This is a genomic window from Sphingomonas lutea (assembly GCF_014396785.1).
Lineage (GTDB): Bacteria > Pseudomonadota > Alphaproteobacteria > Sphingomonadales > Sphingomonadaceae > Sphingomicrobium > Sphingomicrobium luteum.
On sequence record NZ_CP060718.1, the window covers coordinates 899,488 to 955,013 of the forward strand.

The 55,526-nt window shown below is 66.9% G+C and carries 53 protein-coding genes, 2 tRNA genes and 5 pseudogenes (2 of these 60 only partly in view); 26 read left to right on the forward strand and 34 right to left on the reverse strand.

From position 1 onward, the window contains the following. Window positions 1-1,978 (forward strand): annotated as a pseudogene (locus H9L13_RS04560) (ATP-binding protein); it begins 31 nt to the left of the window's first position. A 227-nt stretch (window positions 1,979-2,205) separates the two neighbouring features. Beyond that, complete coding sequence (locus H9L13_RS04565; RefSeq protein ID WP_235091292.1) at window positions 2,206-3,159, forward strand: PAS domain-containing protein; 954 nt, start codon at window positions 2,206-2,208, stop codon at window positions 3,157-3,159. Between the two features lies 1 nt (window position 3,160). Here H9L13_RS04565 and H9L13_RS04570 read toward each other — a convergent pair whose 3' ends face one another. The 5 genes from H9L13_RS04570 to H9L13_RS04590 are packed head-to-tail and all read right to left on the reverse strand — an operon-like array spanning window position 3,161 to window position 7,959. Then, complete coding sequence (locus H9L13_RS04570) at window positions 3,161-4,858, reverse strand: AMP-binding protein (protein WP_187539417.1); 1,698 nt, start codon at window positions 4,856-4,858, stop codon at window positions 3,161-3,163. Further along, a complete protein-coding gene (locus H9L13_RS04575; protein WP_187539419.1) occupies window positions 4,855-5,247 on the reverse strand; it encodes a RidA family protein in 393 nt (130 codons plus the stop codon). The genes H9L13_RS04570 and H9L13_RS04575 overlap by 4 nt, the downstream gene beginning before the upstream one ends. Further along, window positions 5,247-6,389 carry an acyl-CoA dehydrogenase family protein gene (locus H9L13_RS04580; RefSeq protein WP_235091189.1) on the reverse strand — a complete coding sequence of 381 codons (1,143 nt, stop codon included), beginning with the start codon at window positions 6,387-6,389 and terminating at the stop codon, window positions 5,247-5,249. The genes H9L13_RS04575 and H9L13_RS04580 overlap by 1 nt, the downstream gene beginning before the upstream one ends. Beyond that, the gene (locus H9L13_RS04585) at window positions 6,389-7,198 is read right to left on the reverse strand and encodes an enoyl-CoA hydratase family protein (protein ID WP_187539420.1); all 810 of its coding nucleotides are present in this window, start codon (window positions 7,196-7,198) and stop codon (window positions 6,389-6,391) included. The genes H9L13_RS04580 and H9L13_RS04585 overlap by 1 nt, the downstream gene beginning before the upstream one ends. Further along, entirely contained in the window at window positions 7,195-7,959 is a 765-nt protein-coding gene (locus tag H9L13_RS04590; protein WP_187539422.1) for an SDR family NAD(P)-dependent oxidoreductase, read from the reverse strand. Before H9L13_RS04590 ends, H9L13_RS04585 begins: the two co-directional genes overlap by 4 nt. An 82-nt stretch (window positions 7,960-8,041) precedes the next feature. Between H9L13_RS04590 and H9L13_RS04595 the strand changes: the two are divergent. The 4 genes and pseudogenes from H9L13_RS04595 (at window position 8,042) to H9L13_RS04610 (ending at window position 11,627) form a co-directional block, all read left to right on the forward strand. Further along, window positions 8,042-9,153, forward strand: a pseudogene (locus H9L13_RS04595) (S-(hydroxymethyl)glutathione dehydrogenase/class III alcohol dehydrogenase). A 25-nt stretch (window positions 9,154-9,178) separates the two neighbouring features. Then, window positions 9,179-9,535 carry a VOC family protein gene (locus H9L13_RS04600; protein ID WP_244954834.1) on the forward strand — a complete coding sequence of 119 codons (357 nt, stop codon included), beginning with the start codon at window positions 9,179-9,181 and terminating at the stop codon, window positions 9,533-9,535. Window positions 9,536-9,537: 2 nt separating this feature from the next. Beyond that, complete coding sequence (gene fghA / locus H9L13_RS04605; RefSeq protein WP_187540145.1) at window positions 9,538-10,371, forward strand: S-formylglutathione hydrolase; 834 nt, start codon at window positions 9,538-9,540, stop codon at window positions 10,369-10,371. Further along, window positions 10,368-11,627, forward strand: coding sequence for an MgtC/SapB family protein (locus tag H9L13_RS04610; protein ID WP_187539426.1), 1,260 nt, complete (start codon window positions 10,368-10,370; stop codon window positions 11,625-11,627). Before fghA ends, H9L13_RS04610 begins: the two co-directional genes overlap by 4 nt. Here the strand turns inward: H9L13_RS04610 and H9L13_RS04615 are convergent. The 13 genes from H9L13_RS04615 to H9L13_RS04675 all read right to left on the reverse strand — a co-directional run bounded on the left by H9L13_RS04615 (window position 11,624) and on the right by H9L13_RS04675 (window position 23,789). Further along, window positions 11,624-11,965, reverse strand: a complete 342-nt coding sequence (locus H9L13_RS04615) for a cupin domain-containing protein (protein ID WP_187539428.1) — start codon at window positions 11,963-11,965, stop codon at window positions 11,624-11,626. The two genes, H9L13_RS04610 and H9L13_RS04615, sit on opposite strands and share 4 nt — an antisense overlap. Beyond that, the gene (locus H9L13_RS04620; RefSeq protein ID WP_187539430.1) at window positions 11,962-13,203 is read right to left on the reverse strand and encodes a hypothetical protein; all 1,242 of its coding nucleotides are present in this window, start codon (window positions 13,201-13,203) and stop codon (window positions 11,962-11,964) included. Before H9L13_RS04620 ends, H9L13_RS04615 begins: the two co-directional genes overlap by 4 nt. Before the next feature lie 22 nt (window positions 13,204-13,225). Continuing rightward, window positions 13,226-13,300: transfer RNA gene (locus H9L13_RS04625), tRNA-Glu, on the reverse strand. A 54-nt stretch (window positions 13,301-13,354) separates the two neighbouring features. Next, a complete protein-coding gene (gene recJ / locus H9L13_RS04630; RefSeq protein WP_187539432.1) occupies window positions 13,355-15,106 on the reverse strand; it encodes a single-stranded-DNA-specific exonuclease RecJ in 1,752 nt (583 codons plus the stop codon). After that, on the reverse strand, window positions 15,103-16,656 hold the full coding sequence (locus tag H9L13_RS04635) for a PH domain-containing protein (protein WP_187539433.1): 1,554 nt from the start codon (window positions 16,654-16,656) through the stop codon (window positions 15,103-15,105). Before H9L13_RS04635 ends, recJ begins: the two co-directional genes overlap by 4 nt. Then, window positions 16,634-17,113 (reverse strand): PH domain-containing protein, encoded by a 480-nt coding sequence (locus H9L13_RS04640; protein ID WP_187539435.1) that lies wholly within the window; start codon window positions 17,111-17,113, stop codon window positions 16,634-16,636. The genes H9L13_RS04635 and H9L13_RS04640 overlap by 23 nt, the downstream gene beginning before the upstream one ends. Window positions 17,114-17,145: 32 nt before the next feature. Further along, a complete protein-coding gene (glpX, locus tag H9L13_RS04645) occupies window positions 17,146-18,087 on the reverse strand; it encodes a class II fructose-bisphosphatase (RefSeq protein ID WP_244954835.1) in 942 nt (313 codons plus the stop codon). Window positions 18,088-18,284: 197 nt separating this feature from the next. Further along, a complete protein-coding gene (locus H9L13_RS04650; protein ID WP_187539437.1) occupies window positions 18,285-19,019 on the reverse strand; it encodes a DUF2059 domain-containing protein in 735 nt (244 codons plus the stop codon). 46 nt (window positions 19,020-19,065) lie between these two features. After that, window positions 19,066-19,554: a DUF2721 domain-containing protein gene (locus H9L13_RS04655; RefSeq protein ID WP_187539439.1), complete on the reverse strand. Its 489-nt coding sequence runs from the start codon at window positions 19,552-19,554 to the stop codon at window positions 19,066-19,068. After that, the gene (locus H9L13_RS04660; protein WP_187539441.1) at window positions 19,554-20,132 is read right to left on the reverse strand and encodes a hypothetical protein; all 579 of its coding nucleotides are present in this window, start codon (window positions 20,130-20,132) and stop codon (window positions 19,554-19,556) included. Before H9L13_RS04660 ends, H9L13_RS04655 begins: the two co-directional genes overlap by 1 nt. Before the next feature lie 16 nt (window positions 20,133-20,148). Then, window positions 20,149-20,697 (reverse strand): DUF3617 domain-containing protein, encoded by a 549-nt coding sequence (locus tag H9L13_RS04665; protein WP_187539443.1) that lies wholly within the window; start codon window positions 20,695-20,697, stop codon window positions 20,149-20,151. A gap of 179 nt (window positions 20,698-20,876) precedes the next feature. Next, window positions 20,877-22,358, reverse strand: coding sequence for a TIR domain-containing protein (locus tag H9L13_RS04670; RefSeq protein ID WP_187539445.1), 1,482 nt, complete (start codon window positions 22,356-22,358; stop codon window positions 20,877-20,879). A gap of 84 nt (window positions 22,359-22,442) precedes the next feature. Further along, complete coding sequence (locus tag H9L13_RS04675) at window positions 22,443-23,789, reverse strand: amidohydrolase (RefSeq protein WP_187539446.1); 1,347 nt, start codon at window positions 23,787-23,789, stop codon at window positions 22,443-22,445. Between the two features lie 36 nt (window positions 23,790-23,825). Here H9L13_RS04675 and uvrB point away from each other — a divergent pair, with 36 nt between their 5' ends. Continuing rightward, window positions 23,826-26,024 carry an excinuclease ABC subunit UvrB gene (uvrB, locus tag H9L13_RS04680; RefSeq protein WP_187539448.1) on the forward strand — a complete coding sequence of 733 codons (2,199 nt, stop codon included), beginning with the start codon at window positions 23,826-23,828 and terminating at the stop codon, window positions 26,022-26,024. Window position 26,025: 1 nt separating this feature from the next. Here uvrB and H9L13_RS04685 read toward each other — a convergent pair whose 3' ends face one another. The 6 genes from H9L13_RS04685 to H9L13_RS04710 form a co-directional block, all read right to left on the reverse strand. Then, on the reverse strand, window positions 26,026-26,262 hold the full coding sequence (locus tag H9L13_RS04685) for a hypothetical protein (RefSeq protein ID WP_187539450.1): 237 nt from the start codon (window positions 26,260-26,262) through the stop codon (window positions 26,026-26,028). Next, window positions 26,235-26,480, reverse strand: coding sequence for a hypothetical protein (locus H9L13_RS04690; RefSeq protein WP_187539452.1), 246 nt, complete (start codon window positions 26,478-26,480; stop codon window positions 26,235-26,237). Before H9L13_RS04690 ends, H9L13_RS04685 begins: the two co-directional genes overlap by 28 nt. 67 nt (window positions 26,481-26,547) lie before the next feature. Next, window positions 26,548-27,102, reverse strand: a complete 555-nt coding sequence (locus H9L13_RS04695) for a DUF4199 domain-containing protein (RefSeq protein WP_187539454.1) — start codon at window positions 27,100-27,102, stop codon at window positions 26,548-26,550. Next, a complete protein-coding gene (locus H9L13_RS04700) occupies window positions 27,099-27,473 on the reverse strand; it encodes a VOC family protein (protein WP_187539467.1) in 375 nt (124 codons plus the stop codon). Before H9L13_RS04700 ends, H9L13_RS04695 begins: the two co-directional genes overlap by 4 nt. 94 nt (window positions 27,474-27,567) lie before the next feature. After that, window positions 27,568-27,981 carry a response regulator transcription factor gene (locus H9L13_RS04705; protein ID WP_187539469.1) on the reverse strand — a complete coding sequence of 138 codons (414 nt, stop codon included), beginning with the start codon at window positions 27,979-27,981 and terminating at the stop codon, window positions 27,568-27,570. Window positions 27,982-28,031: 50 nt separating this feature from the next. Further along, window positions 28,032-28,361: an ArsR/SmtB family transcription factor gene (locus H9L13_RS04710; protein WP_187539471.1), complete on the reverse strand. Its 330-nt coding sequence runs from the start codon at window positions 28,359-28,361 to the stop codon at window positions 28,032-28,034. A 51-nt stretch (window positions 28,362-28,412) separates the two neighbouring features. On the opposite strand from H9L13_RS04710, the gene H9L13_RS04715 reads away from it, so the two are divergent. Next, window positions 28,413-28,898: an SRPBCC domain-containing protein gene (locus H9L13_RS04715; protein WP_187539473.1), complete on the forward strand. Its 486-nt coding sequence runs from the start codon at window positions 28,413-28,415 to the stop codon at window positions 28,896-28,898. Between the two features lie 18 nt (window positions 28,899-28,916). Here the strand turns inward: H9L13_RS04715 and H9L13_RS04720 are convergent, their stop codons facing one another. Both H9L13_RS04720 and H9L13_RS04725 read right to left on the reverse strand, forming a co-directional pair. Continuing rightward, window positions 28,917-30,386, reverse strand: coding sequence for an autotransporter domain-containing protein (locus H9L13_RS04720; RefSeq protein WP_187539474.1), 1,470 nt, complete (start codon window positions 30,384-30,386; stop codon window positions 28,917-28,919). Then, window positions 30,275-30,781 carry an SGNH/GDSL hydrolase family protein gene (locus H9L13_RS04725; protein ID WP_187539476.1) on the reverse strand — a complete coding sequence of 169 codons (507 nt, stop codon included), beginning with the start codon at window positions 30,779-30,781 and terminating at the stop codon, window positions 30,275-30,277. The genes H9L13_RS04720 and H9L13_RS04725 overlap by 112 nt, the downstream gene beginning before the upstream one ends. A 196-nt stretch (window positions 30,782-30,977) precedes the next feature. Between H9L13_RS04725 and H9L13_RS04730 the strand changes: the two genes are divergently transcribed. Continuing rightward, window positions 30,978-32,579 (forward strand): amidohydrolase family protein, encoded by a 1,602-nt coding sequence (locus H9L13_RS04730; RefSeq protein ID WP_187539478.1) that lies wholly within the window; start codon window positions 30,978-30,980, stop codon window positions 32,577-32,579. Here the strand turns inward: H9L13_RS04730 and H9L13_RS04735 are convergent. Then, a complete protein-coding gene (locus H9L13_RS04735; protein ID WP_187539480.1) occupies window positions 32,576-33,259 on the reverse strand; it encodes a hypothetical protein in 684 nt (227 codons plus the stop codon). The two genes, H9L13_RS04730 and H9L13_RS04735, sit on opposite strands and share 4 nt — an antisense overlap. A gap of 39 nt (window positions 33,260-33,298) precedes the next feature. Between H9L13_RS04735 and H9L13_RS04740 the strand changes: the two genes are divergently transcribed. After that, window positions 33,299-34,792: a S10 family peptidase gene (locus tag H9L13_RS04740; RefSeq protein ID WP_187539482.1), complete on the forward strand. Its 1,494-nt coding sequence runs from the start codon at window positions 33,299-33,301 to the stop codon at window positions 34,790-34,792. 3 nt (window positions 34,793-34,795) lie between these two features. Here the strand turns inward: H9L13_RS04740 and H9L13_RS04745 are convergent, their stop codons facing one another. Continuing rightward, entirely contained in the window at window positions 34,796-36,106 is a 1,311-nt protein-coding gene (locus H9L13_RS04745; protein ID WP_187539484.1) for a M20/M25/M40 family metallo-hydrolase, read from the reverse strand. Window positions 36,107-36,223: 117 nt separating this feature from the next. On the opposite strand from H9L13_RS04745, the pseudogene H9L13_RS04750 reads away from it, so the two are divergent. The 7 genes and pseudogenes from H9L13_RS04750 (at window position 36,224) to hslU (ending at window position 41,781) form a co-directional block, all read left to right on the forward strand. Next, window positions 36,224-36,771: pseudogene (locus H9L13_RS04750) on the forward strand (glycoside hydrolase family 108 protein). Between the two features lie 66 nt (window positions 36,772-36,837). After that, complete coding sequence (locus tag H9L13_RS04755; protein WP_187539486.1) at window positions 36,838-37,149, forward strand: hypothetical protein; 312 nt, start codon at window positions 36,838-36,840, stop codon at window positions 37,147-37,149. Next, window positions 37,146-37,688: a hypothetical protein gene (locus tag H9L13_RS04760; protein ID WP_187539488.1), complete on the forward strand. Its 543-nt coding sequence runs from the start codon at window positions 37,146-37,148 to the stop codon at window positions 37,686-37,688. The genes H9L13_RS04755 and H9L13_RS04760 overlap by 4 nt, the downstream gene beginning before the upstream one ends. Window positions 37,689-37,817: 129 nt before the next feature. Beyond that, on the forward strand, window positions 37,818-38,363 hold the full coding sequence (gene hslV, locus H9L13_RS04765; RefSeq protein WP_187539490.1) for an ATP-dependent protease subunit HslV: 546 nt from the start codon (window positions 37,818-37,820) through the stop codon (window positions 38,361-38,363). A 154-nt stretch (window positions 38,364-38,517) separates the two neighbouring features. Further along, a pseudogene (locus H9L13_RS12720) lies at window positions 38,518-39,423 on the forward strand (FAD-dependent oxidoreductase); the annotation flags it as partial. A gap of 112 nt (window positions 39,424-39,535) precedes the next feature. Beyond that, on the forward strand, window positions 39,536-40,435 hold the full coding sequence (locus H9L13_RS12725; protein WP_235091196.1) for an alpha/beta hydrolase: 900 nt from the start codon (window positions 39,536-39,538) through the stop codon (window positions 40,433-40,435). Window positions 40,436-40,443: 8 nt separating this feature from the next. After that, on the forward strand, window positions 40,444-41,781 hold the full coding sequence (gene hslU / locus H9L13_RS04780; protein ID WP_187539494.1) for an ATP-dependent protease ATPase subunit HslU: 1,338 nt from the start codon (window positions 40,444-40,446) through the stop codon (window positions 41,779-41,781). Between the two features lie 56 nt (window positions 41,782-41,837). On the opposite strand, the gene H9L13_RS04785 is transcribed toward hslU, so the two are convergent. After that, window positions 41,838-42,596 carry a TIGR02117 family protein gene (locus tag H9L13_RS04785; RefSeq protein ID WP_187539496.1) on the reverse strand — a complete coding sequence of 253 codons (759 nt, stop codon included), beginning with the start codon at window positions 42,594-42,596 and terminating at the stop codon, window positions 41,838-41,840. Between the two features lie 52 nt (window positions 42,597-42,648). Here H9L13_RS04785 and H9L13_RS04790 point away from each other — a divergent pair. The 9 genes and pseudogenes from H9L13_RS04790 to ligA all read left to right on the forward strand — a co-directional run bounded on the left by H9L13_RS04790 (window position 42,649) and on the right by ligA (window position 51,548). Next, window positions 42,649-42,725: transfer RNA gene (locus H9L13_RS04790), tRNA-Pro, on the forward strand. A gap of 30 nt (window positions 42,726-42,755) precedes the next feature. After that, the gene (gene yajC, locus H9L13_RS04795) at window positions 42,756-43,100 is read left to right on the forward strand and encodes a preprotein translocase subunit YajC (protein ID WP_187539498.1); all 345 of its coding nucleotides are present in this window, start codon (window positions 42,756-42,758) and stop codon (window positions 43,098-43,100) included. Window positions 43,101-43,112: 12 nt separating this feature from the next. Then, window positions 43,113-44,705, forward strand: coding sequence for a protein translocase subunit SecD (secD, locus tag H9L13_RS04800; protein WP_187539500.1), 1,593 nt, complete (start codon window positions 43,113-43,115; stop codon window positions 44,703-44,705). A gap of 9 nt (window positions 44,706-44,714) precedes the next feature. Next, window positions 44,715-45,665: a protein translocase subunit SecF gene (gene secF, locus H9L13_RS04805; RefSeq protein ID WP_187539502.1), complete on the forward strand. Its 951-nt coding sequence runs from the start codon at window positions 44,715-44,717 to the stop codon at window positions 45,663-45,665. A gap of 142 nt (window positions 45,666-45,807) precedes the next feature. After that, the gene (locus H9L13_RS04810) at window positions 45,808-46,620 is read left to right on the forward strand and encodes an outer membrane protein assembly factor BamD (protein WP_187539504.1); all 813 of its coding nucleotides are present in this window, start codon (window positions 45,808-45,810) and stop codon (window positions 46,618-46,620) included. Between the two features lie 27 nt (window positions 46,621-46,647). Beyond that, a pseudogene (gene recN / locus H9L13_RS04815) lies at window positions 46,648-48,299 on the forward strand (DNA repair protein RecN). Between the two features lie 8 nt (window positions 48,300-48,307). After that, window positions 48,308-48,805, forward strand: coding sequence for a DUF1697 domain-containing protein (locus H9L13_RS04820; RefSeq protein WP_223176482.1), 498 nt, complete (start codon window positions 48,308-48,310; stop codon window positions 48,803-48,805). Further along, a complete protein-coding gene (locus tag H9L13_RS04825) occupies window positions 48,802-49,515 on the forward strand; it encodes a dienelactone hydrolase family protein (protein ID WP_187539507.1) in 714 nt (237 codons plus the stop codon). The genes H9L13_RS04820 and H9L13_RS04825 overlap by 4 nt, the downstream gene beginning before the upstream one ends. Further along, the gene (ligA, locus tag H9L13_RS04830) at window positions 49,473-51,548 is read left to right on the forward strand and encodes an NAD-dependent DNA ligase LigA (RefSeq protein WP_187539509.1); all 2,076 of its coding nucleotides are present in this window, start codon (window positions 49,473-49,475) and stop codon (window positions 51,546-51,548) included. The genes H9L13_RS04825 and ligA overlap by 43 nt, the downstream gene beginning before the upstream one ends. A 7-nt stretch (window positions 51,549-51,555) precedes the next feature. Here the strand turns inward: ligA and H9L13_RS04835 are convergent, their stop codons facing one another. The 5 genes from H9L13_RS04835 to H9L13_RS04855 all read right to left on the reverse strand — a co-directional run. Continuing rightward, window positions 51,556-52,137 carry an energy transducer TonB gene (locus H9L13_RS04835; RefSeq protein WP_187539511.1) on the reverse strand — a complete coding sequence of 194 codons (582 nt, stop codon included), beginning with the start codon at window positions 52,135-52,137 and terminating at the stop codon, window positions 51,556-51,558. Between the two features lie 33 nt (window positions 52,138-52,170). Further along, window positions 52,171-53,055, reverse strand: a complete 885-nt coding sequence (locus tag H9L13_RS04840) for a 50S ribosomal protein L11 methyltransferase (RefSeq protein ID WP_235091200.1) — start codon at window positions 53,053-53,055, stop codon at window positions 52,171-52,173. Then, window positions 53,052-53,963, reverse strand: a complete 912-nt coding sequence (gene bla / locus H9L13_RS04845; RefSeq protein WP_187539512.1) for a subclass B3 metallo-beta-lactamase — start codon at window positions 53,961-53,963, stop codon at window positions 53,052-53,054. Before bla ends, H9L13_RS04840 begins: the two co-directional genes overlap by 4 nt. Continuing rightward, entirely contained in the window at window positions 53,953-54,657 is a 705-nt protein-coding gene (locus H9L13_RS04850; RefSeq protein WP_187539514.1) for an SDR family NAD(P)-dependent oxidoreductase, read from the reverse strand. The genes bla and H9L13_RS04850 overlap by 11 nt, the downstream gene beginning before the upstream one ends. 183 nt (window positions 54,658-54,840) lie before the next feature. Then, window positions 54,841-55,526, reverse strand: the 3' portion of a protein-coding gene (locus H9L13_RS04855; protein ID WP_187539516.1) for a methyl-accepting chemotaxis protein. It continues 604 nt past the right edge of the window; only the last 686 of its 1,290 coding nucleotides appear in the window; its start codon lies off the right edge, out of view — the gene reads right to left on this strand; its stop codon occupies window positions 54,841-54,843.

Sequence of the window (55,526 nt, forward strand, 5' to 3'; positions counted from 1 at the left end):
GCGAGATTGCCTGCCGCGTGATCCGCACCGCGCGGCGGATGGGGATCGCGACCGTCGCGGTCTATTCCGATGCCGATGCGCGCGCGCCGCACGTCAAGATGGCGGATGAGGCGGTGCGGCTGGGGCCGCCGCCGGCGTCGGAAAGCTACCTCAAGGCCGAGCTGATCATCGACGCGTGCAAGGCCACCGGCGCTGAGGCGGTGCACCCGGGCTACGGCTTCCTCAGCGAGCGCGAAAGTTTTGCGAAAGCGCTGGCGAAGGAGAAGATCGCGTTCATCGGCCCGCCGCCCAAGGCGATCGCGGCGATGGGCGACAAGATCGAATCCAAGAAGCTCGCGCAGGCCGCGGGGGTCAACGTCGTCCCCGGCTATCTCGGCGACATCGCGACCACCGACGAGGCAGTGAAGATCGCGGGCGACATCGGCTATCCGGTGATGATGAAGGCCAGCGCCGGCGGCGGCGGCAAGGGCATGCGCCTCGCCTGGAACGAACAGGACGTGCGCGAAGGCTTTGAGGCGACCAAGCGCGAGGGGCTCGCCAGCTTCGGTGACGACCGCGTGTTCATCGAGAAATTCATCGAGGCGCCGCGCCATATCGAGATCCAGGTGCTCGGCGACCAGCACGGCAACGTGCTCTATTTGAACGAGCGCGAATGTTCGATCCAGCGGCGCAACCAGAAGGTCGTCGAGGAAGCGCCGTCGCCGTTCGTTTCGCCCGAGATGCGCAAGGCGATGGGCGAGCAGGCGGTCGCGCTCGCCAAGGCGGTCGGTTACTATAGCGCGGGCACGGTCGAGCTGATCGTCAACGGCGCCGACCCCAGCGGGAAAAGCTTCTACTTCCTCGAAATGAATACGCGGCTGCAGGTCGAGCATCCGGTGACCGAGGAGATCACCGGGCTCGACCTCGTTGAACAGATGATCCGCGTTGCGGCGGGGGAGAAGCTGGCGTTCGGGCAGGACGATATCGGCATCAACGGCTGGGCGGTCGAAAACCGCGTTTATGCCGAGGACCCGTATCGCAGCTTCCTGCCCAGCACCGGGCGTCTGATCCGCTACTGGACGCCGCCGCCGGTACGGACGGACGAGCTTGTCATCCGCGTCGACGATGGCGTCGCCGACGGTGGCGAGATCAGCATGTTCTACGACCCGATGATCGCCAAGCTGGTGACCTGGGCGCCGACGCGCGAAGCGGCGATCGAGGCGCAGATCGCGGCGCTCGACCAGTTCGTGATCGATGGCATTTCGGACAATGTCGATTTCCTTTCGGCGTTGATGCAGCACCCGCGGTTCCGCGAAGGGAATCTCGCCACGGACTTCATTGCCGACGAATATCCCGACGGCTTCGACGGCGCGCCCGCGGATGCGCAGTTCATCGAAGACCTGACCGCCATCGCCGGCATGGTCGCGGTCATCAGCGACGAGCGCGCGGCAACCATCGACGGCCAGCTCGGCCCGCCCGTGCACCCGCGTGCGAACGGATCGTCCGCATTGATGGCGAAAGTCACAAGGTGCGGATCAAGCCGTACAAGGGCGGGACGCTCGCGGTCACCGACGACGGTGATTTAGTCGACATCGTCGGGCGGTGGATCCCGGGACAGCGGTTGCTTGTCGCCACGGTCGATGGCCGGCACCGCATCGTTCAGGTGCGCCGCGCCGGCCGAGACTGGGAGCTGCAGACGCGCGGCCGAACGCACAGGGTCCAGGTCTTGAGCCCGCATGTCGCGGACCTTGCGCGGCACATGATCGACAAGCCCGCGCCCGACCTGTCGCGGCTGTTGCTTGCGCCGATGCCTGGGCTGCTCACCAAGCTCGACGTTTCCGTTGGCGACAAGGTCGAGCCCGGTCAGCCCATCGCGGTCATGGAGGCGATGAAGATGGAGAACATCCTCCGCGCGCCCAAGGCCGCGACGGTCAAGGCGACGCCGGCGAAAGCGGGCGACAGCCTGGCGGTCGATCAGGTAATCGTCGAGTTCGAGTAGAATTCGGCGTCTCAACCAAAAAACACTTCAATTCGGGCACGAAACGCTTAAGGAGCAGAAATCATTGGTTTCCTTGCCCTTTCGCTAGGATTGGGCCGTCGAGGACGTTCAAGATATGATACCGATCGAACCGTCGCGGGGCTGCGCCGACGCTGTCGCCGTTGCCCGGCACGCCGGATTCGGACGTTGCCGACGCGCACGATTTCTTAGGCGCGTCCGATTTGTCGATGACCTCTGTCGTGCTCAGCCTGCTGGAGCAGAGCGACGATTGCATCAAAGTCGTCGCCGTCGACGGATCGCTGCAATTCATGAACTGCAACGGCAAGAAAGCGATGCAGATCGACGATTTCGCAACGTTCGCGGGGCTGCCGTGGCATACGCTGTGGCCGGCCGAATCGCAGCTCGCAGTCCAGCATTCCGTCACCGAAGCCAACGAAGGTCGCGCTCATCGCTTCGAGGCCTTCTGCCCGACCGCCAAGGGCGACCCGCGCTGGTGGGAAGTGACCGTCTCCCCGCTGCGGAACCGTGACGGAGATGTCAGCGCCATCCTGTCGACTTCGCGCGATATTACGGCGCGTATCCAGCGCGAGGACGAATTGCGGACCATTGCTGCCGAAATGCGCCATCGTCTGCGCAATGCGCATACGCTGGGTGCGGCGATCGCAATGGCGGCGTCGCGCGATGCGCCCGAACATCGTCCATTCGCCATGCGGCTGGCCGAGCGGCTGTCGCGGCTTGCCGACGTCCAGGCGCATTTGTTCGATGCAGGGGAAGGCATGACGGTCAAGTCGCTGTCGGACCGCACCTTTTCGGCGTTCGACGACGGCACCGGGCGGATTGTCTGCACGGGTGGCGAGGATGTCGAGCTGGGCGAGCAGGGAACGCGGACGCTTGCGCTGGTGCTCGGCGAGCTGGCGACTAACAGCGCCAAATATGGCGCGCTTGGCCGCGGCGGCGAGGTGCGTGTCGAAACCTCGGTCCGGGACGATCATGTCGAGATCGTCTGGGAGGAGCGTTTCGCCAGCGATGCGCAGTCGCCGCTTGCCGCGCCGTCGAGCGGACAAGGAACGGGTCTGATGCAGCGCATGATCGCGCTCATGGGTGGCCAGGTACAAGGCGAAGCACGTCCGGACGGCTATCGCGCAACGATCTCGGTGTCGCTGGCCAAGGTCGCGCAATAAGCTATTTCGGTTCGCGCAACTCCGACCTCCGAAGCTTGCCCGTCGCCGTCTTCGGCAACGCTTCCACGAAGGTGATCTCGCGCGGATATTTGTAGGGGGCGATCTGCTCCTTGGCGAAGTCCTGGAGCTTGGCGGCGAGCTCGTCGCTGGCTTCGGCGAACCCCGCCAGCACCACGAACGCCTTCACTTTCTGCCCGCGCTCGGGACAGGGCACGCCGATCACCGCGCATTCGGCGACGGCGGGGTGCGCGAGCAGCGCATTCTCCACCTCGGGTGCGCCGATGTTGTAGCCTGAGCTGACGATCATGTCGTCGCTGCGCGCAAGGTACCAGTAATAGCTGTCGGCGTCCTTGCGGTAGGTGTCGCCGGTGACGTTCCAACCATCGACGACGTAGTTTTTCTGCCGCTCGTCATCGAGATAGCGGCAGCCGGTCGGTCCCTTGAGCGCGAGGCGGCCGGTGCCTTCGTCCATCGGCTGGTCGTCGGCGTCGAGCACAGTTGCGGTGTAGCCGGGCACCGCCTTGCCGGTGGAGCCGGGGCGGATGTCGTCGCCCGCGGCGGAGATGAAGATGTGCATCATCTCGGTCGATCCGATGCCGTCGGTGATCGCGATCCCCGTTCGCTCGTGCCAGGCGCGCCACGTCGCTTCGGGAAGGTGTTCGCCGGCGGAGAGGCAGTAGCGCAGGGTCTTCAAGGCCCGGCTCAATGCGCTGTCCGACGAAGGCGCCCCTCGACTTCGCTCGGGACGAACGGAGTGGGGATCTTCCACAACCTCCGTTGGTGTCGAGCGAAGTCGAGACACGTCGGGCCCGTCCCCTTCGGTCGCGAGCATCGCCTTGTAAGCGGTCGGGGCGGTGCCGAGGTGGGTCACGCCGTGCTTGGCAATCGCCTCAAGCATCGCCGGCGGGCTCGGCTGTTCCACCGTGCAGCAGGCGGCGCCCGCGCGCAGCGGGAACAGGAAGGCCGCGCCGAGCCCGAAGGTGAAGGCGAGCGGCGCGCTGGTCAGCGCGATGTCGCCCGGCTTCATCCCGATCAGGTGGCGCGCGAAGCTGTCGCATGGCGCGAGGACGTCGCGGTGGAACTGGACGCAGCCCTTAGGCACGCCGGTTGTGCCGCTGGTGAAGGCGATCAGCGCCGGATCGTCACGGCCGGTGTCGGCGGGCGGCAACGGGTCGAGCGCGGCGGTGCGCGTCTCGAGCTCGCCGCGGCCGTGATCGCCGTCGTAGCGCAGGATGTGCTTGACGCTGTGGGTCTGTTCGACGGCCTGCCGGAAGTCGCCAATGAAGCGGCTGTCGACGATCGCGTGGCTGATGTTCGCGCGCTCGATCACGGTCGCGATCTCGCCTGGGCGAAGCAGCGGCATGGTCGCGACGACCACACCACCGGCCTTGAGGACGCCGAGCCAGGCTGCGAACATGGTGTAGCCGTTGGGCCCGCGCAGGAGCACGCGGTTTCCCGGGACGAGCCCCTCCTGATCGACGAGCAGCCGCGCGATGCGCCCGCTGAAATCGTCAAGATCGGCATAGGTCCAGCGGCCGTAATCGTTGACGAAGGCGAGGGCGCCCGGGTCGCCGCCCTTGAGCAATTCCGCCGCGGCGTTGAGCCGTTCGGGATATTGCAGCTCGGGCAGGTCGAAGCGGAACTCGGGCAGCAATTCCGTCGGCGGCAGGCGGTCGCGGACGAAGGAGTCGATCGTCACGCGGGCACCACGGCGGTCGTCTCGATCTCGATCTTGGCCGCGCTTTCGACAAGGCCCTTGACCTCGACCAGCGCCATGGCCGGATAGTTCGCGCCCATGACTTCGCGCCAGGCTGCACCGATCTCATCGCGCGAGCTCAGATATTCGTGCCGGTCGGTGACGTAGCAGGTCATTCGCACCACATGCTCGGGCCCCGCACCGTCCTCGGCGAGGATCGCGATCACATTCTTCAGCGCCTGGGCGAATTGCCCATGCAGGGAATATTCCCGGAAACATTCCGCTTCGTCCCAGCCGACGACGCCGGCAGTGAAGATCATCCGGCCGCTGGCCGAAATGCCGTTGGAATAGCCCTTCGGCCGCGGCCAGCCGGGCGGTTGGAGGATTTTCATCAGCGGACCTCCTTGAGCAGGTCCCGCGCAATGATCTGGCGCTGCACTTCGCTCGCCCCTTCATAAATCCGCAGCGCACGGATTTCGCGATAGAGTTCCTCGACCTTGACTCCGCGCGTGACGCCGGCGCCGCCATGCATCTGCACCGCATCGTCGATTACCTGCTGCGCGCATTCGGTCGCATGGAGCTTGGCCATCGCCGCGGCGCGGCGGTGGTCGGTGCCGCCGACGTCCTGCTGCCATGCCGCGCGATAGATCAGCAGCGCCGAGGCATCGACGGCGAGCGCCATGTCGGCAAGCTTGGCCTGCGTCACCGCATTTTCAGCAAGCGTGCCGCTTCCCAGTCGCCGATCCCGCGCGAACGCCAGCGCCTCGTCCAGTGCACGCCGCGCGAAGCCATTGGCCGCCGCGGCCACCGTCACGCGGAACAGGTTGAGCGTCTCCATCGCGATTCGGAAGCCCTCACCCGGCTCGCCGATGATGGCGTCGGCGGGCAGGCGGACGTTGTCATATTTGAGGCGCGCAAGCGGATGCGGTGCGACCACGCCAATGCGCTCCGCAACCTCAACCATCTCGGCGGGCACGACGAACGCCGACAGGCCGCGCGCGCCTTCGCCCTCGCCGGTGCGCGCGAAGGTCACGTAAAAATCCGCGATGCCGCCGTTGGAAATGTAGGTCTTCTCGCCGACCAGCACCCATTCATTGCCGTCGCGCATCGCCGAGCTTTGCATGTTTGCCGCGTCCGAGCCGCATTCGGGCTCGGTCATGGCGAAGGCGGCGATCGCCTCGCCCGACGCGACGCGCGGCAGCCACGCGCGCTTCTGCTCGACCGTTCCGAACAGGGAAATCGCGCCCGACCCCAGGCCTTGCATCGCGAAGGCGAAGTCGGCGAGCCCGCTGTGGTAGGCGAGCGTTTCGCGCGCGATGGCCAGGCTGCGCACGTCGGGCCGACGGTCGCCTTGCGCAACGGCAAGCTTGAGGAAGCTTGCGCCCCCAAGCTCCCGCACCAGTGTCCGGCATTCATCGTCGAGGTTCTCGGCATAGCGCCCGCCGAGATTCTCGCGGCACCAGCGATCGAGCTCATTGGCCAGCTCGCGATGGCGCGGCTCGAAGAACGGCCAGGCAAGGAAAGCGCGGTCCATCAGTCCCCCTGGAAGTCCGGCTGCCGCTTGTTTGCAAACGCCTCGAAGGCGCGATGGAAGTCGCGCGTTTGCATGCATTCGGCCTGCGCCCGCGCTTCCATTTCGATCGCCTCCTCGATCGACACATGCCATTCCGCATCGAGCATCTTCTTGGTCACGAAATGCGCCCGGCTCGGCCCGCTCGCAAGTTGTCGCGCAAGGGTCTGCGCTTCGGCCAGCGGATCGTCCGCAAGACGGTTCCAGAAGCCCCAGGCCGCGCCTTCCTCGGCGCTCATGTTGCGACCGGTGAACAGCAATTCGGCGGCGCGCCCGTGGCCGATGATCCGCGGCAGGATCGCGCACGCGCCCATGTCCGCGCCGCTCAGGCCTACGCGGGTGAACAGGAAGGCGGCTTTGGCATCGGGCGCGGCGAAACGCAGGTCGCTGGCCATCGCCAGGATCGCGCCTGCGCCAGCGCACACGCCCTCGACCGCGGCGATCACGGGCTGCGGGCAGGCGCGCATCGCCCGAACGAGGTCGCCGGTCATCCGGGTGAAGGCTAGTAGCCCGTCTTCGTCCATCCTGGTCAGCGGCCCGATAATCTCGTGCACGTCGCCGCCGCTGCAAAAATTGCCGCCTGCGCCCGTCAGCACGATAGCCTTCACGTCATAGCTTTTGTCGAGCGCCCAAAAGGTGTCGCGCAATTCGTCATAGCTGTCGAAGGTCAGCGGATTCTTGCGCTCGGGACGGTTGAGCGTGATCGTCGCGACCCCGTCGTCGAAGCCCCACAGGAAATGCCTCGGGGCGAAGGTCGCAGGGTCGAAGCTCACGCGCTGGTCGCGCCGTCGATGGTGATCGCGGCGCCGCTGATGTCCCCGCTCTGCGGTAGGCACAGGGTCATGACCATCGTGCCGATGCCGTCGGGTTCCACCAGCCGTCCGCTGGCATTCATGTTGGTGATCGCGTCGCGCGCGAATTCCTCGCCGCGGCCGGTGAATTGCGACACGCGCGCGACCGACTGGTCGGTCATCGGCGTGTCGACATAGCCCGGGCAGACCGCGTTCACGGTCAACTTGGTCTTGGCATATTCAGACGCCAGGCTGCGGGAGAGGCCGAGCAGCCCGTGCTTCGAGGCGGCATAATGCGCGGCATAAGGCACGCCGCGCAGGCTCGCGACCGAGGCGATGAAGACGATGCGCCCATGCTCGCTCTTCAAAAGGTCGCCGATCGCCGCCTGCGCGCAATCGAACGCGCCGGTGAGGTTGACGGCCATGATCCGGTCCCAGCTTTCGCGCGTCATCTTGTGGAACGGTGCGCTTTCGGCGATCCCGGCATTGACGATCAGCATTTCGATCGAGCCGTTGGCGGCACGCGCTTCGTCGAAGGCGCGGTCGATTTGCGCGCGGTCGGCGACGTCGCATTGGATGGCGGTTCCCTCGACGCGGCCCGCGACCTGCTGCAGCGGCTCCATCCGCCGCCCGAGCAGCGAGACCTTTGCCCCTGCCGCGTGCAGGTGCGTCGCGCAGGCGGCGCCGATACCTGTGCCGCCGCCGGTGATCAGTGCATGGCGTCCCTGCAGCCAATCGGGCATCGACGTCCTCCTTCATTTCCGCATTGGCCGAAGCGGTTTCCGGTGGCAATGGCGAGCAAATCCGTCAGGGGAATCCGAGTCCATGAAGAGCCGCGCCGCCGTCGCGTTTGAAGCCAAGCAGCCGCTCGAAATCGTCGAGGTCGACCTTGAAGGCCCGCGCGCGGGCGAGGTGCTGGTCGAGATCATGGCGACGGGCATCTGCCACACCGATGCCTACACGCTCGACGGCTTCGACAGCGAAGGCATCTTCCCGTCAATCCTCGGCCATGAAGGCGCCGGCGTGGTGCGCGAGGTTGGCGCGGGGGTGACCAGCGTCGCGGTCGGCGACCATGTCATCCCGCTCTACACGCCCGAATGCGGCAAGTGTAAAACCTGCCTTTCCGGCAAGTCCAACCTGTGCACCGCGATCCGCGCGACGCAGGGCAAGGGCCTGATGCCCGACGGCACCAGCCGCTTCTCGTACAAGGGCGAGATCATTTTCCATTACATGGGCTGCTCGACCTTTTCGAACTTCACCGTCCTGCCCGAAATCGCGGTTGCCAAGATCCGTACCGACGCGCCGTTCAAGACAAGCTGCTACATCGGCTGCGGGGTCACCACCGGCGTCGGCGCGGTGACCGAGACCGCCAGGGTGCAGCCGGGCGACAATGTCGTGGTGTTCGGTCTTGGCGGGATCGGCCTCAACGTCATCCAGGGCGCCAGGTTGGCGGGCGCGGGACGGATCGTCGGCATCGACATCAACCCCGATCGCGAGGAGTGGGGCCGCCAGTTCGGCATGACCGATTTCCTCAATACGAAGGGGATGAGCCGCGAGGACATCGTCGCCAGGATCGTCGAGATCACCGACGGCGGCGCGGACTACAGCTTCGACGCGACCGGCAATACCGAGGTGATGCGCACCGCGCTGGAATGCTGTCACCGCGGCTGGGGCACCAGCATCATCATCGGCGTCGCCGAGGCGGGCAAGGAAATTTCGACGCGCCCGTTCCAGCTGGTCACCGGCCGCAACTGGCGCGGCACCGCGTTCGGCGGGGTCAAGGGGCGCTCGGGCGTGCCGGGGATTGTCGACATGTACATGGACGGCAAGATCGCGATCGACCCGATGATCACCCACGTCCTCACGCTTGACGAGATCAACAAGGGCTTCGACCTGATGCACGCGGGGAGAGCATCAGGAGCGTCGTCGTTTACTGAGGAGGCGAATATGTACAGCCACGTCATGGTCGGATCGAACGATCCCGAACGGTCCAGGAAATTCTACGACGCCTTGTTCGAGAAGGAAGGGCGCACCGACGACAAGGGGCGCACGGCCTACGGCCGCAAGGGCAGCGTGTTCATGATCTCCAAGCCGATCGACGGCCAGCCGGCGACGCATTCGAACGGCGGGACAATCGGCTTTGCCTTCGACAGTCCCGAGGAGGTCGATGCCTGGCACCAGCGCGGGCTCGCCGCGGGCGGAACGGCGATCGAGGATCCGCCGGGCTATCGCGAAAATGCGTTCGGCAAGCTCTACCTTGCGTATCTGCGCGATCCCGACGGCAACAAACTGTGTGGGCTGTACCGGCCCGAGCAGTGAGTTTGGAGATTCTCTCCGAAAACCGGTCGCACGGCGGGCGGCAGCTCGTCGTCAAGCACGCGTCCGCCGCGACGGGCACGAAAATGACCTTCTCGATCTTCCTGCCGCCGCAGGCCGAGTCGGGGCCGTGCCCGGTGGTCTGGTATCTGTCGGGCCTGACCTGCAGCCATGCCAACGTGACCGAGAAGGGCGAATATCGCGCCGCCTGCGCCGAGCATGGCCTGATCTTCGTCGCGCCCGACACCAGCCCACGCGGCGAGGAGGTGCCGGATGGCGAGGGCTATGATTTCGGCAAAGGGGCGGGCTTTTACGTCGATGCGACGCAGGCGCCGTGGTCGCAGCACTTTCACATGTGGACCTACGTCACGCAGGAGCTGCCAGCGCTGATCGCCGCCGAATATCCGGTCGACATGGGCCGCCAGGCGATCACTGGCCATTCGATGGGCGGGCACGGCGCGCTGACGGTCGCGCTGCGCCATCCCGATCGCTTCCGCAGCGTCTCGGCCTTCGCACCGATCGTCGCGCCAAGCCAGGTGCCGTGGGGGCAGAAGGCGCTCGGCGGCTACCTTGGCAACGACCGCGCTGCGTGGCGCAAGCACGACGCAGTGGCGCTGATCGAGGATGGCGCGCGCGTGCCCGAACTGCTGGTCGACGTCGGCACCGCCGACAATTTCCTCGAGCAGGAGTTGCGCCCCGCATTGCTCGAACGCGCCTGCGCCGACGCGGGGATTGCGCTGACGCTCAACCGCCGCGAGGGTTACGACCACAGCTATTATTTCATCTCGACCTTCATGGCCGATCACTTGGCCTGGCACGCGGAGCGGCTGCGGGCATGATCCCCGGCCTCGAGCCGTGGGCGCAGGAGGCGCTCGGGGCCGGAGTCGGGCTCGCCATCGGTGCGCTGGTCGGGCTCGAGCGCGGCTTCAAATTGCGCGACCAGAAAGCGGGGACGCGGGTCGCGGGGGTGCGCACCTTTTCGCTGATGGGGCTCGCCGCGGGAATCGCGGGGGTCATCGCCCATCGCCAGCCGCTCGCCGCCGCGGCGGTGCTCCTGGCGATGCTCGGCTACCTCGCCATCGCCTATGCTCCACGGCTCACGGCCAAGGGCGACGCGACCAGCCCGATCGCCGCCGCCGCGACCACCGCCGCAGCCTTTCTCGCGGGGCTCGGCAGTATCGGGCTGGCGCTCGCCACGGCGGCGGTGATCGTCTTCATCCTTGCGCTCAAGGACGACCTCCACGAATTCGTCGATCGGCTCGACAAAAAGGACATTCACGCGCTCGCCCGCTACGGCATCATCGCGCTCGCCGTCCTGCCCTTCCTGCCCGACCAGCCGATGGGGCCGTACGGCGCGTGGAACCCGTCGAAGCTGTGGTGGGTGGTGGTGCTGGTCACCGGCTTCTCCTTCGCCGGTTACGTCGCCAACCGCATTTTCGGCGCGCGCCACGGGACCATTGCCACAGCCTTGATCGGCGGCGCTTACAGTTCGACCGCGGTCACCCAGTCGCTGTCGCAGCGGCTCGGTTCGGGCGAGGGCGGCGGGGCCGAGCCGGCCGGGATCGCGCTCGCCAGCGCGGTCATGTATCTGCGCGTCATCGTGCTGGTGGCGATCCTCGCCAACCGCATCCTGATTCCCTTCGTGCTCCTGCTCGCGCCTGCGCTGATCATCGCCTGGGTCGCAGGCTGGTGGCTGTACCGAAAGGCCGAGCATAGCGATGCGCCGATCCCGCCGGGCAATCCGATCGCACTCAAGCCGGCGCTCGGCTTCCTTGCTTTCGTCGCCATCGCCGCGGTCGTCGCGCGCTGGGCACAGGGGACGTTCGGGGAGCAGGGCATCGCCGTGCTGCTGTTCCTGATGGGGTCGATGGACGTCGATGCCTCGATCGTCACCGCTGGCGGATTGCCGCCACAATCGATCGGCGCGGCGCTCGCGGCGATCGCCATTGGCGGGACCATCATCGCCAATATGGCGGTGAAAATCGGCGTGGTGTTGAGCTATGCGAAGGGCAAGGGGACGTCGGCGGCGCTTGCGCTGCTGGCCAGCACCCTGGTCCTGGCGGGCAGCATCGCAGTGGCGTGGATGCGGCTCTAGCGCGGTTCGACGATCAGATATTGGACCGTCGTGGCGCCGATATTCAGCACCTCGTGCCAGGCGATGCCCTCGCTCGAAAAGCTGCTGCCCGGCTTGATCTCCGCCTCGCGAACACCCTTCGCGTCGGTGATCCGCATCCGCCCGCCGGACAGAGCGTAGCCGAAGTGGCGGTCGTGCAGGTGGCGCTCGTGCCCTACGCCGGGCGCGAAGGTGCAGCGCAGCACGCGCTGGTGTGCGTCGTCATGCAATTTCTCGCACACCGGCCTGCCCTGCCAGCCCGCCGCGAGCGGATCGGGCAGGGGCGCGGCACCTTGCAGGGCCAGCCACAAAGCAATCATCGGCTGACGATCCGCCGCGCGGTGATCAGCACCTGCAACTCGTCGGTGCGCGGATTGAGGAAGTCGAGCCGGACGCGCCCGTCGGGCAGCTCGCTGGTGATCGCCGGTGCCGAACTGTTGGTCAGCGCCCAGCCCGCGGGCAAGACCACGGCATTGGCGGCGCGCCCGAATGTCCGGTCCCACACCAGTTCATCGCCAACCATCTTGTAGCGCTCGGGATCGGTATAGGTCTCGGTGATGCGGATGCGCGTGCTTCCGCCGCGCGGCACAGGCGGGAAGGAGAAGACCACCGCCTCGGTTTCCGGGGTGACGTCCTTGGTGTCGGGGGCGGCGCGTGTGATCGCGGCGCCCCTCAGCACTTTGTGCCGCAGCGGCGCACCGGTATCGAGCACCATCCCGCCCGGATCGGCGACGCTGCTGCCGGCGCGTACGACGTTGACGTAAGTCCCGACGCCGGCCTTGGTCTCGGTATAATCGTGCGACAGGTCGAAGCGGTGCGTTTCGGGCTGCTGAAGATAATAGACAATCTCGCGCGTCTGCGCGGCACGCTCGTCGAGCCGCGCGGCGGGCACGCTGCTGGGGCCGGACGCGACCGCGGCGGGACGGGCCTTGATGACCAGCGGCGACTGCGCCGGGCTGACGTCGATGAAACTGACCTTGATGCGGCCGTCGCGTTCCTGAAGCACCTGCGCGGGCATGCTGGAATAGGTCAGGCGATAGCCCGCGGGCAGCACGACGGCATTGCGGTCGATTCCAAGCGGCCGGCTGAAAACGATGGTGTCGCCTTCGACAAAATAGCTCTTCGCATCCTCATAGGTCTTGTCGATCAGGATACGACCCTCACCGCCCTTGGGCACGGGCCGGGCGAGCGTGACCTGGACATATTCGCCCTCCGGGTCGGCATTCTTCGATCCGGCAGCGCGCGCGGCGGTGCCCGGCACGATGCGAAACGGCAGAGGCTTGCCCGTGGCGAGGTCGGTGACCCGCTCGTCGGACGCGCGGCTGCCCTTGCGGATCGGGTTGAAATATTTCGTCGCGCCCGCGTCGGTCGCGCTGACCCAGTAGAGGATTCGGAACTTGGCCGACCCAGGCACGAGCAATTCGTAGCGCGTGTAGGAATCGTCGGTCAGCTGGGTGGCTGCGGTATCTTCCGGCGGCTGCGAGTCCCTTGCGAGATTTTGCGCCTGCGCGGGGGACAGGACCAGGATTAGCGCCCAGGCCGCATGTTTGCTCGGCATCCGGGCGGGACCTTTCCGAAGATGGTGACCCCTACGGGAATCGAACCCGTGTTTCAGCCGTGAAAGGGCCGCGTCCTAACCGCTAGACGAAGGGGCCGTGAGGCGCGAGGGCCGGTTAGGCGAGGGGTCGCGCCCGGTCAACCTCAAGCGATCAGGCGATCGCCGCATCCTCGACGTGCATCTCGGCCGCGTTGCCGCCATTCCACTCGTCGCGCTTGATCGTCCCCGCCAGCCACCAGCGCCGATCGGCGGGGGAGGCGAGCAGCGCCTGGCCAAGCTCGGTCTCGGCGCTGCGGAAGGCGATCCACTTGAAGCTCTTGCCATCGTCGCCGCAGGCAATGCCGCGGACGTGGCCGTCGCCGACGATCCCGGCCTTGAGCAGCCGCGCCGGGCCGGCCGCAACGCGCGGCGCGGGCCAGCCGGCGCCATAAGGCCCGGCACTGTCGAGCGCATCGCACAAAGCCGCCGCAACTCCGCCCGGCGCAAGCAGGGCATCGAGCATCAGGGCGCGGTCGCCGCGCGCCTTCTCGACATCCGCCGCCACCCGCGCATTGAGGAACTCGCGCAACGGCTCAAGTCCGCCAGCCGGAAGCGTTAGCCCCGCTGCCATCGCGTGACCGCCGCCGGCGAGCAGCAGCCCGCTGTCCTTGGCGGCGAGCACCGCCGCGCCAAGGTCGACGCCCGAGATCGATCGGCCCGAGCCCTTGCCCGTGCGATCGTCGCATTCGGCGATGACGATCGCCGGACGCCCGAACCGTTCCTTGAGCCGCGCCGCGGCGATGCCGATCACGCCCTGGTGCCAGCCGGGGCTCATGACCACGATCACCGGATCGTCGGCATGCTTGTGCGCCTGGATCTGCGCCTGGTCGGTGACCAGCATCTCGATCGCCCGGCGCTCTTCGTTGAGGCGGTCGAGCTCGACCGCGATGGTCCGCGCTTCCTCGGGGTCGGTCGCGGTCAGCAGGCGCACGCCAAGGTCCGACTTGCCGACGCGCCCGCCGGCATTGATCCGCGGGCCCAGTGCGAAGCCGAGGTCGCGGCACACCGGCGGCTTCACCAGCCGCGCCGCTTCGGCAAGCGCGCTCATCCCGATATTCTGCCGCGCCGCCATGACCTTGAGGCCTTGCGTCACAAAGGCGCGGTTGAGCGTCTTCAGGCGCGCGACGTCGGCCACCGTGCCGAGCGCGACGAGATCGAGCAGGTCGAGAATCCTGGGCTCCTCGCGCTCCGTAAAAAATCCCCGCCCGCGCAATTCGCGCAGCAGCGCCACCCCGAGCAGGAAGGCGACGCCGACCGCGGCGAGATGTCCGTGCGCGGCGCCGTCATCGCTCTCGTCGAGGCGGTTGGGATTGATCATCGCGAACGCATCGGGAAGGCGGCTGGCGCATTGGTGATGGTCGACGACGATCACGTCGAGGCCCGCTGCCTTGGCCTCGTCGAGCGCCTCGAAGGCCTGCGCGCCGCAATCGACACACACCGCCACGCCCGCGCCGCGCCCCTTGAGCTCGACCAGCGCCTTGCCCGAGGGGCCATAGCCTTCCATCAGCCGGTCCGGGATGTAGGCGATCGGCGTCGCGCCCAGCCGCCGCAGCAGCAGCACGAGCAAGGCCGCGCTGGTCGCCCCGTCGACGTCGTAATCGCCGAAAATCGCGATCGTCTCGCCGCTCTCGATCGCATCGGCAAGCCGCGCCGCGCCCTTGTCCATGTCCTTGAAGCAGGACGGATCGGGCAGAAAATCGCGGATGCGCGGGTCGCGATGGCGCGCCAGGTCTTCGCGCTCGACCCCGCGGGCGAGCAGCAGTTCGTCGACCAATGTGTCGAGGCCCACGGCGGGCTCGGCTGCGCGGCGCCAGCGCCACGGCTGGCCGCTGACCGACTTTTCGATGCCGAGGGCAAGGCTCATGCGGGCAGGTCTAGCAGGTCCTTGCGCAGCGCGCGCGCCGTGGCGCTGGGGATTGCGGGGATAATGTGCCCGTCCGCGCCGCCCCCCGCGACGCCGAAATGCAACGTCGCGGTCCCGAACAGCCGCGAGACGAGGTTTTCAGTCAGGTCGATGCTCTGGATCTTGGCCGTCGGCAGGATCGTCAGCCGCCGCCGCCACCAGCCGCTGCGCACCAGGAGGCGGTCGCCGTCGAGGGCGTAAGCGGCGCGATGCCACGCCAGCCAGCGCAGCAGGGTCGCGCCGACGACCACGGCCAGCAGGATGGTGGCGGACAGGCGCATCGGCCGCAGCGATTCGGAGACGTTCGCGGCAACCACCGGGTCGAGCATCGGCGGCACCAGGACCAAGGCGCCGACGATCAGGCCGAGCAGCAGGATGACTGGCGAAAGGCCGATGGCAAAGGCGGTGACGTAGGCCTTGGACAGGCGCTGCCATGCGGCGTCGCGCGCAATCGGCCGCCACGCCAGCTCATCCAACACCCGGTCCACCTCATCGTCGTCGGCGAGCGGGGCAAGGACGTGGTCGCCGCTGCCCTCGTCGCGCGCCAGGCTCTGCAGCTTGAGCTCACGCCAGCCGAAGCGGTCGCGGACCGGGCCGGTGGCGACGACCACTGCCTGCGCGCGGCGCGCGGGCAGAGTGACGTCGGTGCGCGTGAGAAGCCCGCGGCGGCGGCGTAGGCCCGCCCCGGTGCGGTCCAGCCGAAAGCCGAAATCGCGCACGATGGTGCGGACCACGCCCGTTGCGAGGCCGACCACCAGCAGCAGCAAGGTCCCCGCGACCGCCGCACCGGCGCGATGCTCGACCAGATATTGCGCGAGCGGGTGGTTGCCCTCGGCAAGGCCAATCCAGAAGCGGCGGTTGAGCGGATCGAAGCCGAGCAGGTCGCCCATGGTCTGGGTCAGGCCGAACAGCCCGGCGAACACCGCGAGCGAGAAATTGAACGTGCCCGACAGGAACAGTCGCCGAAGGTCCATCGCATAGACCGGCGGCCGTTCGTCGCCGGCGTCCGCCTCGACCGCCGCCGCCGCGACGCCCCGCCGCGCCCGGACAAGGTCGCGGATTTCGTGCGCGCGCCGCAGCGTGATGGCGTGGATCACGGCCTCTTCGCCGTCGCCCCCGCCGCCGCCACTGCCCGTTTCGAATTTTACTTCGGCCAGGCCGAGCAGGCGGGCGAACAGGGGCTGCTTGATGTCGACGTCCTGGATCCGGTCGAACGGGATCGATCGGTGGCGGCGGCTGATGATGCCGCTGTCGATGCGGATGTCGGACGCGCCGACGCGGAAGGAAAAGCGCGTCCAGTAGAGGAAGATGCCGATGACCAGAAATGCCAACAGGCCGATCGCGCCGAGCAGCGCCGTGGTCCACCGCCCCGACACCGCAAGGTAGCCGATCGCGACATAGCCGCCGGCGATGCCGCGCAGCGCTCCGCCCAGGCCCGACAGCAGGAACAGCGGATGCAGGCGCTCGGGCGCGCCCTCTTCGGGACGGTCAGGCGAAGTCGGTTCGGACATGTTCGCGAATGGCATCGCGCATTTCCGCCGCGCGCTCCGGCCCCAGGCCGGGCAAAGTGACGATGCTGTTGTGCGTCCCCGCGGTGTGGACGACGAGGGTCGCGGTGCCGAACATCTTGTCGAGCGGACCCCGCGTCACGTCGAGATGCTGGACCCGCACCAGGGGCACGACGGTGTCGCGGTGGAACAGCCAGCCGCGCACCACCTGGAGCAGGCGCTCGCTGAGGCCGTAGCGAAGCCGCTGGTAGATCCGCTGGGGGGCGACGGCGACGCCCGACAGGCCAAGCGCGGCGAATAGCGCGGGCAGAGCGCCGGCAAAGCGCGTCTCGTTGAGGAGGACGGCGTTGATGACCAGGGAAATGCCGATCAGCACCAGCCAGGTGATGGCGATGCGCACGCGCAACACGTTCTTGTAGCCCGGCTCGACCGGCTGCAGCTGCGGCTCGTCCCCCTCCATGGCGCTAAGATGGGTGACCGCTGGCCCGCGGTCTAGAGAGTGCGCTGGCTGCCGAGCTTGTAATGCTCGGTCGCGACGCGGCGGACGGTGCCGGAGCTGGCGCGCATGACGATGCTTTCGGTCGTCACCCGGTTCTTTTCCTTGTGCACGCCCTTGAGCAGGGATCCGTCGGTGACGCCCGTGGCGGCAAAGATGCAATCGCCCTTGGCCATGTCGTCGAGGGTGTAGACGCGGTCGAGGTCCTCGATCCCCCAGCGCCGCGCGCGGGCGATCTCGTCGTCGTTGCGGAACAGCAGCTTGCCCTGGATCTGCCCGCCGACGCAGCGCAACGCCGCCGCGGCCAGAACACCCTCGGGCGCGCCGCCGCTGCCCATATAGACGTCGATGCCCGTGTCGGGGTCGGCGGTGGCGATGACGCCGGCAACGTCGCCGTCGGGGATGAGCTTGATGCCGCAGCCCAGCGCGCGCAGCTCGGCGATGATCTCGGCATGTCGCGGCCGGTCGAGCACGCAGGCGATGATGTCGCGCGGTTCGACGCCCTTGGCCTTGGCGATGGCGCGGACATTTTCGGTCGGCGACTTGTTGAGGTCGATCGTGCCTTCGGGATAGCCGGGGCCGACGGCCAATTTCTGCATATAGGTGTCGGGCGCGTTGAGCAGCCCGCCGCTTTCGGCAATCGCCAGCACGGCGAGCGCGTTCGGCCCGGCATTGGCGGTCAGCGTCGTGCCTTCGAGCGGATCGAGCGCGATGTCGATCCGCGGCCCGCTGCCCTGCGCGCAGCCGACTTCTTCGCCGATGAACAGCATCGGGGCCTCGTCGCGTTCGCCTTCGCCGATGACGACGGTGCCGTGCATCGGCAGCTCGTTGAGCGCGGCGCGCATCGCTTCGACCGCGGCGGCATCGGCGGCATCATTATCGCCGCGCCCGATCCATGCCGAAGCGGCGACGGCGGCAGCTTCGGTCACCCGGACCATTTCAAGCACGAGGACACGATCAAGGGCGGAAGGAGCGTTCGAGGGGTGCGGTTCATGGCGCAGCCGATAGGCGAGAGCCCCCGCGTTTGTCGAGGCGGCGAAAGCTGAGCCCCAAGTCCGTTTGGTGTCGAGCGCAGTCGAGACACGTTCGCCCGCGCGATGGTCCCTCGACTTCGCTCGGGACAAACGGGCTGTGATTAGTCTTTGCCCTTCTTCATCGTTTTCTCCGGCTTGGGCAGGTGCGCGGTCTCCGCTTCCAGCCGCATGACCGCGCCTGGCATTGCGGTGATCATTTGCGGAAACGCTTGGACCATCGACCGCATGACGTCGGGGTCGATCCACAGGCGCATCGTCTGCCCGGCGAAAGCGCGGCCGCTGTCGGTCGCCATGAAAGCGTTGATCTCGGTCAGCTGCTTCTCGTCGAAGCGGCGCGCGATCGACCGCGCCAGGCCCTCGCGCATCTTCGGCTCCATCAGCGCGCTGATCTTCACCAGCTCCTCGCCAATTACGCGCCGGATGATCTTCAGCCGTTCCTCGAAATGGGGATCGTCCTTGGCCAGCTCCTGGCGCAGCGTCAGGCCGCTCACCGGCTTTTTCTTCGTGTCCTTGGTGACGAAGTCGGCTTCGCGCAGCGACAGGAAGTGGTCGACCATGCCCCCGGCGAATTCGTCGAACATGCTGGCATAGGTCCCGACGGGCAGCACGCCCGCCGCCGTCGCCCGCGCCAGCGCCAGCCGCTGCGGCGCGGGGTCGGGCTGGGCGGGAAACAATTTGTCGAACATGCCCATCAACTGGGACATGTCGAAGTCGCTGGGCTTGAGCCTGGACTCCCCGGACGCCTTTTCGGCGGCTTCCTCCGGCACGGGCTTGGCCAGCGTCGGCGTGGCAAAGGCGCCGGCAAGCAGCGCCGCACTGATCAGAATGAATCGCATCGATACCCCCGGCCGCAACCTATCAAGCCAAAGGGTGACCATCCAGCTAATCGCCGTCGGGATCGACCATATGCTCGAGGATTTCGGTGCGGATTCGCACGGCGCGCGACCCGACGCGCGTTTCCCACAGGAAGACGGCAAAGCCGAGCCCGACCGAGATCATGCAGGCGATGAACAGCAGCGCCACCGCGGTGCCGATATGCGCGCCGGTGAGCGAGGCGGCGAACAGCAGCACCACGACCAGGCAAATGAGAACCGCGGCGAGCACCGACAGGAAGATCGCCCAGCTGACCAAAGCCATGCGGCGGTCGAGCACGCGCATCTCGGCAAGGCGGCGGTCATGTTCGAGACCTCGCGCGGCCAGCATCAAGGGCTCGACGGCGCGCGCGCGGTCGACGATGCGCGACAGCCGCCCGGCGCAGACGTTGAGGAACGCGCCGATCCCCGCGAGCAGGAAGACGGGCGCCACCGCGAGCTGGATGATCTGCGCCACCGCGCTGACGCTGGTGTCGGCGGCCGGGAGCGACTGAAACATCAGGCGTTCAACTGCTCCCGCTCGCAACTCGCAACCTCGAGCAACAGCAGGCCGGTGGCGACGAAGCTGGCGGCGAGAATCCAGGAAAAGGTGGCGATCAGCGGCGGCGTCGGGCCGAACAGGCTAACGACAACCGCGGCGATCGACAGGCCGGCGATCAGCAGCACCGCCAGCAGGAAGTCGGTGCCGGCCGACAGCGCCGTCCACATGCGCACCGACCCCGATGTGTGCGTGCTTGCATAGGCCAGGATCAGGCTGCGAATCAGGAGCCAGCCGGCGATCGGCCAGACGGTCGGGAAGAAGCGCGTTTCGGGATTGATCAGGAACAGCATCCCGGCCGCGGCGGTGACCGCGCCGGCGGTCATCTCATAGGGCCGGACGTCGCGCCGCAGCGATCCGGCAATGACTTCGATCAGGCCCGCCGCGACCAGCAGCGCGCCCAAAACGTCGGATGAAATGCCCGTTTCGGCGGGCAGCAGGGCGGCCCCCACGCCGAGCAGGATGATCGACACCCCCGCGACTCGAATACCCCGCGCCCGGGTCCGGTCCGATAAGTTCGCGCGTTCTGCCTTGTTCACTGCTTTGGCCTCGATCTTAAGCGCCCTCGTCGCCGGTGCATTGTCCGCGGTGCCGGGCGTCCACCCGCATCTTCATCGCCATGCCGGCGGATGCGGCGCCCTCACCCTGCATGGTCATCGTCATATTATACGTCGTCGGCGAATAATTGCCCTGCATGGTCATGGTCTGGGTGCCGCCCTCATTGCTGCACTTCATCACGGCGTCGATCTTGCCGTCGGCCATGGTGAAGCGGTCGTAGCGGCAGCTCTTGTTGTTGCCGGCGAAGAAATCCTCGCGCGGCCGCTTGGCTTCCGCTTCGGTCAGGCAGCTGACGCTGGTCTGCTCTTGCCCCTGCATTCCGCGCATCTCGCGCGATGCTTCGGCCGGCATGCCGGGGATGCTCATCTCCTCGATCGTCACCGTCGATTCCCAGCGGCCGGGGCGAACGAAATTGGTCGCGCCGCCCGCGTCCGCGACCTTGTTCGCGACCTCGGCGACGCTGGCATTCTCCTCGCGGATCTCAGGGCCCTTGTCGCAGGCGGTCAGCGCAAGTGCGGTCGAGCAGGCGAATATGGCGGCTTTCATGCGTCTCCCCTTGTTGGCGGCGTCGATGATAGACGGCCCGACCACGGCGCACTAGCGCCCCTCGCTTCAATACGGTCAGCGGCGGAAATCGGGCACCGTCCCCGTTTGGCGCCAATAATCATTCAGTCCGATGCGATCGAGCAGATCGTCGAAGGACCGCTCGCGCCACATGGGCCGCATCATCGGCTGGAACAGCGGGCTGGTGACGCGATCCTCGTCGCCACCGGCGGGGGCGAGCGCCTTCCATTCCCCCTCCCCGAAATAATAGCCGCGCAGCAGCGCGAACGCGGCCGCCGCGTCGCCCAGCGCAACGCAGGCTTGGGCCACCTGAAGCGCGGCCGACGGGTTCCCTTCGAGATATTCAAGCGCCGTGCGCCGTGCTTGTTCGGGCGGGCGTTTTCCGGCGAGCGCTTCGGCGGTGGCGCGGATCGCGGCAATGAAGTCCGGCCGGATCTCGATCGGCCAGTCGGCCGTACGTCCCAGGATCTCGAGCGCCTCGCCAGGCCGGCCGGTGAACATGAGATACGAGAGCCGGGTGCGGAAAATCTGGGGTGCTGCGGCCATTGTTTCACGGCCACGTCGAGCATCCGATCGGCCGCCGGCAAGTCGCCCGCGGCCCACAGGTTGATGATCACCTTGCGGTCGGCACCGGGGAGCATGAACCTCTTGCGGTCGAACCGGTCCGAATATTGCCGCGCCTCCTGCCAGCGGCCGACGTGGCCGAGCAGGTCGGACATCGTGAACAGCAGGATCGGGAAGGTTGGGTTGCGCTGCAATGCGGCCCTGTGGCCCCGCTCGACCGCGATCCAGTTGCGATAGGGCGCTTCCAGCATGCGCAATGCGCCCGTCGCTCGCCCTTCCCGGGGATCAAGCTCGAGCGCGGCCTTTGCCGCCGCACGGCTTCGGGCATCCACGCCGCGGCGCTCGCCCGGCGGGACAACGCGCTTGCGCACGGCATAGGCCATCGCCAGGCCGCCCCACGCGACGGCTGAATCCGGCGCCAGTTGCGTGGCGTCGGACAGCAAGGCAATCGCCGTCAGAGTCGACCCGGGATCCTGGGTTTCCAGCGCGTCGTTCTGCTGGAGGGAGTCGAGGCCCTTCTGCAACACCATTTGTGCCTCAGGCGACATCTTCGGCCGGTCTCGCAATAGCCAGGCCGCGCCGCCGAGTGCGCCGAGGCCTGCGACCACCCCGCCGCCCACGAGCATCTGTCGTCGCGATGTCCCCTGGGGTGGGAGATGCCGGGGTACGGCTCCTCCACCACTCGCTTCGCGGCCCGCCAACTCGGCCACGCTCGCAACGACGCTCTCCCAGGCCGCAGTGTCGGGCTTATTGTTCCAATTGCGCAAGTCGACGCACTGCAGCTGGTCGAACGGCATGGGGAGACGCGCGTCGTCCAGGCGGACCTGGACCAGGCGGTGCTTTTCGCGTCCACGATTGGCTTCCGACCGGACCCATTGCGACGCCACGGCCTCGGTTGACCACAGGACAAGGACGGAGCTCGCGGCTTCGAGCTGTTCTTCGATGACGTCGCTGAATGCGCGGTGCGCCGGAAGGCTTTCGTCATACCAGACCGAAAACCCGCAGGCGCGTAGCAGCGCGGCGACGCGCTGTGCCGCGCCCAGATTCGTCCGGGCGCAAGAAAGAAAAACGTCCGCCATCCGCGCCCCTGTTCCGCGCAAGGCAATTAGCAGTTCGCGCCCTGCCTTGGCGAGACGCAGCTCGCTGCGGCCCGCGCTCCCGGATCAGTCGTCCGCAGCCGCCGCGCCCGGCTTCATCAGGTCGAGGACCGCGGCGGTCATCGCGATGGTTGCGTTGGTGATGGCCGGTTCGGGCGTGATCTTGAACAGATTGCTGTGGTGCGACGGAACCGGCGGCCCGCCCGCCTTGGCCGCGTCGAACGCCGCCTGCGGCGTCCCGCCGATCCCGAAATAATAGCCGCGCACGCCCGATCCCGGCGGGATGAAATAGGGAAAGTCTTCGGCCCCCATGTCGGTCTGCACGAACGGCTTGAACGCCGCTTTGCCCAGCGCTGCGCTGATCGTTGCGTTGAGCCGTCGGGCGAGCTCGGGGTCGTTGTTGGTGACCCCGGTGCCTTCGGGCACGGTCACGACCGGCATCTTGTCCGCGGGCATCCCGTTCATCTCACCGACGCCGTGCGCCACGCGGCGGATCCCGTCGATCAGCCGCTTGCGCTCCTCCTCGGTATTGGCGCGCACCGTCAGTTCCAGCTTGGCCTCATTCGAAATGATGTTGGCCTTGAGCCCGGCGTGGAACGAGCCGACGGTGATGACCGCGGGGGCGAGCGGCATTCGCTCGCGGCTCACCAGACCCTGCAGCGCGATCACCAGCTGCGACGCCATGTAGATCGGGTCCTTGCCGGTATGCGGCGAGGCGCCATGCGCGCCGACCCCGGGGACCGTGATATTGACGGTGTCGGCGGAGCTGTACTGAAGCCCTTCGGCGGCGCTGAACATGCCGGTCGGCATTTCGGAATCGACGTGGAAGGCGAGCGCATATTGAGGCTTGGGGAAGCGGGTGTAGAGCCCGTCCTCCATCATCTTGCGCGCGCCGCCGATGCGCTCCTCGGCCGGCTGGACGACGAACAGGATCGTGCCCTTCCAGCGGTCCCGCATGGCCGCAAGCCGGCGCGCGGTGCCGATCATGCTGGTGATGTGCGTGTCGTGGCCGCAGGCGTGCATCACCGGCTTTTCGACGCCGTCGATGTCGACCTGGCGCACTTTGCTGGCGTTGGGCAGGCCCGAATCCTCATGGACCGGAAGTCCGTCCATGTCGGCACGCACCAGCACCACCGGGCCGGCGCCATTGCGCATCACGCCGACGACGCCCGTCCCGCCGACCTTTTCGGTCACCGCCATGCCCGGCACGCCGCGCAGTTCCTTGGCCATGCGCGCGGCGGTCAGCATCTCCTTGAACGACAGTTCGGGGTTGCGGTGGAACCAGTCGAACAGCCCGCCCAGCGACGCCTGATAATCGGCGCGGACGGCAGGCGCGTAATCGGGCTCGGCGAATGCCGGCGTTGCGGCGAGCATGGCCAGGACGGCGGCTGCGCAGCGAAGACGATGGTTCATTGAGTTCCCCCTTTGCGGCAACCATATGCGACTGCGATGGCGATTCAAATCCGCACCAGCCTGGCCGAGCCCGAGACGGGCGAGACCTTCGTTCCCCACAAGCCGGCGCGGCCCGACAAGGCCGAGGGCGGCAAGCGCTTCAAGATCGTCTCCGATTATGAGCCTGCGGGCGACCAGCCGACCGCGATCGCCGAGCTGGTGGAGGCCGCGCGCGAGGGCGAGAAGAGCCAGGTGCTCCTCGGCGTCACCGGGTCGGGCAAGACCTTCACCATGGCGCAGGTGATCGAGACGCTGCAGCGCCCCGCGCTGGTGCTCGCGCCGAACAAGATCCTCGCCGCGCAACTCTACGCCGAATTCAAGAGCTTCTTCCCGGACAACGCGGTCGAATATTTCGTCAGCTACTACGATTATTACCAGCCCGAAGCCTACGTGCCCCGGTCCGACACCTACATCGAGAAGGAAAGCTCGGTGAACGAGGCGATCGACCGCATGCGCCACTCGGCGACGCGCTCGCTGCTCGAACGCGACGACGTGATCATCGTCGCTTCGGTCAGCTGCCTCTACGGCATCGGGTCGGTCGAAACCTATTCGGCGATGACCTTCAGCCTCAAGAAGGGCGCGTCGGAGGATCAGCGCGAGATCATCCGCAAGCTGGTTGCGCTGCAATATCGTCGCAACGACCAGGCGTTCACCCGCGGCAGCTTCCGCGTGAAGGGCGACAATCTGGAGATCTTCCCGTCGCACTATGAGGACAGCGCCTGGCGCATCAGCTTCTTCGGCGATGAGATCGAAGACATCACCGAATTCGATCCGCTGACCGGCAAGAAGACCGCGCAGCTCGACTACGTGAAGGTCTATGCCAACTCGCACTACGTGACGCCCGGCCCGACGCTCAAGCAGGCGATGGAGGCGATCCGCCACGAGCTTGCCGAACGGCTCAAGGAACTGGAAGCCGAAGGCAAGCTGCTCGAGCTCCAGCGGCTCGAGCAGCGGACCAATTTCGACCTCGAGATGATCGCCGCGACGGGCAGCTGCGCGGGGATCGAGAATTATTCGCGCTTCCTCACCGGGCGGCTACCCGGCGAGCCGCCGCCGACGCTGTTCGAATATCTGCCGGACAATGCGCTGCTGTTCGTCGACGAAAGCCACCAGACAGTGCCGCAGATCGGCGCGATGGCGCGGGGCGACCACCGGCGCAAGATCACGCTCGCCGAATATGGCTTCCGCCTGCCGAGCTGCATCGACAACCGCCCGCTGCGCTTCAACGAATGGGATGCGATGCGCCCGCAGACGACCTTCGTCAGCGCGACGCCCGGCCCGTGGGAAATGAACGAGACCGGCGGCGTCTTTTCGGAGCAGGTCATCCGCCCGACCGGCCTCATCGACCCGCCGGTCGAGATCAAGCCGGTCGAAGACCAGGTCGACGACCTCGTCAACGAAGCCAAGATCACCGCCAAGAAGGGTTATCGCACGCTCGTCACCACGCTGACCAAGCGCATGGCAGAGGACCTTACCGAATATCTCCACGAAGCGGGCTTGCGCGTTCGCTACATGCACAGCGACGTCGAGACGCTCGAGCGGATCGAGCTGATCCGCGAGCTTCGGCTCGGGGTCTATGACGTTTTGGTCGGGATCAACCTGCTGCGCGAAGGGCTCGACATTCCCGAATGCGGGCTGGTCGCGATCCTCGACGCTGACAAGGAGGGCTTCCTGCGCTCGGAAACGTCACTCATCCAGACCATCGGCCGCGCCGCGCGCAACGTCGACGGGCGCGTCATCCTCTACGCCGACACGATCACCGGATCGATCGAGCGCGCGCTTGCCGAAACCAACCGCCGCCGCGATCGCCAGCTTGCTTACAATGCCGAACACGGCATCACGCCGGAGACGATCAAGCGCCAGATTCACGATGTCATGGCCCATGTCGCGACGCGCGACGGCGTGGTGATCGACACCGGCGACGACGAACGTCCGCACCTCGTCGGCCACAACCTCAAGGCCTATATCGCCGATCTCGAAGAGCGCATGCGCAAGAGCGCCGCCGACCTCGAATTCGAAGAAGCCGCCCGCCTCCGCGACGAAATCCGCCGGCTTGAGGAAGACGACCTCGGCATCCCGCACGATCAGCGCGCCGCCCCGCGCCCCCTCGGCAATTCGACCGAAGGCAAACCCGGCACCCGCAAAGGCCGTTTCGGCCGCCAGCAGCGCACGCGCTTCGGCGGCCGCCGCGGCTAGATCAGCGCAGCACGCCCTTCGCTGCCTGCGCCCGCGCGTAGAGGTACAAGCCCACCGCAATCGCAATGATCAGGTAGGGCACCACGGCGTTGAACCCGCCGTCCATGCCCGCGATCTGCGCCGGGTTCATGATCTGGTAGCCGATGCCGATCACCGCCCCGACGAGGGAGATCAGCAAAGCCGTTGGCGCCCAGCGGCTGCGCATCAGGATCAGGACCGACCCGCCAGGCCCAGCCACACGCCGAGGCCCCAACCGGCGCTTGCCCAGACCGGAAAGGCGTTGACGTAGGCCATGAAGCCGTCGGCATCCATGCCCGGCATCATGGTGCGGATGTAATCCGCGCCTTGCGTGCGCGTCATGAAATAATCGTAGCAGCCGAACGCATTCCACAGCGTCGCCAAGGCGCCGACGATCCACAAATGCGCGGGTGTCCGCGCTTGCACCATGTCCTGCATTTTTAGTCCCCCATTGTTCGGCGTTCGCTGCCGGCCATCGCCAGGAAACGCCTTGTTGAAGCCGCTGTCAATTTCCTCCGCGCGGCCCATGCGCGGGCAGGAAGCCGGGGTTGCGTAGCAACGCCGCCGAGACCAGCGCGACGACAAGCCCGACCGGCAGGATCTCGGCCATGATCATCGGGATCCGCAGCAGCGGATTGCGCATCTGCGCGCTGAGCGCACTAAGCTCGGCCGCCTGCGCGGCAATCGCGGCGGGCGCGGCGCCATTGGCGCGCATGTCGTCGAGCGTGCTGCGGCTGTAATCGGCCATGAAGTCATATCCGGTCAGCGCAACGTACAGCTCCCACCCCGCGGCATAAGCGATCGCCGCGACGACGGTGATGGCCAGGCCGAGCGCGAACGCCGGGCCGAAGCGGATCACCCCGCCGCACTCGACGTCGCGATAGCGTTTGACGCCGACGAACAGCAGCGACAGCGCGGCCAGCATCACCAAATAGCCGAGCCACATCGAATGGCCGGCGATGTCGACCGAGAGAGTCACGCAGATCAGCGCGATCGCGGTCGCGCCGGCGAGCGCGCCATAGACCAGCGCATGGCGCGTCGGCCGCGCGGCGGCGCTCACGCCTCCGGCTCCCACAGCTCGATCGGATTGCCCTCGGGGTCGTGGATGCGGGCGAAGCGGCCGACCCCGTCCATCGTCTCCTCGCGGCTAATCTCCTCGCCCGCGGCGCGCAGCTCGGCGAGCAGGCCGTCGAGGTCGCGCACGCGCAGATTGACCATCGCCGTGCGGTCGGCGGGGAAATAGTCGCTGTCCTGCTTGAACGGTTCGAACACCATCGGCCCGCCCTGGTGGAACCACACCCACTCGTGGGGCTCGCCCTTGTCGTCGGTACCGCAGCCGCCGCCGACGCCGAGCCGGTCCTTGTACCAGGCCTTGAGCTTGGCGGGGTCCTTCGCGCGGAAGAAATATCCGCCCATTCCGATCACTGGCATGCACGCCTCCTTACTGACCCTGCTGCAATAAGCGCGAAGCGCGGCGCGGCCTATCACCTCGATGGGTGATTCGGGCCGGAATCGTCCGTCCGGCTTAGGGGATCAGCGCCAGCCAGCGCGCCTTGTCCACGGCATGGGCGCGGCGCTCGACCTCGAGCTTGCCGTAGACGTGCGCGACGTGGGTCTTGACCGTGTTGGGGGAGATCGCCAGCGCCCGCGCCATTTCCTTGATCGACTGGCCGCGGGCGAGCAGCTCCAGCACCTCGCATTCGCGCGGGGTCAGCCCGAGCGAGCGGATGGCGTTCGCGTTACGCTGGAATTCGGCCGGGCGAGGGGCCGGCGTCAGCCGCCGTCCGACCCAGATGCCGAGCGCGACGAACCCGACCGCCAGCAGCGCGATATAGATTTCGGTCGAGAAGGCGCGGGTCGCATGGCGGTACTCGAGCGCGTCGAGGATGCCCGCCGCAAGCGCCAGCGCCAAGGCGTAGAGGATCATCGTCCGGGCCACATTCGGACGCTGCCAGACCACGCGCCGCGATGACAAGAGCAAGCCCGGCCTTAGCCCTGCCGTTCGAGCGCGCGCTTCAACTTCGCCAGCCGGGCCGTCGCGCTGGCCGCGTGCGGGCCGATCCAACGTTCGTGAATGTCGTGGATGGGCAGGGGGTTGAGGTGGTTCCACCGCTCACGCCCACGGCGTTCGGCAATCACCAGTTCGGCTTCTTCCAGCACGCGCAGGTGCTGCATCACCGTGCAGCGGTCGATCTCGGAAAAATGCTTGCACAACGCGCCGGTCGTGAGCGGTTGATCGCGCAGGTCATCGAGCATCTGACGCCGGATGGGCGATGCGAGAGCCTTGAACACCAAATCGATCCCGTCCGGTTTTGACATGTTATATAACTATAACATAAGAGCATGAGACTCAAGACGGGAGGACATCGCATGGACCTGAAATTCCGCGTCGCCGCCCGGATCGCTCGGCCAGTGCATGACGTGTTCGAAGCCATCGCCGATCCGGCGCAGCTGTCGAACTATTTCACCACCGGCGGCGCGCAGGGGCGGCTGGAAACGGGAGCGACGGTGACGTGGGACTTTCACGATTATCCGGGCGCCTTCCCGGTCGAGGTGGTTGAGGTCGTGCCCGACGAAAAGATCGTCCTCAAATGGGAAGCGAGCGAAGGCGAGCCGCCGAATGTCGAGGGCGGCGGCGTCACCCCCGCCGCCTACAAGACGACGGTGACGATGACCTTCAAACCTCTCGATGGGAACCGCCGCACCCTGGTCGAGATCAAGGAGGAAGGCTGGCGCGAAACGCAGGGGGCGCTCGACGCCAGCTACGGCAATTGCCAGGGCTGGAGCCAGATGCTGTGCGCGCTCAAGACCTGGCTTGAGCACGGCATCAACCTGCGCGACGGCATGTACGTCTGATCTGGGCGAGCGCCCGGATCAGAAGCCCATGTTGAAGCCCAGCTGAAGCCCGAATTCGCGGCCGTCCTTGCGCCCGAACGTGCTGCTGATCGCCGTGTTGAGCGTCGCACCCTGCCACAGGTCGAAGCTCGCGCCACTCGACAGGCGGCCGTAGGTCCCGCCCTCGCGGACGACATTCCACTGGTTGACGATTTCCGGCGCGCTGTTCTGCGCGAACAGGATCGTGCGGCCGTCCTTGCCGAATTCGCGTTCGGCGGTGAGCGTCGTAAACGAACGCACGCCCTCGATAAGGCTCAGCCGCCCTTCGATGCCGAGTTGGCCGGTGGTCGATTTCAGCGTCTGTTCGCTGACGCTCAACGACAGCGCCGCATCGCCGTCCTCGCTATAATCCTCGACCTTGGCCTGCGCATGGTCGAACGCGATGACCGGCCCGGCGCGCAGGCCGGCGATGAGGCCGTCGAACCCGATCAGATAGCCTGCTTTGGCGCCCACGGAATAATGCGTGCCGTCCGGCCGCGCGCTGAGATTGTCGATCACGCCTGCGCGCCGAATGCGGTGCTCGTCCTTGCCGTATGCGGCATGGCCCTGAGCGAACAAGCCGCCCGACGCGAAGCCGCCATAGGCGCCGATCTGCCAGCTGGTCACGCGGTTGCGCGAAGCATCGATGGCGAAATCCGACTTGGAACGGCTGTAATTGAGCGCCACGCCGCCCATCGCTGCGCCGAAATTGCTTTCCGCGCCGAGCGTCGCGCCGACGCCGTCATTCTCGTAGGAGAAGTTGCTCAGCGTCTCGTCAATGTCGTTGGAAATGAAGTCGCCGACCGCGAAAATGCGGACGCCTTCGGCCGGTGCGTTGCCGCGCGCTAAATCGACGCGCGAGGTCAGCGTGCGTCCGAACTGGCGCGAGATATCGACGCCAAGGCTCACCGGCGCTTGCAATGTCAGCGGTGCGTAGGTCTGCGCGGCAACATAGCGGGCGATGATCGCCGACGCCGCCGAGGTCGGGTGCAGCTGGTCGCCGTAGAACAGATATTGCGCTGCGGCGGCACTGCTGAGGACGCAGGTCAAGTCGCCCGGAGGCGCTGCCGGTCCGGCGGGCGCCGGGAAGGCCGGGCAGGCCAGGCCCGTCAGGCCATAGGCGCCAAGATCCTCGGAAACACGCTCCAGGATGAGGTTGAGGTCAAGGTAATGGACGATGACGCCATCGTCGGCATAGCCGGCGAGCAAATCCTTCATCCCGTCGCTGAATACGTCGGAAAAGGCGCTGCGGATCGCCCGCGCGCCCGCCGGGTCGGGCGCGAAATTGGTTTCGGGCGCATTGGCCGTGTCGAGGCCAAGGAAGCTGATCGTCGGCGCGCCCGCCGCGACCAAAAGGTTCAGGTTCGCGGCCGCAGACGCCAGCGATGCGGTCGCGGCGGCGGGCGCGCCCGCGACGGTGCTGCCGGCGCTCCGCTGATAGGTGCGCGCATCGTTGCCCCCAACCGACACGGTGACCAGGTCGCCTTCGTCGAAGCTGTTCTGGACGCTCGGAAATGCGCCTCCGCCCCCGGCAAGGAAGCTCTGCACCTCGAAGGTGAAGCCCGGGACCCCGGGGTCGTGTTGGTGTTGTTGGTCAGCGCGCCGCCGATGGCGAAATTTTCGACCGGTGCATTGAGGAGATCGCTCAGCACGTCGATGTAATTGACGCCGCCGGTGAAGCGACCCGTCGAATAAGGCGTTCCAATTGGCGACACGCCGGTGATCTGGAAGAAATTGCCGTCGTCGGCCAGGCTGTCGCCGAACGTGACGATGCGGTCGATATGCTGTGCGGCGGCCGGCGCCGGCAGCGCGGCGATCGCGATAAGTGACGCGGACAGCAATTTGGCGAAATGGCGACGGCGCATATTGTTTCTCCCCCTCGGCGCAGTCGCGCCGTAACGTTCCGCCGCTATCGTGCCGAATATTGACACGCGTGCAAGCAAATGTGCGATTTTACCGCGCATCTTGCACACAAGGTGCGGCAGCCCTGCAACAGCAGCGGCGCGCTTCCTTTGCCCTCTCTCCAACGCTAGGCTTAGGCAAAGCTTGAAGGGGAATTTCATGCAGTTGAAGATCTTGGGCGCGGTCGCCGCGCTGGCGCTCGCCGGTGCGTTCGCGCCTCAAGCTGCGCTTGCGCAGGAAGAACGGATGCAGCGTGTGCCCGACCGGCGCCCCGGTGAGGGCGCGGGTCCGTTCCGCAAGCTCGTCATCCGCGGCGCGATGCTGATCGACGGCAGCGGCGGCCCGGCCAAGGGTCCGGTCGATATCGTCGTCGAAGGTAATCGTATTGCCGCGATCATGGGCGCGGGCACGCCCGGGCTGCCGCTTAGCCCGAACCGCGCCCCGCGCGATTTCGACCACGAGATCGACGCCACCGGCATGTACGTCATGCCCGGTTTCGTCGACACGCACGGGCATAACGGCGACCCCGACAAGGCGCCCAACGCGACCTACGGCTACAAACTGTGGCTGGCGCATGGTGTCACCGCGGTACGCGGCGTCGGCCTTTACGGCGGCCCCAACAACCAGGCGCTGACGGACAAGCAGCGCAGCGCCGCCAACACCATCGTTGCCCCGCGCCTGTTCAATTACGCCGTGCTCGGCGACGTGTGGAATGGCGGGTCCATCAACTCGCCCGAGCAGGCGCGCGCCTGGGTTCGCTGGGCGAAAAGCGCCGGGCATGACGGGATGAAGATCTTCAATAGCGAGCCACGCGCAGTCACCGCCGCTGCGCTCGACGAAGCGCGCAAGGTCGGCCTCGGCACCGTCGCGCACCTCGGGCAGGGCGGAGTCGCCGAAGTCAATGCGCGCACCGCGGGTGAGTTCGGGCTCGGCACCGTCACGCACTTCTACGGGCACTTCGAAAGCTTGCTCAAGGACGGCAGCATCCCGCGCTATCCGGCCGACTATAATATGTTCGACGAGCAGGACCGCTTCTACGAAATCTCCAAGCTCGCCGATCAGATCGTCGAGCCCGGCGGCCCCGAATGGAAAGCCTATCTCGACGCGCAGCTGGCGCGCGGCGTGATCTTCAACCCGACGCTCAACATCTACAGCGCGGGGCGCGATGTCATGCGCGCGCGCAACGCCGACTGGCACGTCAAATATACTTTGCCCAGCCTCAACGCTTTCTTCCAGCCGAGCCGCGTCAATCACGGCTCCTATTGGTACGACTGGACGACCGAGAAGGAGATCAGCTGGCGGCGCTTCTACGTGCCCTACATGCGGCTGATGAACGATTATAAGAACATCGGCGGGATCGTCACCGTCGGCTCCGACCCCGGCTACATCTACCAGACCTGGGGCTTCTCCTACATTCAGGAGATGGAGATGCTGCAGGAAGCGGGCTTCACCCCGCTCGAGGTGATCCGCGCCGCGACCAGCCACGGCGCCTATGAAATCTACCGCCCCAAGGGCATTGCGGCGCCATTCGGCACGGTCCGCGCGGGCATGCTCGCCGACCTCGTCATCGTGCCCGGCAACCCGCTGCACAACCTCAAATTGCTCTACGGCACCGGCTTCGAAAAGCTCGACGCCAACGGCAAGGTCGAGCGCGTCGGCGGCGTCAAATATACGATCAAGGACGGCATCGTATACGACGCCCACGCCCTCCTCGCCGACGTCGCGGCAATGGTCGAGGCGCAGAAGGCGGCGGGACGCTAGGGCAGGCGCGCAAGCGCCTTTTGCGCGATCGCCAGCGCCATCTTGCGCTTGTCTTCGCTCGACAGCAGCGGGCTTCCGCTCGACATGCGCGAGCGCATCATCGGCGGTTCGACCGCCAGATAGACGTCGCCCTTGCGCACGCTCAGCCGCGCATTGATGTCGAACAGGGCTTCGTCGCCGATTCCGGGTGCGCTGGCGGAATCCTTGAGCATCGCATCGACATCCGCGCCGGCCGCGCCTTCGCCCGCGACCGCGCCGCCCATCTTGCCCAGCACCCGCGCCGTGTCGCGCTCGACCTTCATATGGTTCGCAGCATCCTTGTGATCGACCTCGATAGTGACGGTCGATGCCGCCGCGTCCGCGGTCTCGTAATTGCATCGACCCTCGGCCGGCTTGGCCGCGACGATCGTGTCGCCGACGATCGCGCCGACCTCGCCCGCCGTGACCAGGCTGCACGGATCGATCGCCTTGCCCGCCGCCACGACGACATTCGCGCCCTTGGCCGAATTGCCGGCGTCCCCGCCCGATCCGCACGCTGCCAGCGCCAGCAGGGCCACGCCCGCCCCGATCATCCGCATCGCAAACATCCCCCGTTTCGCCGCGCAGCCTAACCGCCGTGCGCCGCCGCGCAATATCTCCGCCCGTTCGTCGATCTTCGGCTTGCCTTCGTGGCGCGGCACCGCTTGGTTGCGCTCCGCTGATTCGGGAAGGGGAAGTCCATGAAATTTCTGATGTTTGGCGCCGCGGCCGCGGCTGTATTGGCGGCCGGCGTTCCGGCGTTGGCGCAAGACAAGAAGCCCGACGCACCGGTCGAGGTGCGCGAACCCCAGGTTCGCACCACGCGCATGAGCGGCACCTTCGGCGGGCAGAAAATGAACTACACCGCGACGATCGGCGAAACGATCCTCAAGGCCGAAGACGGCACGCCCAAGGCGGCGGTCGTCACCACCGCCTACGTCCGCGAACCGCGCGATCCCAATCGCCCCGTCACCTTCCTGTTCAACGGCGGCCCCGGCTCCGGATCGGTATGGCTGCAGATGGGCGCCTTCGGTCCGACCCGCGTCGTCATCCCGTCGGACGCGCGCGACGATGGCGCGCCGCCCTATCCGGTGGTGCAGAATCCCGACAGCATCCTCGACGTCACCGACCTGGTCTTCATCGATCCGCCCGGCACCGGTTTCTCGCACATCCTCGGCAAGACCGAGCCCAAGGAGTTCTACGGCGTCACTGCCGATGCCAAGGCGGTGGCCGAAGTCATCCGCCGCTGGCTCAACGACAATGGCCGCTGGTCCAGCCCCAAATATCTCGGCGGTGAAAGCTACGGCACCACGCGCACCGCGGCGGTGGTCAACCAGCTCGAAGCCTCGACCTACAACGACGTCGGTTTGAACGGCCTGCTGCTGATCTCGACCGTGCTCGATTTCGCCGCCGGCGCCGATACGCCCGGCAACGAACTCAGCTACATCACCAACCTGCCGTCGATGGCCGCGACCGCGCTCTATCATGGCAAGACGCAAGGGCCCCCGACCGCGCAGTTCGTCGAGGAAGCGCGCCAGTTCGCGATCGGCCCCTATGCCGCCGCCTTGCTCAAGGGCCAGAAATTGCCGCCGGAAGAACGCGCGTCGATCCGCCGCCAGCTTGCACGTTTCACCGGGCTTAGCGAAACCTATCTCGAACAGGCTGACCTGCGCGTCACGCCGGGGCGCTTCTACAAGGAGCTTTTACGCGACCGTGGCCTCACCGTCGGCCGCCTCGACGCGCGCTACACCGGCAAGGATTATGACAATGCCGGCGAAGAACCCGACAACGACCCCAGCTTCTACGGCATCGACGCCGGCTACACCGCCGCGGTCAATCAGTGGCAGCGCGGGGCCTTGGGCTTCAAGACCGACCGCGAATATCAATCGATCGGCGGGCTTGGCGCGCAGTGGGATTGGCGCATCGGCGGGCGCGACGCCAACGCCTACCTCAACGTCACGCCCTACATCGGCAAGGCAATGCGCGAGAATAGCGGCTTGCGCGTGTTCGTCGCGCAGGGCTGGTACGATTTCGCAACGCCCTTCTTCGCCGCCGAATATGCGCTGACCCGGACGGGCATCCCACAGGACCGCGTCGAATATCATTATTACGACGCGGGCCACATGATGTACGTGCGCGACCAGGACCGCGTGAAGCTGTCGCGCGATATCCGCGACTTCATCCGCCGGCGGTAAGGTCTAGCGTCGCTCGCGCGCCAAGCGGCTCATCAGGATTGCGGCGCGCTTGGCCTGCTTGGCGATCGACGGGATGTCGACCACTTCGCCGGGCGCGTGCGCGCCGCGGCCGTCGGGGCCAAGACCCGCCAGGCTGTCGACATCCTTAGCGACGAAGCCGATGTCGCCCGCGCCGCGCTTTTCGGGGTCGAGCTCGCCCATTTCCGGCAGCCCCATGTCGCGGTTGACGGCATTGAGCTTGGCCAGGACGGCGCGGTTACCCTCGGTCGGCGCCATCGGCGGATAGCCGCCGTCGTCGAAGACGATCTCGGCCTTCGCGCCCGCCAGCGGCTGGGCGACGATCGCCCGCATCTTGTCCTTGGTCCGCGCGATCTGCTCGGGCGTCAGCGCGCGCAAATCGCCGCGGGCGATCGCGATCGGGGCGATGATATTGGTCTTGCCCGTCGCGCTCGCGCTGATCGACCCGGCGCCCAGCTTGGCCGTCTCGCCACCGGTGATCAGCCCGACATTATAGGTCAATTTGTCCTCGCGCAGCTCGCGCCGGAAGCTGTCGAGGATCCGCGCCAGCTCGTAATTGGCGCCAAAGCCGACGCCCTCGCGGAAGATGCCGCTCGAATGGCCGCTTTTGGCCGTCACCGTCACCGTCCAGCTGTCCGAGCTGCGCCGCGCGGTCGACCCCATGTCGCGCCCATTGTCCGTCGCCAGACCTTCGAAATCTAGCGCGACGTCGGCCCATTTGCCCGCCGCGATCAGCGGCGCGCGCGTCGTTTCGATCGGGCTTGCCGCATCCTCCTCGTCGCCGGTCATGACGACCATGATGTCGGCGCCTTTCAGCGTCCCCGCCGCCTGCATCGCGCGCAGCGCCGCGACGATCACCGCAATCCCGCCCTTGTCGTCCGCCGCGCCCGGGCCTTCGCCGTCATTGCCCTTGCGCGTCCAGCGCTGGAACGGCGAATGCGGTTCGAACACCGTGTCGAGGTGGGCGATGAGCAGCATCTTTTTGCCGCGCCCGTTGCCTTTGTGCGTGGCGACCAGATGGCCCGCGCGGCCGATATGCTTGAGGTCGATCCATTCGGTCTTGAAGCCCAGTGCGTCGAACTCCGGCCGCACCATCTTCCCCACCGCCTCGACGCCCGCGACATTCAGCGACCCGCTGTTCTGGTTCACCCAGCGCTCGAGCAGGCCGATCGTCCGCTCCTGCTCGGCATCGACCGTGGCGATCATCTTCTGCTCGGCGGAGGTGAGCCGCGCCGACGCGGGTGTTGCAAGAAGGGCGGAACAGGCGGCGATCGCGACCAGGAAGCGTGACGTCATGACGCCAGCCTAGCGCCGCCACCAGCCCGCGTCATCCCCTCCATGCGAACCAGAGAGCTTTCCTACAACCAACCAAAAAGGTTAGTCCGGCTCGACTCGGAGATCAGGGAGGCACTTTTGGACGACGAACTGGACAGCTTGCTCGACGCGCTCATCGATCGCGAGGGAGGTTATGTGAACCATCCCGCCGACAAGGGCGGGCCGACCTGCTTCGGGATCACCGAAGGGGTTGCGCGGGCACACGGCTATCGCGGCGCGATGCGCCAGTTGCCGCGTGCGGAGGCGGTCGCGATCTACAAGCGGCTCTACTGGCTGCGGCCGCGTTTCGACCAGATCGCGTTGCGCAGCCCGCGCGTCGCGGCCGAATTGTTCGACACCGGCGTCAACATGGGCCCGGCGGTCGCCGCGACCTTCCTTCAGCGCGCGCTGACCGCGCTCAACCGCAACACGACCGATTATGCCGATCTGACGCCCGACGGCCGCATCGGCGCGCAGACGCTCGCCGCGCTCGACGCCTTCCTGCGCATTCGCGGCAAGGCGTCGGGCGAACAGGTGCTGCTGCGCGCGCTCGAGGCGCTGCAGGCGAACGCTACCTGCGCCTGGCCGAGCGCCGCCCAGCCAACGAAGCGTTCCTCTACGGCTGGCTCGCGAACCGGATCGGTTAGCGCTGCCCGCGCCTTCGCGCGCGTAGCGAGTGCGACCTTTTGTGACTTTCCAAGCAGGAGAAGCCCATGAAAACCCTACCGCCGCCCGGCACGTTCGCCGAGGGCCAACGCTATATTTACGGTCTGCTCGCCGCCGCCGGCGGCATGTTCTGCGGCGCCTGCGCGCTCCTCATGGTCGCGCTTTTGATGTGGGGCGGCTGGTCGGTCGAGCACCAGCGGCTGATCCTGGTGATTTTCGGCTGGTCGCTCGGCGGCTTCATTGCGGCGATGGTCGCGGTCATCGTCGGCCTCCTCGCCGGCGGTCCGGTGGGCCGCTTCAAGGTCGCCGCCAACCGCGACGGCGCCTCGATCGAGGCCGATTGCGAAGGCCGGCCATGATGCTCCTGCGCCTGCTCGGGCCCAAGGGCGTTGCCGGCATTGCCGTCGCCCTCTGCCTGTCGCTGCTCCTCCTGCTGCAAAAGGCCGAGACGCGCCGCTTCCGCGCGCTCAGCGACGCCAACGCGCAGCGCCATCGTGCCGAACAAGCCGCCCATGCCGGCACCGTCGCCAATTACCGCGCCGCCGCCGCCGCCGCCCGCGCCGCCGACAAGGCCAATGCCGCGCGCATCGCCACCGAGCAGCGCGCCATCAACGAAAGGACGTCCCATGATTTCGAAGCCCGCCTGGCCGCTGCTCGCGCTCGCGCTGACCGCCTGCGCCGCGAAGGACAAGGTGCAGCCGATCCCCGCGCACGCGGAGATGCGGCAATGCCCAGCTTACCCGCTACCGCCGCCATCCCTGCTCAAGGCCCCGTCGAAAATCGACTTCCTCACCCCGACGCCCTGATCGCGACCGAACAAGCGATCCAGCTCGACGAACTGATCAAATGGGTTCGGGCGCAGCATGCCGTGCGGGTCGACGGCGGGCCTGGGGGATAGTGGCAGTCGCCGAAGGGGCCCTCTCGAGGCCCCAAAGCGAAGAGCGCGGCGCGCAGTTGTGGCAGATCCGCCGCACCCGCGCCGACGGTCATCTTGATCGGTGAGGGCTGTACTCCCCATATCGTCTCGATGACCTTGGAGCAGTTTCACGGGACCACGATCCTCGGCGTCAAGAAAGGCGGAAGGACCGTCATTGCCGGCGACGGCCAGGTCAGCCTTGGCAACACAGTCATCAAGCCCAATGCCAAGAAGGTGCGGCGGCTGGGCGAGACGGGCAGCGTCATCGGCGGCTTCGCCGGCGCCACCGCCGATGCCTTCACCCTGTTCGAACGGCTGGAGCGGAAGCTCGAGCAGTATAACGGCCAGCTGCTGCGCGCCGCGGTCGAGCTAGCCAAGGACTGGCGCACCGACAAATACCTCCGCAACCTTGAAGCGATGATGATCGTCGCCGACGCCGAGCAATTGCTCATCCTCACCGGCAACGGCGACGTGCTCGAGCCCGAAGGCGGGGTTGCGGCGATCGGGTCGGGCGGCAATTACGCGCTCGCCGCGGCGCGCGCGCTGTCGGATTACGAACAGGATCCGGAGGTGCTCGCCCGGCGCGCGATGCAGATCGCGGCGGAGGTGTGTGTCTTCACCAACGACCGCCTGACGATCGAGACGGTTGGCGAGTGATGGAAATGATCCGTTCGTGCTGAGCGAAGTCGAAGCGCGCTGGCCCGCCCGTTCCAAGAGCGCCCTTCGACAAGCTCAGGACGAACGCACTCTGTTGGATCGCAGGGCATTCACGCTGGGCAGCTCCGCCGCGCTGCTCTCGGCCTGCGCGACCGTGCCGCGCAGCGCGGGTTGCACCCCGCTGCCGCGCGTCCTGGTTGACGAAAGCCGCATCATCCGCCGGGTCGCCGGCCTTCGTCCGTACCGCGCCGCCGGCTTCGTCGTCCGCCGCGAGGCGCTCGGCGACAAGGCATTGGTGCACAATTACGGCCACGGCGGCGCCGGAATCACGCTCAGCTGGGGCAGCTCGCGCCTTGCTGCCGACCTTGGGCTGCAAGGTCACAGCGGGCCGGTCGCCGTTCTCGGCAGCGGGGTCATGGGACTCACCACCGCGCGGCTGGTGCAGGAAGCGGGGTTTCCGGTCCGCATTTACACCGCCGCGCTCCCCGCCAACACGACCTCGGCGGTTGCCGGCGGACAGATTTCGCCCTTCGGCCATTTCCGGGAGGATTCGGTCACGCCCGCGTGGATGGCGCAGTTCCAGGCGGCGATGGCCTATAGCTGGAAGCGCTTCCAGACCCTGGTCGGCGATCGCTACGGCATCCGTTGGCTGCCGACCTACGAAGAATCGCGGAACGCATCGTTCGCCGACGACTGGCTTAATCAGTATCACGCCAACGCCCGCGCGCTGCGCCCCGACGAGCATCCCTTCCCGGTCGAGAACATCGTCCGCTTCGACACCATGTATGTCGAAACCCCGCGCTTCATGGCCTGGCTGACCGATGAGTTTCTGAAGGCCGGCGGGACGATCCGCATGCGCAAGTTCGACACACTCGCCGACGTCGCGACGCTGCCCGAACGCCTGGTGTTCAACTGTACCGGCGTCGGCGCAAAGCAGCTGCTCGGCGACGATATTCTAACGCCGGTGCGCGGCCAGCTCGCGGTGCTGCAGCCGCAGCATGAGGTGCGCTACGCTTTCGCCGGCGATGCGGGCTACATGTTCCCGCGCGGCGACGGCATTCTGCTCGGGGGACGTTCGAGCGCGGCGTCGACGACCCGACGCCCCAGCCGGAAGATATCGCGCGGATCGTCGCGTCGCACCGCGAACTGTTCGCCAGCTTCCGCTGCGCCGCATGACCCGCCGCTTCGCCCTCCTTTCCGCATTGTCGAGCGCGGCCCTGTTCGGCTGCTCGCCCGCCGGCCTGCTCAACGGCGCAAGCCGGATCGCGGGCGATTCGGCGCGGCTTGCGGCATCGGGCGTGCCCTATGGCGCCGATCCGCGGCTCAAGCTCGACGTCTGGGTGCCCAATGGCCGGCCAAGCGGGAAGCTGCCCGTGGTCGTCTTCTTCTACGGCGGCGGCTGGGTCGCGGGGGAGCGCGCCGATTACGGCTTCGTCGGCCGGGCATTCGCCGCGCGTGGCTTCGTCACCATTGTCGCCGATTATCGGCTGGTACCGCACGTTCGCTTCCCGGTGTTCGTCCAGGATGCGGCGCAGGCCGTCCGCTGGACCCGCGACCATGTCGCCCAATATGGCGGCGACCCGGGGCGGATCCATCTCTCAGGCCATTCGGCCGGCGCCTATTTGGGCGCGATGCTCGCCCTTGATCGCCGCTATCTGCGCGGCGCCGGGGTCGATCCGGCGATCATCCGCTCGGCGGCGTTGCTGTCCGGCCCGTACGATTTCTACCCCTTCACCGAACAGCGTGGGCGCGACGCACTCGGCGCCTGGCCGCGCCCGGCCGAGACGCAGCCGATCACTTTTGTCCGCGGCGATGCGCCGCCGATCCTGCTGATGCACGGCACCGCCGACACCGTCGTCCAGCCGCGCAATTCGCAGCGGCTCGCCGCCGCGCTCAAGGCGTCGGGCGCCACGGCAGTGCTGCGGATGTACCCGGGCAAAAGCCACATCGACACGATCAAGTCGCTGTCGCCCTTGTTCCGTGGCACGACCAGTGCGCTTGCCGACAGCGTCGCCTTCTTTCGCACGCACGACGCCGCCGGGTTGAAGGCCGCGCCCGCGCGTCCAACATGACTGCCGACATGAACTATCATTCCCCCATTCCGCAGGGCGGTGACGACGTGCTCAAGGACAAGCTCACGCCCAAGGCGATCGTCGCCGCATTGGACGAACACATCATCGGCCAGGACGATGCCAAGAAGGCGGTCGCGGTCGCGCTGCGCAATCGCTGGCGCCGCCAGCAGCTCGGCCCCGAATTGCGCGACGAGGTCACGCCCAAGAACATCCTGATGATCGGCCCCACGGGGTGCGGCAAGACCGAGATCAGCCGGCGCCTGGCGAAGCTCGCCGACGCGCCGTTCGTGAAGGTCGAAGCGACCAAGTTCACCGAGGTCGGCTATGTCGGCCGCGACGTCGAGCAGATCGCCCGCGACCTGGTCGAGGAAGCCGTGCGGCTCGAGCGCGAGCGGCGCCGCAACAAGGTCCGCGCCGCGGCGGAGGAGGCCGCGATGGAACGGCTGCTCGACGCGCTGACCGGCAAGGGATCGAGCGAGGCGACGCGGGCCACCTTCAAGCAGCGCTTCACCGAAGGCAGCCTCGACAGCGCCGAGGTCGAGATCGAGGTCGACGACGCGCCCGCCATGCCGTTCGAGCTTCCGGGCATGGGCGCGCAGGTGTTCGACTTGAAGTCGATGATTGGCAAGCTCGGCGGGCAGCAGCCCAAGGCGCGGCGCAAGCTCAAGGTGCCCGACGCCTTTGCCCGGCTGACCGATGAGGAAGCCGACAAGCGCCTTGACCCCGACGACGTTAATCGCGCCGCGCTTGCGGATGCGGAGGCCAACGGCATTGTCTTCCTGGACGAGATCGACAAGATCGCGGTCAGCGACGTGCGCGGCGGATCGGTCAGCCGCGAAGGCGTCCAGCGCGACCTGTTGCCGCTAATCGAGGGGACGACGGTTGCGACCAAATACGGCCCGCTCAAGACCGACCACATCTTGTTCATCGCCTCGGGCGCGTTCCACATCGCCAAGCCCGCCGACCTGCTCCCCGAATTGCAGGGCCGACTGCCGATCCGCGTTGAATTGAAGGCGCTGACACAGGAGGATTTCGTGCGCATCCTGTCGGCCACCCGCGCCAGCCTGACCGAACAATATCAGGCCCTGCTCGGCACCGAGGGCGTGACGATCGAGTTCGCCGAGGACGGCATCGCCGCGCTCGCCCGCATTGCCGCCGAGGTCAACGAGAGCGTCGAGAATATCGGCGCGCGGCGGCTTCAGACAGTGATGGAAAAGCTTCTCGAGGACGTCAGCTTCGAAGCCGAGGACCGGCGCGGCGAAACGTTGCTGGTCGACGCTGCCTTCGTCGACGCGCAGCTTAGCAGCATCGCCCGCAACGCCGATTTGAGCAGGTATGTCTTGTAACATCCTCCCCGCGGGTTCGCGGGGAGGTGGCAATCCGAAGGATTGACGGAGGGGTTCTATCCCATGTTGCGGGCAAGAACCCCTCCACCATCCTCGCTCGCGCGAGGATGGTCCCCCTCCCCGGCAACTGCCGGGGCGGATGGCTTACGATACCGCCACGTCAGTCCCTGGACGAACGGCGGCCACAGGCTGGTCTTTACCCCCGCCAGCCGAAGCTTGCCCGCGGCCCAGCTGTTGCATGTTCGAATCGCATTCGCCTTGCCCGTCGCGCGATAGAAGGCGTCGTTGGGGCCATAGCCCGGATGGTCGATGCGCCGCGGCGGGCCGCCGAAGTCGCTTCGGATCGCGGCCCACAGCCGGCGATATTCCTCGGGCCGCAAGGTGATCGCCCGCATCCCCGAATGCGGTTCCGGCAGATATTCGACGTGCATCACTTGCCTGCCGCCGGTCAGCGCCGACCAGATGGTTCGCGGCGTGATGTCCCACCAGGTCGGGGTGTTGAGATAGACGCGTTCTTCCCCCGCCCCGAACGCGACCCAGCGGGCGTCGGGCGGCGGCGCGGCGAAGTCGCGCTTGGGCACCAGCGGCGCCCAGTCGAGCCCGTTGGCCCGCACCGGCATGACGATGTCGGCATGGACGCCGTTGCTGGCGAGATAGACGGTGACGCCCTCGTCGGGCTCGACCCAGCCGCGATTGACCGGGACCAGCGACCCGATCAGCGCGGCGAGCAAATAGAGCAGGGGCACTGCGAGCAGCGCCGCCGCGAACCTTTTGCCTGCCTTGCCGACTTTCCCCCTGCGCCGTCGCCGTGCCAACCGCGTGTCCCTTGCCTTGCTGATGAGGGCTGCCTAGATGCGCCAGCCTAGTCGGGGCGTAGCGCAGCCTGGTAGCGCATCACACTGGGGGTGTGGAGGTCGCTGGTTCGAATCCAGTCGCCCCGACCATCGAATTTCAACGAAAGTCACAATTCGCGAATGTTGGACCAACCCATTTTGCTGATGGCGCAAGCGGCACCGGCCGGAGAACCGAGCGGAACTTCGCAGATCCTTGTCGGGATCATGCCGTGGCTTCTGATTTTCGTCATTTTCTATTTCCTCATGATCCGTCCGCAGCAGCGCCGGGTGAAGCAGCACCAGGCGGCGATTGCGGCGGTGAAGAAGGGCGACCAGGTGATCACCGGCGGCGGCATTCGCGGCAAGGTGGTCAAGGTCAGTGATGACGAGGCCGAGGTCGAGATTGCCAAGGATGTCCGCATCCGCGTCATCAAGTCGACCATCAGCCACGTGCTCGACCCCGCGACCAAGCCGGCCAACGACTAAGGTTCGACGAGGGTGCTCGATTTCCCGCGCTGGAAGATATTCCTGATCACGTTGGTCGTCGCGGCCGGCGTGTTCTTTTCGATTCCCAGCCTGATCGCCGGCACGTCGCTGGCCGACAAATGGCCCTCATGGTTGCCGGGCGACAAGATCAATCTCGGCCTCGACCTTGCCGGCGGCAGCCACTTGCTGCTGGAGGCCGATTCCGTCGACGCCGCGAAGCAGCGCCTCCAGGCGATGGAAGATACGGTCACGACGGAGATGCGCCGCTCACCGCGCGTTGAGATCGGTGACATTTCGACGACCGGCGGCCGCGTTTCGTTCATGGTCCGCGATCCGCGCCAGGTCGACACGGCGGTCGAGCGGCTGCGCGCGGTCACTCAGCCGGTGGGCATGACGGGAAGCCGCGACTGGGATGTCCAGGTGATGGATTCGACCCGCGTCGTGATGACTCCGACCGCGAGCGGCAATCAGCGCGCACTCAAGGATGCGATGACCGTCGCCCGTGACGTCGTCCGCCGCCGCATCGACCCGCAGGGCACCAAGGAAATCACCGTCATCAACCAGGGTGAACAGCGAATCCTGGTCCAGGTGCCGGGCGTCGAAGATCCCGAGGCGCTGAAGACGCTGATCGGGCAGACGGCGCGGCTGGAATTCAAGCTGGTCGACACGACGGCCGATCCCAATCTCGTCCTTCAGGGCCGGGCCCCGGCGGGTAGCCAGGTGCTGCCGATGGCCGATGGGACGGGCGCGGTCGCGGTCAAGCGGCGCGTCATGGTCTCGGGCGATCAGTTGGTCGATGCCAAGCAATCGTTCGACCAGAATGGACAGCCGGTGGTGTCGATCACCTTCAATTCCGCGGGTGCGCGCCGCTTCGGGCGGGCAACGCAGGAAAACGTCAACAAGCCCTTCGCCATCATCCTCGACGACAAGGTTCTATCGGCGCCGAATATCAACGAGCCGATCCTTGGCGGTCAGGCGCAGATCAGCGGCAATTTCACCGTCGAAAGCGCCAATGCGCTCGCCATCTCGCTCGCCTCGGGCAAATTGCCGGTGAAGTTGAACGTGATCGAAGAGCGCACGGTCGGCCCCGACCTCGGCAAGGATTCGATCGAAAAGGGCGCCATCGCAAGCATCGTCGCGACGCTCGGCGTGATCGCCTTCATGCTCATCACCTACGGCCGCTTTGGGGTGTATGCGACGCTTGCGCTGATCGCGAACGCCTTCCTGATCCTGGCGATCATGGCCTTTTTCGGCGCATCGCTGACGCTGCCCGGAATCGCCGGCTTCGTCCTCACCATCGGCGCGGCGGTCGACGCCAACGTGCTGATCAATGAGCGCATCCGCGAGGAACAGCGGCGCGGCCGGCGAATCCTCGATGCGATCGAAACGGGGTACAAGGAAGCTTCGACGGCGATCTTCGACGCCAACATCACCAACGTCATCGCCGCCGGGCTGATGTGGTATTTCGGGTCCGGCCCTATTCGCGGCTTCGCCGTGGTGCTGATGATCGGCATCGTCACTTCGGTGTTCACCGCGGTCAATTTCACCCGGATGCTCGTAGCCCTATGGGTCAAGAGCAAGCGTCCGCGCGTGCTGCACATTTAGGGCCCCATCATGAAGCTCCTGAAGCTTGTTCCCGACAACACCAACATCGACTTCATGCGGTGGCGCAACCTTGCGCTCGTCCTGTCGCTCCTTGCCACTCTCGCCAGCCTGACCTTGGTTGGGGTTCGCGGTCTCAACCTGGGCGTGGACTTCGTCGGCGGGCAGATGATCCGCACCACCTTCGCGCAGCCAATCGAGGTCGAGCAGTTGCGCAGCCGGGTCGGCGCGCTCAATCTGGGCGATGCCAGCATCCAGGAATTCGGCGGTCCGACCAGCTATCAGATTCGTCTGCCGCGTCCCGAGGGCGGAGAAGCGGCTGCCAACCAGGCCGCAAGCCAGGTCCGCAACATGTTGGAGCGCAGCTATCCGGGGGCGCGCGTCGATTCGGTGGAGACCGTATCAGGCAAGGTCAGCGAGGAGCTTGCCACCGACGGCGCCTTGGCGATCGCGTTGGCGATGTTGGGGATCGCCATCTACATCTGGTTTCGCTTCGAATGGCAGTTCGGCGTGGGCGCACTGCTCACGCTTGGGCATGACGTGTCGATGATCTTCGGCTTCTTCGCACTGACCCAGCTGCCGGTGGACCTCAACGTCGTTGCGGCATTCCTGGCAGTCGTCGGCTATTCGCTCAACGATACCGTCGTCATTTACGATCGAATCCGTGAAAATCTGCGGAAATTCCGGAAGATGGCTATCGTCCCCCTCATCAACCTGTCGCTTAACGAGACCCTTTCGCGGACGATCGTGACCTCTGGTTCGATTCTTCTCGCCCTGGGCACCTTGCTGTTGCTTGGTCCGGAAGTGATTTTTCCGCTGACCCTTGCGATCTTCCTCGGCACGGTGATCGGCACCTATTCGTCGATCTACATCTCGGCTCCGGTGCTGGTGTGGCTGGGGGTCAAGCCCGACAGTTTCCTGCGCACGGCGAATGACGAAGTGCCGGAAGGCCACGCCGCCTGATCCGTTCAGCCTAGGTTCGTCATTGCGAACGGAGTGAAGCAATCCACGTGGCGGGGATGCTTCGTCGCAAAGCTCCTCGCAATGTCGGGTAAGGCTTGTTCCTGCCTTGGCCTGTCACGGGGCCCACGCTAATGAGGTTCAGATGCTCAAGCTTTCGCGTTCCGCTCTCCTTCTGATGACCGTCGCTGCCGTGCCCCTGGCCGGATGCGCTTCGGGCGGGACCAAGGGTGCCGACACGGCCTATGTCGCGCGCGATGTGAACACGCTTTACGCGGCGGCCAAGCGCACGCTCGACAGCCGCGATTATGAGACCGCTGCCAAGCTGTTCGATGAAGTCGAGCGCCAGCATCCTTATTCGGTGTGGGCCCGCCGGGCCCAGCTGATGAGCGCCTTCAGCTATTATATGGCGCGCAAATATCCGGACACGATCAGTTCGGCGCAGCGATTCGTTACCATTCACCCCGGCAACGCCGATGCGCCCTACGCCCATTACCTCATTGCGATGAGCTATTATCAGCAGATCGAGGACGTCACGCGCGACCAGGCGACCACGCAGCAGGCGTCGAGTGCCTTCGGTGAGCTTATCCGCCGCTATCCCAGCAGCCGCTACGCCGCCGATGCGCGCCTCAAGCTCGACCTCATCAACGACCATCTCGCCGGCAAGGAGATGGAGATCGGCCGCTTCTACCAGCGCTCGGCCAACTGGCTCGCGGCGAGCATGCGCTTTCGTGAGGTCGTCGATAAATATCAGACCACCAGCCACACGCCCGAAGCGCTCGAACGGTTGGTCGAAACCTATCTCGCGCTCGGCGTCCCCGAAGAGGCCAAGAAGACCGCCGCGGTGCTTGGGCGCAATTATCCCAACAGCTACTGGTACCGGCAGGCGCTTCGCTTGCTCCTGAAGCACTATCCCGGTGCGACCCCGGTCCAGGCGCAGACCGCGACGCGCGGTTAACCTGACTCGGCGGGCGCTCGGCAGCGGATGCTGAGGCAGCTCGCCATCCACAATATCGTGCTGGTCGACCGGCTCGAGCTTGAGTTCGCGCCGGGGCTGGGCGTGCTCACCGGGGAAACCGGCGCGGGCAAGTCGATCCTGCTCGATTCGCTTGGCTTGGCGCTGGGCGCGCGCGCCGACACGGGCCTCGTCCGCAGCGGCGAGCAAGGCGCAGCGGTCTCGGCCGAACTCGAACTTCCCCCCGATCATGCGGCGATCGCCCTGCTCGCCGACCAGGGGGTCGAGCGCGAACCGGGCGAGCCGCTAATCTTCCGCCGCACGCTCAAGGCCGACGGCGCCAGCCGCGCCTTCGTCAATGGCGCCTCGGTCCCCGCCGGGCTGCTGCGCGAGATTGGCGCGCTGTCGGTCGAGATCCACGGCCAGCATGACGATCGCGGGTTGCTCAATCCCAAAGGCCACCGCGCCTTGCTCGACGCGTTCGGGCGGATCGACACCGCGCCGGTCGCGGCGGCGTGGAGCGAGGTTTCGCGGATCGAAGCCGATCTTGCCCGCGCCCGCGACGATGCCGCCGCCGCCGAGCGCGACCGCGAATGGCTCGAACATGCCTCCGAGGAAATCGCCAAGCTTGCGCCCGAGGAAGGGAGGAGACGCGCCTGTCCGAAGAGCGCGCGGCGATGCAGGCCGGGGTCAAGGCGGGCGAGACGCTGACCGGGCTCGACGATCTGCTCGGCGGATCGGAGGGCGCGCTGGCCCTGTTGCGCCAGGCAGCTCGGCGAATCGAGCGCGGGGCTGCCGATCATCCGTTGCTTGGCGAGGCCCTGGCATCGCTCGACCGCGCGGTGATCGAAACGAGCGAGGCCGAGGAGCGCATCGCCCGCGCCGCCGATGCGCTGGCGTTCGACCCCGACCGGCTCGAACGCACCGAGGCGCGGCTGTTCGATATCCGCGCGCTTGCCCGAAAGCATCGCGTGGAGGCGGACGCACTTGCCGCGCTTGCCGCGCAGATGGGCGAGCAATTGGCGAGCATCCAGGCCGGCGGCCGGCGCATCACCGAGCTTGAGCGCGAACTTGCCTCCGCGCGCGAAAGCTTTGCCGCTGCGGCACGGCGGCTGAGCGATGCTCGTGCCGAAGCCGCCACGCGTCTCGACGCCGCGGTGGCGACCGAGCTTGCGCCGCTCAAGCTCGACGCCGCGCGGTTCCGCACCGCCATTGCGACCGCCGAGCCCGGCCCGTCGGGCACCGACCGCGTCGAGTTCGAAATCTCGACCAACCCCGGTGCGCCGTTCGGTCCGCTCACCCGCATCGCCTCGGGCGGCGAACTGTCGCGCTTCATCCTCGCGCTCAAGGTCGCGCTGGCCGAAGCGGGAAGCGCGGCGACGATGATCTTCGACGAGGTCGACCGCGGCGTCGGCGGTGCGGTCGCGAGCGCCATCGGCGACCGGCTCGCGCGCCTGGCCGAACAATCGCAGGTGCTGGTCGTGACGCACAGCCCGCAGGTCGCGGCCCGCGCCGCGCATCATTATCGCATCGAAAAGTCGCATGGCGACGGCGGCACCCGCACCCACGTTCGCAAGCTCAGCGACGCCGAGCGGCGCGAGGAGATTGCGCGCATGCTGTCGGGCGCGGCAATCACCGACGAGGCCCGCGCCCAGGCCGCGCGCCTGCTCGACGCCGCATGACGTCTTACGTGGCGCTGCTGCGCGGCGTGAACCTTGGAAAACGGCAGCTGAAGATGGAGGATCTGCGGCGCATTGCCGGCGATCTCGGTCTCGAAAATCCCTCCACCTATATCGCCAGCGGCAACCTTCTCTTCGCCAGCGAAAAGAGCGAGACGGCGTTGAAGTCCGCGCTGGAAGCGTCGCTCGCAGCCCATATGGGCGCGCCGGTCGGGGTGATGATCCGCACGGCGGCGGAAATGGCGGCGGTTGCGGCGGCGTGCCCGTTCGACGTGCCCGGCAATCGCGCTGTCGCGATCTTCCTCGACGCCCCACCGCCCGCCGATGCCGCAGAGCACGCCAAGAACCAGGCGAATGAGGAGATCGCGCTTGGGGGGCGCGAGCTCTACGTCCATTATCCCGACGGGCAGGGGCCGTCGAAGCTGGGTCTTCCGGCGGCGGCCAAGGGCACTGCGCGTAACATGAACACGGTGGCCAAGCTGGCCGAGCTGGCTATGGGAAAAGCATGAGCCGCGAGACCGAGTTCGACCTGGATTTCAACGGCGAGACGCTGCGCAGCGTCTTCGTCGGCCGCCGCGACAATGCGGTGCGACCGACGATCATGCTGATTCCGACCGTGATGGGCGTGTCCGAGCTTGAGCTGGGGTTCGGCCGGCAGTTGGTCGAGCTCGGCTATAGCGCGTTCGTCGCCGACCTGTTCGGGCGCCGTTTTCGGCCCGGCGTCGACCGGGAGGCGGCCTTTGCGGCAATGGGGAAGCTCAAGTCGGACCGCGCGGCGTTGCGGGAGCGGCTGCTAGCGTTGCTCGACCAGATGCGCGGGCTCGAGGCGGTCGATCCGGCGCGCATCGCGGTCGCCGGCTATTGCTTCGGCGGCATGTGCGCGCTCGACATTGCGCGGAGCGGGGCGGATGTCGCCGCGGCGGTTGCCTTCCACGGCCTGTTCGACCCGGCGGGCCTGCCGCCGCAGCCGATCAAGGCGAAGGTCGTCGCCTTTCACGGCTGGGACGACCCGATGGTTCCGCCCGACGCGGTCGTCGCGCTGGGCCGCGAACTGACCGAGGCCGGCGCCGACTGGCAGATCCACGCTTATGGCCAGACGCAGCACGGCTTCACCAACCCCGGCGCGCAGGGCGCGATCCCCGGCGTGCACTATCAGCCGATCGCCGCGGAGCGGTCATGGACGTCGTTCATCAGCCTGCTGGAAGAGGTCTTCGGGTGACCAGCGAGCTGAGCGAAGCGCAGGCCGCCAACCGTCTGATGCGGTTGGCGAAGGAGATTGCGCGGCACGACAAGCTGTATCACGACCAAGACGCGCCCGAGATCAGCGATGCCGACTATGACGCGCTGGTCCGCGAGAACCGCGAGCTAGAGGCGCGATACCCGCATCTCGTACGCGCCGACTCTCCCTCGAGGCGGCTCGGCGCTTCGCCCACCGGCCCGCTGGCGAAGGTACCGCATGCGCGGCCGATGCTCAGCCTCGACAATGCCTTTTCGGCGGAGGAAGTACATGAATTCGTCGCGCGCGTGCGGCGTTTCCTCAACCTCGCCGACGACGAGCCAATCGCGCTCACCGCCGAGCCCAAGATCGACGGCCTGTCCTGCTCGCTTCGCTACGAGCATGGCCAGTTGGCGCTCGCCGCGACGCGCGGGGACGGAGCGGTGGGTGAGGACGTCACGCCCAACGTCCGTACTATCGGCGACATTCCGCAGGCGATCAGCGGCGCGCCCGACGTGCTTGAGGTGCGCGGTGAGGTCTACATGTCCAAGGCCGACTTTGCCGCGCTCAACCAGCGGCAGGAGGCAAGCGGCGGCAAGATCTTCGCCAACCCCCGCAACGCCGCCGCGGGCTCGTTGCGGCAAAAGGACCCGGCGATCACCGCGGCGCGTCCGCTGTGCTTCCTCGCCCACGGTTGGGGCGAATTGAGCGAGCCATTGGCGATGCTTCAGCTGCTGGCGATGCGGAAGATCGAATCCTTCGGCTTTCCCGTCAGCGACCTGCTGAAGCGATGCGAAACGATCGAAGAGGTCCTCGAACATTATGCCGCGATCGAGCAGGCGCGCGCAGACCTGCCCTACGATATCGACGGCGTGGTCTATAAGGTTGGCCGGCTCGATTGGCAGGAGCGGCTGGGCTTCGTCGGCCGCGCGCCGCGCTGGGGTCTCGCGCACAAATTCCCCGCGGAGAAAGCCGAAACCACGCTCGAAGCGATCGACATTCAGGTCGGGCGCACCGGCAAGCTGACTCCCGTCGGCCGGCTCAAGCCCGTCGGCGTGGGGGGCGTGATCGTCGCCAACGTCACCCTTCACAATCGCGACGAGATTGCGCGACTGGCCTTGCGCGTCGGCGACCGCGTGCGCATCCAGCGCGCCGGCGACGTCATCCCGCAGGTCGTCGAGAACCTCACGCGCGATGTGAAGCGGCCCGCTTATGTCTTTCCTGACCATTGCCCCCAATGCGATTCCGAAGCGGTGGCGGCGGAGGGTGAGGTCGACGTCCGCTGCACTGGCGGGCTTATTTGTCCAGCACAACGTTTCGAACGGCTGAAACATTTCGTATCGCGCGGTGCGCTCGATATCGAGGGGCTGGGCGAAAAGAGCATCGCCGAGTTCATCGCGCTCGGCTGGCTTGGCTCACCCGCCGACATCTTTCGCCTGCGCGCGCATCGCGGCGACTTGCTCGGCCGCGAAGGCTGGAAGGAGAAGTCGGTCGACAATCTGCTCGCCGCAATCGAGGCCAAGCGCGCGCCCGACCCGGTGCGGTTCCTGTTCGGCCTCGGCATCCGCCACGTCGGGGTGGTGACCGCCAAGGACCTGCTCAAATGTTTCGCGACGGTGGAGGAATTGCGCCGCGTCGCCACCTCGCCCGATGCGCAGGCCGAGCTTGCGGCGGTCGAAGGCGTCGGCCCGGTCGTCGCCGAGGCGCTGGTCGATTTCTTCCACGAGGATCACAACCGCGCGGTGCTCGACGACCTCCTGTCCGAAGTCACGCCGCTACCCTTCGTCAGCAACGCACGCCAGACCGAATGGAGCGGCAAGACCATCGTCTTCACCGGCACACTCGAAACCATGAGCCGCGACGAGGCCAAGGCGCAGGCCGAGCGCCTGGGCGCGCGAGCGGCAGGTTCGGTCAGCGCGAAAACCGACCTGGTTGTGGCAGGGCCGGGCGCCGGATCGAAGCTCAAGAAAGCCGAGGAACTTGGCGTCCGCGTGATCGACGAAGCGGCGTGGGCGCGGATCGTCGCCCAATCCTAGGCTTCGCTCAGCAGGTGCGCCCGCCGCGGCGGCAATCGGTGTCGCCTCGCTTGCCCTGGTATTGCCCCCAATGCTCCTGCATCTGATAGCGGGAAAGCACCCATTCGCGCTCGGTCATGCAAGTCCGCTCGTAGCGGAACAGCGAGCCGGTAATCAGCGTCCGCTTGCAGATCTTCGCGTCCGGCGCCGCGTCGCCCAGGCGAATCGGATTGAAGGCCGGCTGCTCCCGCCCGGGAATGCGCCAATTGACCACGCCTTCGTGAACCGAACGGGTCGGCTTGCCATTGGGCCCAATCACCGACTTGAACACCGCATGGCGGACGATCATCGCGCAGGTTTCCTCGTCGAGCCGCGGATGGCCGCTGCCGTGGGTCACTTCGCAGCTGGTCGGGCTGGCCTTGTCGTCGAGACGCACGACGAAGAAGACCGGGCCCTGCTCGCCCGCGGCAAGCGCTCGCGCGGGATAATTCTGAAACACGACTTCGCTGATCTGCTTCATCCGCCGCGATTGCTTGTCGGACGTCTCGCGCGCCGCGAGCGGGCCCGGGATCATCAGCGCGGACATTAGGGCGATCGACAGGGCGCGCATCGCACGTCTCCTTTTATTCGACTCGGCCTGATCCTACGCTTTTGCCGCCGGACCGGCCAGTGTCAGCACGGGCCACTCGCCCGCGCCGCGATCGGCCACCGCTAGGCCGTGCCGCGCATAAGCGTCGATCACGGCTTTGGACTGGGTATCCAGCAAGCCGGCAAGGATCACAGTCCCGGCCGGCGCAAGCGCCTGCGCAAAGTCGGGGGCAAGGTCGATCAGCGGGCCGGCGAGGATGTTGGCGATGATCAGGTCGAACGGCGCGCGCGCCGCAAGCAGCGGCGAATCCATGCCTTCGGCAACGCCCAGCAGCAATTCGTCCGCGCCATGACCGACAGCGACACGATTGATCGCGGCATTGTCGCGCGCGACGTCGATCGCGACCGGGTCGATGTCGGTCGCGATGCAGCGCGCGCCTGGCCACAGCGCCAGCGCGGCAAAGGCGAGCAGCCCGGTGCCGGTGCCGATGTCGGCGATATTGGCGAAACGGGCGCCGCAACTCTCCAAGGCGTCGAGCGCCGCGAGGCAACCCGCGGTCGTTGCGTGCTGGCCCGTGCCGAACGCCAGGCTGGCGTCGATTTCGAAATTGATGTGGCCGGGTTCGGGCGGGTGCGTGGGGGTGTGGACGGTGAAGCGCCCGGCGCGGATCGGCTGAAGCCCCGCCTGGCTCATCGTCACCCAATCGTCCTCGCCCAGCTGCTCGACCTCGGGCGTGCCATGCCCGAGCGCCGCAAGCGCGGCGAGGTCGCCAGCGCCGGGCGGGTGATCGAAATAGGCGTGGATCAGCCAGTCGTCGGGGCGGGCCGGATCGGGCTCGTCCGCGACCAGGACGGGCGGGCGCTCCCCGGGTAAATCAACCGTGTCGGCGACCGCCTGCGCCTGCGCCCGATTGCACGCCACCGTCACGCGCCAGCTCATTCGCTCGACGCTTCCTTCGCCAGCCGCTCGTCGAGCGCCTTCCCGCGCGCGGCGGCATAGTCGCGGCACGCTGTCTCTCTGGTCAGCGGTGCCTTGCCTGCCAGGCGATTTGCCATGTCGCTGGCCGAAGGATGCGGGGTGAGCAAAATATCGCATTCCAGCGCGGCCACTTTAGCCAGCCCTGCGCGGAAGGCGGCGACATAGTCGGGGTGATCGGCGAAGCGATAATCGTCGCGGCTGACGATCGACAGGCTATCGGCGTAGACGATCCGCCGGCACACGCCGCCGTCGCACGCGCCCCAATGCCAGGTCAGCGCGCCGGGCGTGTGGCCTGGAGTCGCGACGGGCGTCAGCTGCAGGCTGCCCAGGCGCACCGGCTCGCCGTCGGCGATCAGCTTGTCGACGCGCACACCGGCGAAGGGCGGGTGCATCCCCGCTTGCGGATCGCCGCGCCCGGGCGCGCCGGTATCCAGCACCGGAGCTGCGGCGGCCGAGGCGAACACCCGCGCGCCAGTGATCTGGCGCAGGCGCGACATGCCGCCGACATGGTCGAGATGCTCGTGGCTGCTGAGCAGGATTTTCACCTCGCTCGGCTGGAAGCCGAGGCGGCGGATGTTGCGGGCGATAAGGTCGGCGCCCTTGTCGGTGCCGGCATCGATCAGGATGTGCCCCGCATCGCCGGTAATGAGGATCGCGCTGATCCCGCAGGTCCCGACGAGGTAGGTGTTGGCGTGAATTCGTACCGGCGGGGCAGGGTCGTCCCAGCCGTCCTTGCCCTCGCACGCGCGAGCGAACGCCGGCCCCGCGGTCTCGATCGGCGCGCGCGGTTGCTCGACGATGCGCGGACGTCCCAGGGGCACCGAAATCTGGGCCGCGGCCAGCGCAAAGACGAGCGCCTTAGCGAACATAGCTGGCCCCGTTGACGTCGATGATGGCGCCAGTGGCGGACGCGGGCGCTTCGGTCGCGAGCCAGCGGATCGTTTCTGCCACCTCGTCGGTGGTCGCGACCCGCCCGAGCGGGATGTCGGCGAGGATCTTCGCGCCGCCGCGGCCTTGCAAATATTCCTCGGTCATTTCCGATACGGTGAAGCCGGGGGCGACCGCGAAGGCGAGCACGCCATCGCCGGCATAGCCGCGCGCGATGGTCTTGGTCATCCCGACCAGCGCCGCCTTCGAAGCCGCATAATGCCAATGGTCGGGGCTATCGCCGCGAAAGGCGGCGCGGCTGGCGACGTTGACGATCCGCCCAGGGATTCCGGTGTCAAGGAAGTGCGACACCGCCAGCCGCGCAAGGTCGGCGGCGGCTTGGAGGTTGATGGTCAGCGTACGCTGCCATGCGGCGCGCCACTCCTCGTCGGACGCATTGTCGGCGACGGCTTCATAAATGCCCGCGTTGTTTACCAGCACGTCGATCTGGCCGCCAAGCTCGTCGAGCGCGGTTTCCCAAATGCCGCGCGGCGCGGCGGGGTCCATCAGGTCGCCCGCGATGAGGACGTCGCTGCCAAGAGTCGAATGCCCGACAACGCGATGTCCGCGCTTCTTGAGCAAGGCATAAGTCGCGGCGCCGATGCCGCGGCTCGCGCCGGTGATGAGGATGTTCATGGCGTACCCTTATCCTCCCCAGCAGTTGCTGGGGAGGGGGACCATGCCTGTCCCGAGTGACGCCGCAGGCGGCGTCGAGGGGCGAAGCATGGTGGAGGGGTTCTCGCTGTCCTCGACGAAGAACCCCTCCGTCAGCCGCTGCGCGGCTGCCACCTCCCCTCGAACTCGAGGGGAGGATGACGTCTAGGCCGCCATCCCGCTGACGAACGCCTTCGCGGTCGAGGTGAAGTTGGCGATCTGCTCGGAGAAGCGGCCGAAGCCCTGCTCGACCTCGTCGATGTCGGTCGCGACATTCTCGGTGTCGGTGCGGATAGCGGCAATCGTCGAGCTCATCGAGTCGGCGGCAAGCGCGGTTTCGTCGACGGCGGCGGTGATCATCGTCACCGTTTGCGCCTGGAGCTCCATCGCCTCACGGATGCGGTCGGCGGAAGTCTGCACTTCCTCGACGGTGTCCTCGATCGAATTATTGGCGTCGACCGTCTGGCGCGTGGCCTGCTGGATCGCGGTGATCTTGGCGGTGATGTCGTCGGTCGCCCGCGCGGTCTGGCTGGCGAGGCTCTTCACCTCCTGCGCGACGACGGCAAAGCCGCGCCCGGCATCGCCCGCGCGTGCCGCCTCGATCGTGGCATTGAGCGCGAGGAGGTTGGTCTGCCCCGCAATGTCGCGGATGAGGCCGAGGATCGATTCGATCGCCTCGACGTGCGCCGACAATGCCTGGCTGACCTTGACCGCCTGACTTGCCTGCTCGCCGGCGCGGGTGGCGACGCCCGCCGCCACTTCGACTTCGCCGCGCGCATCCTCGATCGCGCGGATGAGGCCGGCGGCGGTCTGCGCCGCTTCGCGCATGGCGATCGCCGATTGCTCGGCGG

What these genes read in the sequence shown, in the direction of transcription:
- H9L13_RS04610 (WP_187539426.1), top strand. Translation starts at nt 10,368, where the DNA reads ATGATCCCCGGCCTCGAGCCGTGGGCGCAGGAGGCGCTCGGGGCCGGA.
- hslU (WP_187539494.1), top strand. Translation starts at nt 40,444, where the DNA reads ATGAACTATCATTCCCCCATTCCGCAGGGCGGTGACGACGTGCTCAAG.
- H9L13_RS04690 (WP_187539452.1), bottom strand. Translation starts at nt 26,480, where the DNA reads ATGCAGGACATGGTGCAAGCGCGGACACCCGCGCATTTGTGGATCGTC.
- H9L13_RS04590 (WP_187539422.1), bottom strand. Translation starts at nt 7,959, where the DNA reads ATGCCCGATTGGCTGCAGGGACGCCATGCACTGATCACCGGCGGCGGC.
- H9L13_RS04575 (WP_187539419.1), bottom strand. Translation starts at nt 5,247, where the DNA reads ATGAAAATCCTCCAACCGCCCGGCTGGCCGCGGCCGAAGGGCTATTCC.
- H9L13_RS04700 (WP_187539467.1), bottom strand. Translation starts at nt 27,473, where the DNA reads ATGCCAGTGATCGGAATGGGCGGATATTTCTTCCGCGCGAAGGACCCC.
- yajC (WP_187539498.1), top strand. Translation starts at nt 42,756, where the DNA reads ATGTTGGACCAACCCATTTTGCTGATGGCGCAAGCGGCACCGGCCGGA.
- H9L13_RS04635 (WP_187539433.1), bottom strand. Translation starts at nt 16,656, where the DNA reads ATGTCCGAACCGACTTCGCCTGACCGTCCCGAAGAGGGCGCGCCCGAG.
- H9L13_RS04650 (WP_187539437.1), bottom strand. Translation starts at nt 19,019, where the DNA reads ATGCGATTCATTCTGATCAGTGCGGCGCTGCTTGCCGGCGCCTTTGCC.
- H9L13_RS04655 (WP_187539439.1), bottom strand. Translation starts at nt 19,554, where the DNA reads ATGTTTCAGTCGCTCCCGGCCGCCGACACCAGCGTCAGCGCGGTGGCG.
- H9L13_RS04675 (WP_187539446.1), bottom strand. Translation starts at nt 23,789, where the DNA reads ATGAACCATCGTCTTCGCTGCGCAGCCGCCGTCCTGGCCATGCTCGCC.
- H9L13_RS04755 (WP_187539486.1), top strand. Translation starts at nt 36,838, where the DNA reads ATGAAAACCCTACCGCCGCCCGGCACGTTCGCCGAGGGCCAACGCTAT.
- H9L13_RS04835 (WP_187539511.1), bottom strand. Translation starts at nt 52,137, where the DNA reads ATGCGCGCCCTGTCGATCGCCCTAATGTCCGCGCTGATGATCCCGGGC.
- recJ (WP_187539432.1), bottom strand. Translation starts at nt 15,106, where the DNA reads ATGAGCCTTGCCCTCGGCATCGAAAAGTCGGTCAGCGGCCAGCCGTGG.
- uvrB (WP_187539448.1), top strand. Translation starts at nt 23,826, where the DNA reads ATGGCGATTCAAATCCGCACCAGCCTGGCCGAGCCCGAGACGGGCGAG.
- H9L13_RS04620 (WP_187539430.1), bottom strand. Translation starts at nt 13,203, where the DNA reads ATGCCGAGCAAACATGCGGCCTGGGCGCTAATCCTGGTCCTGTCCCCC.
- H9L13_RS04810 (WP_187539504.1), top strand. Translation starts at nt 45,808, where the DNA reads ATGCTCAAGCTTTCGCGTTCCGCTCTCCTTCTGATGACCGTCGCTGCC.
- H9L13_RS04665 (WP_187539443.1), bottom strand. Translation starts at nt 20,697, where the DNA reads ATGAAAGCCGCCATATTCGCCTGCTCGACCGCACTTGCGCTGACCGCC.
- bla (WP_187539512.1), bottom strand. Translation starts at nt 53,963, where the DNA reads ATGTTCGCTAAGGCGCTCGTCTTTGCGCTGGCCGCGGCCCAGATTTCG.
- H9L13_RS04825 (WP_187539507.1), top strand. Translation starts at nt 48,802, where the DNA reads ATGAGCCGCGAGACCGAGTTCGACCTGGATTTCAACGGCGAGACGCTG.
- H9L13_RS04710 (WP_187539471.1), bottom strand. Translation starts at nt 28,361, where the DNA reads ATGTCAAAACCGGACGGGATCGATTTGGTGTTCAAGGCTCTCGCATCG.
- H9L13_RS04715 (WP_187539473.1), top strand. Translation starts at nt 28,413, where the DNA reads ATGGACCTGAAATTCCGCGTCGCCGCCCGGATCGCTCGGCCAGTGCAT.
- secF (WP_187539502.1), top strand. Translation starts at nt 44,715, where the DNA reads ATGAAGCTCCTGAAGCTTGTTCCCGACAACACCAACATCGACTTCATG.
- H9L13_RS04615 (WP_187539428.1), bottom strand. Translation starts at nt 11,965, where the DNA reads ATGATTGCTTTGTGGCTGGCCCTGCAAGGTGCCGCGCCCCTGCCCGAT.
- H9L13_RS04760 (WP_187539488.1), top strand. Translation starts at nt 37,146, where the DNA reads ATGATGCTCCTGCGCCTGCTCGGGCCCAAGGGCGTTGCCGGCATTGCC.
- H9L13_RS04740 (WP_187539482.1), top strand. Translation starts at nt 33,299, where the DNA reads ATGAAATTTCTGATGTTTGGCGCCGCGGCCGCGGCTGTATTGGCGGCC.
- H9L13_RS12725 (WP_235091196.1), top strand. Translation starts at nt 39,536, where the DNA reads ATGACCCGCCGCTTCGCCCTCCTTTCCGCATTGTCGAGCGCGGCCCTG.
- H9L13_RS04580 (WP_235091189.1), bottom strand. Translation starts at nt 6,389, where the DNA reads ATGGACCGCGCTTTCCTTGCCTGGCCGTTCTTCGAGCCGCGCCATCGC.
- H9L13_RS04745 (WP_187539484.1), bottom strand. Translation starts at nt 36,106, where the DNA reads ATGACGTCACGCTTCCTGGTCGCGATCGCCGCCTGTTCCGCCCTTCTT.
- H9L13_RS04725 (WP_187539476.1), bottom strand. Translation starts at nt 30,781, where the DNA reads ATGCGCCGTCGCCATTTCGCCAAATTGCTGTCCGCGTCACTTATCGCG.
- H9L13_RS04730 (WP_187539478.1), top strand. Translation starts at nt 30,978, where the DNA reads ATGCAGTTGAAGATCTTGGGCGCGGTCGCCGCGCTGGCGCTCGCCGGT.
- H9L13_RS04640 (WP_187539435.1), bottom strand. Translation starts at nt 17,113, where the DNA reads ATGGAGGGGGACGAGCCGCAGCTGCAGCCGGTCGAGCCGGGCTACAAG.
- H9L13_RS04850 (WP_187539514.1), bottom strand. Translation starts at nt 54,657, where the DNA reads ATGAACATCCTCATCACCGGCGCGAGCCGCGGCATCGGCGCCGCGACT.
- ligA (WP_187539509.1), top strand. Translation starts at nt 49,473, where the DNA reads ATGGACGTCGTTCATCAGCCTGCTGGAAGAGGTCTTCGGGTGACCAGC.
- H9L13_RS04840 (WP_235091200.1), bottom strand. Translation starts at nt 53,055, where the DNA reads ATGAGCTGGCGCGTGACGGTGGCGTGCAATCGGGCGCAGGCGCAGGCG.
- H9L13_RS04565 (WP_235091292.1), top strand. Translation starts at nt 2,206, where the DNA reads ATGACCTCTGTCGTGCTCAGCCTGCTGGAGCAGAGCGACGATTGCATC.
- hslV (WP_187539490.1), top strand. Translation starts at nt 37,818, where the DNA reads ATGACCTTGGAGCAGTTTCACGGGACCACGATCCTCGGCGTCAAGAAA.
- glpX (WP_244954835.1), bottom strand. Translation starts at nt 18,087, where the DNA reads ATGGTCCGGGTGACCGAAGCTGCCGCCGTCGCCGCTTCGGCATGGATC.
- H9L13_RS04670 (WP_187539445.1), bottom strand. Translation starts at nt 22,358, where the DNA reads ATGGCGGACGTTTTTCTTTCTTGCGCCCGGACGAATCTGGGCGCGGCA.
- H9L13_RS04600 (WP_244954834.1), top strand. Translation starts at nt 9,179, where the DNA reads ATGGTCGGATCGAACGATCCCGAACGGTCCAGGAAATTCTACGACGCC.